Source organism: Actinokineospora guangxiensis, from assembly GCF_042657845.1.
GTDB lineage: Bacteria > Actinomycetota > Actinomycetes > Mycobacteriales > Pseudonocardiaceae > Actinokineospora > Actinokineospora guangxiensis.
This window is the reverse complement of the sequence record NZ_JBHSKF010000015.1, coordinates 1-56,531: the sequence shown is the minus strand read 5'-3', so window position 1 is coordinate 56,531 and position 56,531 is coordinate 1. Positions and strand designations below refer to the sequence as shown.

The window sequence follows — 56,531 nt, the reverse complement described above, 5'->3', positions numbered from 1 at the left end:
TCCGCGACAACCCAGCCGGTGAGCTGGCGCTGCGCCTGCAGCAGACCTCCGGCATGGTCGTGGCCAAGGGCACCGAGGACACCGCGTTCTACCGCTACACCCGCTTCGCCGCGCTGACCGAGGTCGGCGGCGCGCCCGAGCGCTTCGGCGTGCCGGTCGCGGAGTTCCACGCCGCCCAGGCCCGCCGCGAGGAGACCGCGCCCGCCGCGATGACCGCACTGTCCACACACGACACCAAGCGGTCGGAGGACGTGCGGGCGCGGCTGGCGGTGCTCTCGGAGATCCCCGACGAGTGGGCGACGGAGGTGCGCGACTGGACCGCCTCGCACGGCCTGCCGGAGCCGACGCTGAACCTGCTGGCCTGGCAGACCCTCGTCGGCGCGTGGCCGATCGACGCCGACCGACTGGTCGACTACCTGCGCAAAGCCGCCAGGGAGGCCAAGGTCGCCACCACGTGGACCGAGCAGGACCCGGCGTTCGAGGCCGCGATCGCCGAGTGGCCATCGCGCGTGCTCGGCGACGACGCGCTGATGGCCAGGGTGCGCGCGTTCGTCGACCGGATCACCCCGGCGGGCTGGTCCAACGCGCTGGGGCAGAAGCTGCTCCAGCTGGCGGGCCCCGGTGTGCCGGACGTCTACCAGGGCACCGAGCTGTGGGACCTGTCGCTGGTGGACCCCGACAACCGGCGGCCGGTGGACTTCGCCGAGCGCCGCGAGCTGCTGGCCAGGATCTCCGGCGGCTGGGTGCCGCCGGTCGACGCCTCCGGCGCGGCGAAGCTGCACGTCGTGCGCACGGTGCTGCGGCTGCGGCGCGAGCGCCCCGAGCTGTTCACCGGCTACCGCCCGATCGAGGCGGGCGATCACGTCGTCGCCTTCGAGCGCAACGGTCTCATCGCGGTGGCCTCGCGGCTGCCGATGACCGATGTCGAGCGCGGCATCGATCTCGACACCGCGTGGACCGACGTGCTCACCGGGCGGCCGTTCTACGGCGTGCTCACCGACTACCCCGTCGCGTTGCTGGTGCGAGGAGACTGATGCAGGGCGAGGTTTTCACCGTCTGGGCGCCCGACGCCGAGCGGGTGCGGGTGGTGATCGGCGAGACCGGCCACGAGATGGCGCGCTCCGGCGGCGGCTGGTGGTGGGCCGAGGTGCCCGGAGCGGGCGCGGGCACCGACTACGCCTTCCAGATCGGTGACGACGACACCCGCCTGCCGGACCCGCGCTCGGCGTGGCAGCCCGAGGGCGTGCACGGCCCGTCGCGGCGCTACGAGCACCGCGCGTTCCCGTGGACGGATCAGCGCTGGACCGGCCGCGCCCTGCCCGGCGCGGTGGTCTACGAGCTGCACATCGGCACCTTCACCGAAGAAGGCACCTTCAACCGCGCGATCGAGCGCCTGGACCACCTGGTCGACCTGGGCGTCGACCTGGTGGAGGTGCTGCCGGTCAACGCCTTCGACGGCGACAAGGGCTGGGGCTACGACGGCGTGCTGTGGGGCGCGGTGCACCAGCCCTACGGCGGGCCGGACGCGTTCAAGCGCTTCGTCGACGCCTGCCACACCCGGGGGCTCGGCGTGGTGCTCGACGTCGTCTACAACCACCTGGGGCCCTCCGGGGCCTACCTTGGCCGCTTCGGCCCGTACTTCAAGGGCGAGACGATCTGGGGGCCCTCGCTCAACCTGGACGGGCCGGGCTCCGACGAGGTGCGCCGCTACGTCATCGACAACGCGCTGACCTGGTTCCGCGAGTTCCACGTCGACGCGCTGCGCCTGGACGCGGTGCACGCGCTGCACGACGAGCGCGCCACGCACGTGCTGGAGGAGCTGGCCGCCGAGACGGCGGCGCTCTCGGCGGCGCTGGGCAGGCCGCTGAGCCTGATCGCCGAGTCCGACCTCAACGACCCCAAGCACACCCGCCCGCGCGCGGCGGGCGGCTACGGCCTGGACGCCCAGTGGTGCGACGACGTCCACCACGCCCTGCACGTCGCCCTGACCGGCGAGACCACGGGCTACTACGCCGATTTCGGCGCGCAGCCGGACTTCGGCGGCCTGAAGCAGGCGCTGGAGAACGCGTTCTTCCACGCGGGCACCTGGTCGTCGTTCCGCGAGCGCACCCACGGGCGCCCGATCGACCGCGCGCTGACCCCGGGCCACCGCTTCGTGGTGTGCCTGCAGAACCACGACCAGATCGGCAACCGCGCCACCGGCGACCGCCTCACCGCGACGATCTCCGCGCGGCGGGTGCTGTGCGGGGCGGCGCTGATGCTGTGCTCGCCGTTCACCCCGATGCTGTTCATGGGCGAGGAGTGGGCGGCCACGACGCCGTGGCAGTTCTTCGCCTCGTTCCCCGACCCCGAGCTGGCCGACGCGGTCCGCACCGGCCGCCGCCGCGAGTTCGCCGAGCACGGCTGGGGCGAGTCCGAGGTCCCCGACCCGATGGACCCGGCGACGGTGCTGCGCTCGACCCTGCACTGGGGCGAGCTGGCCGACCCCGACCACCGCGCGGTCTACGACACGTACAAGGCGCTCATCGCTCTGCGCAAGGAACACCCGTCGCTGAGCGACCCCCGGCTGGACCGGTTCTCGGTGGAAGTGGAGAACGCTGTGGTGACGCTGCACCGGGGTCCGCTGGCGCTGGTGGTGAACCTGGGCGCGGAAACGGCCCCGCTGACCGGGGAGGTGGTGTTCGCCTCCCCGGGCGCGGGGCCGGATTCCTTGCCGCCGGACAGCTTCGCTGTCGTTACTGGACGGTCCGCCGGTAGCTGACCGTCCGGTTGGGACTCGGCGCGCCGAAGCGGCGCACCAGGTAGGTGAGCGCGGACCCGATGAGCAGCCACACGATCGCGGCGGCCCCGTAGTTGAACAGCACCGCGAGCTTCTCCGAGTCGGGCGTGAACAGCCCGTCGAAGCCCAGCGACACCGCGCCCGCGAAGTCCCCGATGAACGAGGCGAACCCGTTCTCCGGGTTGGCTTCGGCGAGCACCAGGACGATGGCGATGGCCAGCACCACCGCGAACAGCGCGGTGATGAAGGAGATCAGCGACGTCACCACGCGAATCGTGCGCACGCGGCTCGCCCGGCTGTCCTCCGTGCGCTCCTGCACGACCTCCTGCCGGGGCTCCTGTCGGACTTCCTCCCGGAATTCCTGCCGGACCTCCCGGTGCGCCGGGTCCACCGGCGGCGCGGGGTCGTACCGCCTGGTCGGCGGATCGGGTTCAGGGTTCATACCGACGATTGTCACCCCGCCGAACGACCCCCGCCGGACGAGCCGATCAGCCCGCCTTGGCGGGGAACATCCCGTCGAGGCGCTCCAGCGTCGCCCGGATGGCCTTGAGGTTCTTGCCGGGGAACTTGACGCGCTCCAGGAGGAAGCCGCTCCACGCCGTCGACCAGTCGAAGGTCTCGGTGACCTCGGTGCGCCCGTCGCCCAGGTCCGCGAGCTGCCAGCGCCAGCGGTGCCCGTAGAAGTGCCGCCAGGCGATCAGGCGGCCCTCCTCGAACTCCACCACGGTGTTCTTGATCTTGTAGGGCAGCCCCATCTTCATGTCCATGCCGAACCGGTCGCCCAGGCCGAGCCGCCGCCCCGGACGCCCGAGCGCCCCGAGCACCGTGCCGGACCCGTCGATGAGGGCGTGCTTGGCCGGGTCGACCAGCAGCTCGAAGATCTCCGTGGCGGGCGCGTTGATGACCCGGGTGGCCGAAACCTGTCGCATACCCGCGACCCTACTCGCGAGTAACCATCTCTGCCAGGTGCGCGGTGTCGTTGAAGGAGCGCACGTGCCAGGTGTCGCCCTCCACCACCAGCCTGCTGATCGAGCCGTTGTCCGCGCGGGCGAAGGCCAGCCGGGACGCGCCGGTGGCCAGGGACAGGGCGCAGCCGATGACGCCGCTGTGGGTGAACACCGCCAGGCGCTTGCCCGGGTTGTCCTCGTGCAGCCGCCGCACGCCGGCGCGCACCCGCGCGCAGAACGCCTCGTCGGGCTCGCCGCCGGGGATGACGTCCCAGCGCTGCTCGGCCAGCATCCGCGCGGCGACCGGGTCGCCCGCGGCGACGCGCATGCGGAACAGCCCGCCCTCCCACTCGCCGAGGTGGACCTCGCGCAGGTCGGGCTCCACCGCCGCGGTCAGGCCGATCTTGCTCAGCAGCGGCGCCGCGGTCTGGGCGGTGCGGCGCAGATTCGTCACGTAGACCGCGTCGACGGCCTGCTCGACCAGGCAGGCGGCGACGCGCTCGGCCTGGGCCTCGCCCTCGGGCGCCAGCGGCGGGTCGCCGTGGCCGTCGACCAGGGGGAACGGGATGCCGGGAACGGCGGGGGCGGACTCGCCGTGGCGGACGAGGATCAGCTCGGTCGCCCCGGGCGCCGCCGCGAACCGCATTTGACGGTATTCCACAGAACTCACCCCACCGGGTGAGGCAGCTCCCCGTCAAGGAACTTGATCAGGGTCACGAACCGCAGCCCCGGCTCCAGCGGCTCGCCGAAGCGCGCGTCCCCGTACGGGAACGGGGTGAACTCGTCGGTGAGGGTGTAGCCGCGGCGCACGTACCAGGCGATCAGCTCCTCGCGCCTGCTGACGACCTTCATCCGCACCTCGCGCAGCCCCCACGAGGCGAAGGTCCGCTCGGCCTCGGCCAGCACCGCCCGCCCCACGCCGCCGCCCTGCAGGCCCGGCACGACGGCGAACATCCCGAAGTAGGCCGCCCCGTCGACCTCGGCGAGGTGGCAGCAGGCGACCAGCCGGTCGGTCGAGGCCATCAGCACCAGGTTCTTCGGCGTGCCGACGAGGCGGGCGATCTCCTCGGGGTCGGTCCGCTGGCCGTCGAGGAAGTCGGCCTCGGTGGTCCACCCCGCCCGGCTGGACTCGCCGCGGTAGGCGGATTCGACCAGGTCGACCAGGGCGGGGACGTCGTCAAGGGTGGCTGCGCGGTACTCCACGCGCGCAGCCTATGTCGCCCTGCTACGTCCGTAGCAGCTGCCACCACGGGTCCACCGGCCCCGGCTTCGCCACATCGACGCGCTGGCCCGGCCGCGGCACCGCGATCGCGACCCCGCGCGCCTTCGCCTCGGCCCACAGCCGGTCCACCGGCTCGCTCCAGGCGTGCAGGGCCAGGTTGAACGTCGCCCAGTGCACCGGCACGAGCAGCCCGCCGCGCACGTCGAGGTGGGTGGCGACGCCCTCTTCCGGGGTCATGTGGATGTCCGGCCAGCCGACGCCGTACGCGCCGATCTGCACCAGGGTGGCGTCGAAGGGCCCGAACTCGGCGCCGATCTCGGCGTAGCCCGAGGTGTAGCCGGAGTCGCCGGTGTAGAACACGCGGTGCTCGGGGCCGATGAGCGCGTAGGAGGCCCAGAGCGTGCCGTCGCGCTTGAAGCCGCGCCCGGAGAAGTGCCGCGCGGGCGTGGAGACGACCCGGACCCCGCCCAGCTCCACCGACTCCGACCAGTCCAGCTCCACGATCCGGTCCGCGGGCACCTTCCACCGACGCAGGTGCGCCCCGACGCCCAGCGGCACCACGAACGGCGCCGACTGCGAGCGCACCAGCCCGAGCACGGTCTCCATGTCGAGGTGGTCGTAGTGGTCGTGGGAGATGAGGATGGCGTCCAGGCGTGGCAGCGAGTCCAGCGGCGCGGGCGGCTCGTGCAGCCGCTTGGGCCCGGCGAAGGGCACCGGCGAGACGCGCTTGCCCCACACCGGGTCGGCCAGCACGAGCGCGCCGTCGATCTCGACCAGCGCGCTGGAGTGGCCGTACCAGGTGATGTGCAGCCCGCTGCCGACCGGCGGGCCCGGCGCCACCAGCGGCACGGCCCCGACCGGCTTGCGCTGCTGCTTGCCGAACAGCAGGTCGCGCAGCATCTCGCGGCCCTCGACGGGCACCGACGACGTCCGCTCGCGGTTGCGGAAGGCGCCGTCGCGGTACTGCGGCGAGCGGGAGAGGCGGTCACCGGAGTCACGGCCGCCGAACTGGGCAGGCAGGCCGCGCAGCGCCCACGCGAGCGCCGCCGCGAGGGCTGCGAGCAGATAGCGGGTCATACCCCTGATACTGCCCCCGCGAAGCTGTGCCCGCTCTCAGGCCCGCCGCACCGCTTCGGACCGGGTCGGGATCAGGCCGGGTTGGCCAGGCTCAGCCGCATCGCGCGGCGGGCCACCAGGCCGGGTCGGGGCGAGCGGATCGAGACCGAGCGCAGGTGCTCGCCGGGGACGAGCAGGGCGGCGGGGGCCGGGTGCTCCTCGTCGGGGGCGCCGGGGCTGTCCGGGTGCGGGAGGTCGAGGATCGCGCGCAGGGCCCAGCGGGCGTGGCCGTGGTAGTGCCAGACGACCGTCTCCGGCGCGAAGACGTCCCAGTCGGGGCTGAGTCTGGCGCGGGCGGCGGAGACGTCGTGCTGGTCCTTGATGACCACGAAGTCGACGTGGTCCTCCCAGGTGTACGTGGCGACGATGGCCTCCGGCTCGCGCTGGCCGCCGCACAGGTAGACGGTGAACCCGTCGGCCACGACGGCGCGCAGGAGGTCGTCGATCTCACCGAGGTCCGAGACCTCGGTGGCAAATGACCGCTCGCAGGGCAGAGTCATGATCATCACCCGATCAGCCAGTGCCACCGCGATCGTGGGACGCAACCGAGGTGACACAGTGTGTCCGCTTCCTGTGTACCTCACCCAATAGGGTGAATCAAGACGGTGACACAGAGCTGTCATCGCCCGGTTGCCGACGGGCCGCCTGAACGAGCAAGCGCTTTCCCACTCCCACCTGCGGTTGCGTGCGCAGTGTCAGCACTTGATGACCTGTAGCGATCAAGTTCGTTATGCAACGACCGCCCGTCCCTGCCATCCGAGAGCACTGCTCACGAACACCGCACACACTTGTGAGCAGTGCTCTCGGGGGAGAGCGGGGCTACTGGATCGGGGCCTGGACGGGCTGGCCGATGGCCTCGAACACCAGCAGCGTGTTGACCGAGACGACCTCCGGCCTGCTCAGCAACCTGCTGATCAGAAGTTGCTGAAGGTGCGTCGTGTCGGGCACGGCCACCTGGATCAGGTAGTCGTCGGGGCCTGCCACATGTAGCAGGGAGACCGTCTCGGGCTGGTCGAGCACGAAGGTCTTGAACGCCTCCACCACACGCTGCCGGTGCGGGCGCACCCGCACGGACAGCAGCGCGCTGATCGGCCTGCCCAGCGCGGCGAGGCTCACCGTGGCGTGGAAGCCGGTGAGCACGCCGCGCCGACGCAGCGAGCGCACACGTTCGAGCGCCGTGGACGGCGCGACTCCCACGATCGAGGCGAGTTCCTTGTTCTGCAGCCGGGCGTCCCGTTGCAGCTCGCGGAGGATCGCGATGTCGATGGAGTCGAGTTCGGCTGGTTGGCCCATTCTTGCTCTCTTTCCGCCCCCGGACCCGTCCGGCCGAATCTACGTCAGACGTGAGCTTCCTTCAGTGAGGCCTCCAGGTCTGCGCGTAGGTCGTGCTCATCTTCCAGCCCAACCGACATCCGCAACACCCCTGCCGCCGGTTTGGCGCAGTCGGCCACCGGCCGGTGGGTGAGCGATGCCGGGTGCTGGATCAGGGAGTCCACGCCTCCGAGCGAGACCGCGTGTGTGATCAGCCGCACGTGCTCCACCGTACGTGCCGCCGCCTCGAAGCCCCCCACCACGGTGAAGGCGAGCACCGCGCCCGGTCCGCTCATCTGCGTGCCGACCAACCGGCCCGACGGGTAGTGCACGCGCTCCACCAGCGGGTGACCGGCCAGCCAGTCCACCAGCATGGCCGCGGTGCGCTGCTGCTCGCGCACCCGTACCGGCAGCGTCTGCAGGCCGCGGTGCAGCAGGTAGGCGCCCAGCGGGTGCAGCAGGCCCCCGGTCACCGCCCGCACCCGGCGCAGCCGAGCCGCCCAGTCCGACGTCGTCGCGACCACCCCGCCGATGACGTCGCCGTGACCGCCGAGGTACTTCGTCGCCGAGTGGAGAACCAGCGCCGCGCCGTGCTCGATCGGCCGCTGCAGCACCGGGGTGGCGAAGGTGTTGTCCACCACGAGCGGCACGTCCCCGGCCTGCTCGGCCACCGCGGCGATGTCGACCAGGTCCAGGGTCGGGTTCGCCGGGGTCTCCAGCAGCACCAGCCCGGTGTCGGGCCGCAGCGCGGCGGCGACGGCGTCGGCGGTGGTCCAGGTGACCTCGGTGCCGAGCAGCCCGGTGGCGAGCAGGTGGTCGGAGCCGCCGTAGACCGGGCGCACGGCCACCACGTGCGGGCGGCCCTCGGCCTTGGCGGCCAGCAGGCACGCGGTCAGCGCCGCCATGCCGGAGGCGAAGGCCACCGCCTCGTCGGCGGACTCCAGCCGGGCCAGCGCGATCTCGAAGCGGGCGACGGTCGGGTTCCAGAGCCGCTGGTAGATCAGGCCGCCGTCGGCGGGCGGGAGCCCGCCGGAGGCCAGCGCGTCGTAGGCGGCGGCCCCGGAGGCCAGGTCGGGCACCGGGTTGGTGGTGGACAGGTCGATCGGGGGCACGTGCACGCCGAGGGCAGCGAGGTCGTCGCGGCCTGCGTGGACGGCGAGCGTGGCGATCCGGCTCATCCGCGTCTCCGTTGTCGTCGGGGACGCCAGGATGCGGCCCGGACCGGCCCGGTGGACGGGTCGCGGAACGCGGCGGGGAATGCGGGCGCGTTCCCCGCCGCGGATTCGCCGGGAGCCCTCCTCGGCGGCCTTGCGCCGAATCCGCTTCGGCGCGGGGCTACTCCGGCGCGTGCTCGCCGACGAGGTCCAGGATGATGCGGTGGGTCTTGGCGAGGGTGTCCTGGTGGCCGGTGTCGGCCAGCCGGAACGCGAGCCGGGTCAGCACGTCGCCGACCGTGACGCACTGCAGCAGCGCGGTGCGCAGTTCGGCGGTGTCGGCGAAGCCGAAGCGGTCGACCAGCAGGTCGGCGAGGGTGTCGGCGAGCGGGTCGTCCGGCCCGCCGGTCTCGTCCAGCTCGGTGGCGGCCAGTCCCGCCTTGCTCACCGCGCGGAAGCCGTCGTCGGAGCGGCACATCTCCACGTAGATGGAGAAGGCCCGGTCGACCACCCCGCGCCAGTCGGCGTCGGGCAGCTCCTTGGTCGCCTCGCGCACCAGCTCCCGGTACCGCACGGAGTTGCGCCCGTGGACCGCCTTCATGACCGCGAGCTTGTCCGGGAAGTACCGGTACACCGACCCGATGGACACCTTGGCAGCCTTGGCGATGTCCGCGGTCGTGGTGCCGGAGAAGCCCTTCTCCGACGCCACCCGCGATGCCGCGTCGAGGATGCGTTCGATCCGACGACTGGCACGGTATTGGGTGGGCGTCCGGCGCACCTCGTACGGCGTGTCTGGAACGGTCACGCGCACCATTGTGCCCAGATGGATTCGGATGGGAGGCCCAAGTGACGGAACAGGGCTCGGATTCGTGCCCGTTCTGCCGAATCGCCAGCGGCGATCAGGCAGCCACGGTGGTCCATGAGGATGATCGGACGATCGCGTTCTTGGACCATCGGCCGCTCTTCCGAGGCCATACGCTGCTGATTCCCCGAATCCACGTAGTCCGGATGAGTGACCTCCCCGCCGAACGGGTGGCGGACTTCTTCCACCGTGCGCAGTCGCTGGAGCGAGCGATCGAATCTGCAACAAGTTCGGACGGCTCGTTGGTACTGCTCAATAATGTCGTTTCGCAGTCAGTTCCACACATGCACTTGCACATCATCCCCCGCAAGAGGAAGGACGGCCTGCGCTTCTGGCTCGGCCCCCGGGTCAAGTACACCCCCGAAGCCCCCGCCGAGACCTACGCAGCCGCCATCCGAGCCGCCTTGACAGCACTCTGACCCTCGTCCGCCCCACCCAACAGGCTCACACCACCTCCCACTCTCCCCGCCCCTTCCCACCCGGCACCCACCCCCGAAACCAGTCAATTCCCACCTCCCACCCACTAACCTTTCCCCCAGAACCCGCCCCACCCCTTGCGCCAGTCCGGCCCGTGCCCCAAATTGGTTTGGACCACTAGGGGGACCCATGACCACCACGGCCCGCTCACTCGCAGGCCCGGCCCACGCCCCCGTCTGGTGCGGCGACGAACTCACCTGGCTGGACCGCCCCGCCGAACGCCTCCGCACCGCCCGACTCACCGACGGCGCCGTGCGCCCCATCGCCGCGTTCGCCCTGGACGGCACCCCCCTCAGCGCCCTCCCCACCCGCGCGGGCTGGCTCATCGCCACCCCGGCAGGCGTCCACCACCTCCGCCGCGACGGCCTCGTCACCCCCACCCCCTGGCCCGCCGCCGACCTGCTCACCTGCGACCCCGGCGGCCGCCTCTGGCTGAACACCCAGCACGGCCTCCTCGCCGCCGACCTCGCGGGCCGCCTCCGGGTCATCACCACCGACCCCACCCTCGCCCTCGCCTGGCACCCGGACACCACCACCCTCTACCGCGCGACCCCCGCAGGCATCGACGCCCACCCCTTCGACCTGCCCAACGGCACCGTCGGCCCCCCGACCCGCATCTCCGACGACCGCGCCGCCGCCCTGGCCGTGGACACCACCGGCCAGCTCTGGGCCGCGGTCGACACCGGCATCCGCTGCGTCGGCGCGGCCTGCCTGACCGTCCCCACCCCACCCCCCACCGGCTGCTGCTTCACCGCGGGCAGCCTCCTGGTCTCCACCGCCGCCGGCCTGCACGCCTACGACCTCGGCACGGGCGGCCACCCCGCGGTCCGGTTGCAGTCGCACCGACTAGGCGGTTGACCTCGCCCGGAAGATCATGGCGTGGCGGTGACACCCGTCCAGACAACCGCGTTGCGCCGCTCGAAACCCGTTGGCGGAGCGGTAGCCGACCCACCTGCGGCCAGGCTCGTCCGTCCGAGGGAATGCGCCACTTGGGGCTACCTGATCGGTTGAGTACCGGGTACGCAGGCAGTGTGGATGAGGCCGCTCGCTGGTGGGCGCCCGCGGGTGTGGTCGCCGCGGCGCTGGTACTGCCGTTCGCCGTGCGGTTGCTGCTCGACGTGCCTGACTGGGCGACGCTCGTGGTCCTGCTGCTCTCCGTGGCCGGGGCCGTCGTCGTGGTCAGGCAGATCGCGTTTCAGCGGGAGCAGCGGGTGCTGCGGGCCGAGGCGGCCCGGGAGCGGCAGGTGAAGGTCACCGCGAAGGAGGAGCCGCCGCCGCGGGAGGAACACCACGTGCCCGCCATCCCGATCGACAGCGCCGAGCCCTACTACCGGTTCACGCTCTCCTGCACCGTCTGCTGGCGCCTGAACGCCCCGCTGCCCCAGCACGCCAACCCGCGCGGCCTGGCCGTGCACGCCGTCCTGGAGCGGGCCCGGCAGGTCACCGTGCAGGGCTCGCCGGTCGACGTCGACGGGGTGCTGGTGCGGCTGGCCGCCGAGCTGGGCGCGCCGCTGGCCGACCGCAGCGGGCAGATCACCGCCTGGGCCGAGGACGTCGGGCTGGTGGTGCCGCACGAGGACGCCGAGCGGCTCAAGCGGCTGGCGGACGTGCGCAAGGAGAAGCAGATCCGGGAGAGCGAGCGGGAGCTGGAACTGGCCGCGCGCGCCTACCTGACCGACGAGGTGCTCTCCGATCCCGGCCGCGCCGTGGTGTGGTGGCTGGCCCGCCACCCCGAGCAGATCCGCGAGGCCGCCGAGCTGCTGCCGGTGTTCGCGCAGCTCAGCGCCGCCGCGCACGGCAAGGAGGTCTATCTGGAGCGGGTGGACCGGCCGCGGCTGGAGGGCGACCACCCGGGCGGGCCGAACACGTAGCCGAGCCGGTCGCGCCAGGTGCTCGCGGCGCGGACGTCGCGCGCGATCGCGGCGTACTCGTGGAACTGGAGCCGGAAGACGTTGTAGGTGCCCACCGGCGTGGTCAGCCCGTAGGTCGGCCGGTGGCGCTCGGGGGTGAAGGTGCCGAACATCCGGTCCCAGACGATGAGGATTCCCGCGTAGTTGCGGTCCAGGTACTCCGGGTCCGACCCGTGGTGCACCCGGTGGTGCGACGGGGTGTTGAACACGAACTCCACCCACCTCGGCAGCCGGTCGACCTTCTCGGTGTGCACGAAGAACTGGTAGATCAGGTTGACCGAGAATGCCGTGTAGATGGTCCACGGCGGGAAGCCCAGCAGCGGCAGCGGGATCCAGACGATGACCTCGAACCACTGGTTCCACTTCTGCCGCAGCGCGGTGCCGAAGTTGAAGTACTCGCTGGAGTGGTGGGCCTGGTGCGCCGCCCAGCCGATGCGCACGCGGTGGGCGAAGCGGTGGTACCAGTAGAAGAGGAAGTCGACGCCGAGGATCAGCAGCGCCCAGGTCCACCACGCGTCGGCGGGCAGGTGCCAGGGCGCGAGGTAGGTCCAGATGACGGCGTAGAGCAGCAGCGCCGCCGCCCGGAACAACGCCCCGACGACGACGCTGCCGACGCCCATCGACAGGCTCGCCGTGGTGTCGCGCCGCTCGTAGCCCTTGTCCTGCTCGTGCCGGGCGATGCGCAGCGCGAGCAGCTCCAAGCCGATGAACAGCAGGAACACCGGCACGGCGTAGCCGACCGGGTCCGACAGCTGGTGCAGCAGGGCGTCCACCACTACTGAACAGTAACCCTGCTGCACCAGCCGGATCTAGAAGCCCGTCAGCCCAATCCTGGCGCTGCGCGGGTTCGGGTCGTGCACCAGCGACTCGTGGCCGCCGACGTCGTCGAAGGCGAAGCCGTAGGCGCGGCCGTCGACCATGTTGGCGTGCATGGCCTTGGAGTAGTGGTTGGTGATCGACCCGCTGTAGTACTGGGCCTTGTCCCACACCGGGGAGGTGGCGGCGCGGCCGATGGCGGAGCGGTTGAGGTCGGCGCACAGCGAGCGGGCGATGGGCCCGACCACGGCGTCGTTCGGGGCGTGCAGAACGCCGTCGCAGCCGAAGATGTCCTTCGACGGCGGCTTGCCGAACGAGGCCACCCGCTGCCCCTGGGCGTTGGTGAAGTGCATGGTGTCGCCGCTGACCCGACCGGTGAACCGGGTGCCGGGGTCGTGCTGGAACGGCGCCACCACCAGGCCCGCGGAGCTGTAGCGCGACCACACGTCGTTGACGTACGGGGCGAAGTAGTCGGCGGGGAAGCGGCCCAGCTCGATGGCCTTGCGCGGGGCGATGGCCCGCAGGGCCATGCCGTCGGAGCGCCGGTGCACGAGCTGGGACCAGCCCGCCGACCCGATCGCGTCGAAGATCCGGCCCCGGCCGCCCCCGACGAGCACGCCGGTCCGCTTGACCTGCCCCGAGGACGCGGTCACCTCGACGGAGTGCGGGACCGAGAACATGTCCACCTGCGAGCTGTTGAGCCACAGGCCCGAGCTGTTGTAGGTGAACTCGCTCCAGTCGAACAGGATGTTGTGGTTGGCGTCCGAGGGGTTCCACGGCGCGGGTTCGACCAGCCCGGTCGGGGTGAGGAAGAACTTGAGCTTCTCACCGAAGGCCAGGTACATGCGCCCGGAGAAGCCCATCGGCACCCGCACGGTGGTCGAGGCGCCCCGGGCGGGACCGGGGATGGAGACGTCGGGCGCGGGCGACGGCGGGATCTGGCCCCCCGGCCACGGGGTGAACGATCCCGAGGCGTTGACGTACCCGAGCCTGCCGCTCTGGGTGTCGACGCCGGTGATGTAGAGGTGCACGGCCTCGGCGCGGCCGGAATCGTTGGCGACCACGATCGGCAGCTGCGCCGGTGGGGCAGCGGACGCCGACGGAACCGTGACGGCACCTATGACCAGCAGGAACAGGGCTAGAAATCGCAGGGTGAGCGACACAGGGACTCCTTTGTCTGGCTGTGTGTGAGCGCGCTCTCACACCATGGTGAAGAATTGACCGACAATTTGTCAACGGTCGCAACAAACCCACTTGTCCGATTCCTCGGCGGTCGAGCGACCAGGGGAAACCGGGCCGGAAGCCCTCCAGAACGAGAAGAGGGCCCCGGGATCGGCTGAAAGCCGACCCGGGGCCCGAACGCTCACCGTGCGAGGGCGCTGCCCGCGGTGTCCCGGCCGCGGACGCGTTGCGGTGAGACCGGACGATGTGGTCCCCGCGGCCGACCCTGCACGGCCTGAGGCACCGTCCACCACCCATAGTCCACGCAACCCGGGTGCCTCGGCAACCGATTCGACAAGAACAACTGTTAACTGCCTCGAATCCGACCGCATGCCAGCATGATCAGAACACGGACCAGCCGGTCAGAACCGTGAACGCCTCCAGGGCCGCGACCCCGGCCACGGAGTTCCCGCACCGGTCCAGCCCCGGGCTCCACACACAGACCACACACCGGTTGGGGACGACGGCCAGAATCCCGCCGCCGACACCGCTCTTGGCGGGCAGCCCGACCCGGTAGGCGAACTCGCCCGCGCCGTCGTACATCCCGCACACCAGCATCGTCGCGTTCAGCCGCTTGGCGTCGGCCGCGGGCAGCACCGGCCCTGTCGCACCCACCCCGCCCCTGGCCAGGAACAGCGCCGCCCGCGCCAGGTCCGCGCAGGACAGCGCGATCGCGCAGCCGCGGATGTAGTGGTCGAGCACGTCGTCGACCGGATTGTCCAGTTTCCCGTACCCGGCGATGAGATGGGCCAGCGCGACGTTGCGGTGCCCGGTGGACCGCTCGGAGGCCGCGACCCGCGCGTCGACCCCCACCGGCGCTGCGGTCTCCTCCGCGAGGAACCGGCACAGCGCCCCCGCCGCGTCCCCCGTCCTGGTGAGCAGCCGGTCGGTGGTGACCAGCGCACCCGCGTTGAGGAACGGGTTGCGCGGCACCCCGCGGTCCTGCTCCAGCTGGGCGAGGGAGTCGAAGGCCAGCGGGGACGGCTCCCGCCCGACCCGGTCGGCCACATCGCCCGCCAAGGCGAGGGTGAACACCTTGGACAGGCTCTGCACCGAGAACGGCGTCGCGCAGTCACCGACGCCGTGCACCCGCCCGTCGACCTCGGCCACCGCCATGCCGAACCGGTCGACGGGCACCTCGGCCAGCGCCGGGATGTAGCCCGCGGGCCTGCCCTGCCCCACCAGCGGCCGCACCCGCGCGGCGACTTCTTCCAAAGTGGACTGCACGTCGACCAGCATCGGGCCGGGGGACGCCGCCGGTCGACGGTTAACTCTTCACTCCCGGCAGTTGGTCCGCTCGCTGTGGCGCGGCAGCACCGGGAAGGACTGGGGGCTTGAGGCAGATCCGCTGACCGACCAGCGCCGCGGGCCCATCCGGTTCACCGCGCGGGCGGCACCCGCGCACCGCCACCGTCCACCGAGGACGCGCGGCTCAGCCCAGGGTCATGCCGCGCTCGGCCCACCAGCGCCGATAGCTGGGATTGCGCCCGGTCAGGGTCAGGTACGACTCGGCGACCACCCGGCGCAGCAGGGCGGGCTCGACCGGGCCAGCCCTGCGCCAGGCCAGGTCGACGCGGGCGGTCAGCGGGTCGCCGCGCAGCGGGCGCACGACCAGGCCGCGGCCCTCCACCGAGGTCGGCTGGGCCAGGCTGACGCACTGGCCGGTGCTGACGAACTCGCGCGCGGAGCTGGCGTCGCTGATCTCGTGGGTGATGCGCGGCTCGAAGCCCGCCTCGCCGCAGGCCCAGCGCAGCCCGGCGGTCACCCCGGCGTCAACGTGCGGGTCGGTGATCCAGTTCTCGTCGGCGAGCGCGGCCAGGTCGACCTCGTCGTCGGCGGCCAGCGGGTGGCTCTCCGACAGCGCGACGAAGGTGGGCTCCACGGGCACGACGGCCTCGCGCAGCAGCCCGTCCGGCGGGCTGACCTCGAAGCCGATCATCTCGACCACGACGGCCGCGTCCAGCCGCCCCGCCCGCACCCTGGCGAGCAGGTCGGCGGCGCTGGGGTCGCTGTGCACGTGCACGCGCAGCGGCAGCTCGTGCCCGGCGGCCAGGCGCGGCACCACCGCCGAGGCCAGCGCGCCCGGGTAGCAGCCCAGGTGCAGCTCCACCCCGGCGGCGTGCCCCGACGAGGTGGGCGGCGCGGTGCTCTGCAGCCCGGCCATCTCGCTGACGACGGCCCGCGCCTTGGCCAGCACGGTCCGCCCGAAACCGGTCGGCACCACCCCGCCGCGCCCGCGCTCGAACAGCGGCGCGCCCAGGGACCGCTCGATCCGCTGCACCTGCGCGGTCAGCGACGGCTGCGACATCCCCAGCGCCGCGGCGGCGCGGGTGATGCTGCCCTCGTCGGCTACGGCGATGACGATGCGCAGATGCCGGAACTCCAGCTCCATGCGGACATGTTATGGACGCGTTCTATGCCCGCACGGTCAGGTCGGATACCGACCGGTATGCGAACACCCGCCATCCGAACTCCCGCTGCGCGACCGCTCAGCCGAGCCCGGTGAGCGCGCCGTCGCTCAGCAGCGTCGCCAGCGACCACCCGATGAGCAGCCCGATCCCCACGCCGCGCGCGTCGCGGTCTCGGCGCACCAGCAGGCTCGCCGAGCAGGCCACCACCGCCGCCCCGATGACGACGGCCAGCGAGATCGGCGGATGCCCGTTGAGTGCCAGCAGCACCGCGGCGTTGGCCACCAGGAAGGCCAGCACGCCGATGAGGACCATGGGACCGCTGATGCCGGGGGCGGTGCGGGTGGGGCGCATGATGACCTGCCAGGGGCGCGTGCCGACACTCGGGTGCGCCACCGGCGGTCGATCAGTCGGTGACGACCAGCTTCGCCGAGCCGTTCGCCACCGAACGGACTTCGACCCGGACGCCGTCCACCACCGCGGCCTCCCCCGGGTTCAGCGTCACGTCAACCCCGCCGCCGGAGACCCGGACCGCGCCCCCGGCGACGTGCGCCTTGAGCCGCGTGTCCAACACCTCCAGCGTCGGCGACCCGGTGATGGTGATCTCGCACCGGTGCGCCGTGCAGCGCCACCCTTCGCTCGCCTGGACCGCGCACGCGGCCGTCACGAGTACCCCCGAAAGGAGCAATGCCTTGGCGGGCCCCGATCTTCGCACCATGCGGGTCACATCGCGAGGGCGTGCTTGGCCGTAACAGGCCCGGATCGGTCAAGAAGTAACCGGGCGATTACTGCGCAGAGCGGGGCCGGGCGGGCCGGGGCACCCGGGTCAGCGCCCGGACGCGGCGGGTGCGGCCGTGCTCGGCCAGCAGGACCAGCAGCTCGCCGTCGACCACGGCGGCGAGCTTGCGCTGCGCCCAGTCCGACGCGGCGAGCACCGCGCCGGAGTCCACCGCGCGACCGGCGAGCGCGTCGATGATGAGCCGCCACTCCGCCAGCCGGTGCCGCAGGAACTCCACGTTCGCGCAGACCGGGCCCACCCGGTCGGCCCAGGCCGCGAAGTCCACGCTGGACCGAGCGCGCTCGTCGATGCGGGCCAGCACAGCCGAGATCGCCATCTCCCGGTCCGGGTCGGCGAGGACCAGCCGGAGGAAGGCGGTCTCGTCGCGGGGCACCGCGTCGCGGTACCACTCGAAGCGCAGGTGCTCATCCGCCGCGAGCGCGGCGTGGTCGTGCCACGGGCGCCCGGCCAGCGCCGCCACGGATGCGATGTGGTCGAGCAGGTTCACCGTGAGTCCTCCGCGCACGGAGGATAGTCGGCACCGCCCGGTGACGATCATCGCGGTCCCTATCCTGTGGCGCATGGAGTTCCGCGCCGAGATCGTGATCAACGCAGAGCCACCGCACGTCTGGACGATCTTCACTCGGGTGGAGGAGTGGCCGGACTGGACCCCTTCGGTGACCGAGATAGTCCGGCTCGACCCGGCGCCGCTGGCCGTCGGCAAGCGGGTCCGGATCAAGCAGCCGAAGCTGCCGACGACGGTGTGGACGCTCACCGAGCTGACCGAGGGCCGTTCGTGGACCTGGGTCGGCGGCGGCCCCGGCGCCCGCACCACCGCCGTGCACGAGGTCCAGCCGCACGGCGACGGCACGCGGGTGCGGCTGCTGCTGCGCCAAGAGGGCCCGCTGGGCACGCTCGTCGGCAAGCTGACCGCCGGGCTCACCGACCGCTACCTCGCCATGGAGTGCGAGGGGCTCAAAGCCCGCGCCGAACAGGACTGAGCCAATTCCCCCAGCCAGTTCCCCCTGCCAGTTCCCCCGGCCAACTCCCCTGCCGACCCCTCCGAGCCGATCTTCGCGCCGGTATCGCGTGGCCCACACCGGGACACGGCCTTATCGAGTCGACCGAGGAGCGGGAACATGCCAGGCTGGGCGGGTAGTCGCGACTCTCGGGAGGTCCACATGACCGATGCACCGGAACCCACCGCCGAGCCGGCGGACCCGGACACCACCCCCGAGCCCACCGACGTCCGCGAGCAGTTCAAGGCCGCGCTGGCGCGCAAGAACGCCAAGGCGGGCTCCGGGGAGAGCCACCTCGCGGGCGGCTCCAAGGTCCACGACGCGCACGGGCGCGCGGGCGGCAAGCGCCAGTTCCGCCGCAAGAGCGGCTGAGCCCCGCCCGCCTCTGCGCTACGCCCTGACCGCTTTCTCCAGGTCCGCCAGGGCCGTGTCCAGGTGCCCCAGCATGCGCTGCAGGTGGGGCACGGTCCGGCGGCACCCGGTCAGCCCGAACTCCAGGCTGCCCGCGTAGCTGGTCACCGTGATGTTGAGCGCCTGGCCCTCGTAGGGGATCGACACCGGGTACACGCCGAGCAGCTTGGCCCCGTTCCAGTACAGCGGCTGCTTGGGGCCGGGCACGTTGGAGATGAGCAGGTTGAACGACGGCGGCGTCAGCCGCAGCGCGCCCGGCAGCAGCGCCACCGCCAGCGGCGCGAACGGGATGGCGCTCAGCGCGGTGATCTGCAACTGGCTCAGTCCGCGGTAGACCTCCTTGCCGCGGCGCATCGAGTCGCTGATCGCGGCCAGCCGGTCCCCCGCGTCGGCCATGTCGGTGGCCAGGGTGCAGAGGATCAGCCCGATCGCGTTGCCCCCGGCCGAGCCGTCCTCGCGCAGCGAGATCGGCACCGCGGCCACGAGCGGCTTGTCGGGCAGCGCGTCGCGCTCGCCCATGTACTCGCGCAGCGCGCCCGCGCACATCGCCAGCATCACGTCGTTGACGGTGCAGCCCGCGGCCTCGCCGACGGCGCGGATGCGCTCCAGCGGCCAGCCCTGCGCGGCGAAGCGGCGCGCCCCGGTGATGGGCACGTTGAACATCGAGCGCGGCGCCTCGAACGGCAGCGTCGCGGCCTGCTCGGCGAACGCCTGGTTGAGGTAGCGCACCACCGCGGGCCCGACCCCGACGACGTCGCGCACGACCTTGGCCGCCCCCAGCAGCCCGGCCAGCGGGTCGCCGTCGGAGCGCCCGCCGGTGGCGTCGGTGCGCGGCACGCCCGCCCACGGCGGCCGCATGTCGCGCTCGCCGGGGTCCTCCGAGAGCGCCTTGCGCATGATCTGCAGCGCGGAGACGCCGTCCAGCAGCGCGTGGTGGACCTTGGTGTAGACGGCGAAACGCCCGCCCTCGACACCTTCGATGAGGTGCGACTCCCACAGCGGCCGGTGCCGGTCGAGCAGCGAGCCGTGCAGCCGCGACACCAGCTCCAGCAGCTCGCGCACCCGCCCCGGCGACGGCAGCCCCGAGAGCCGGACGTGGTACTCCAGGTCGAGCTCGTCGTCGTTGGTCCAGACGAGCTGCCCGACGGTGTCCACCGGCCCGCGCGGCCTGCGCCGGAACAACGGCCGCAGATCACCGGTCTCCAGCAGCGCCTTGTGCGCGTCGCCCACGTAGGACGGATCGGCCCCCGGCGGCAGCTCGAAGAGCTGCAACCCCCCGACATGCAGCGGATGCTCGCGCGACTCGCCGAGCAGGAACATCGAGTCGGTGACAGGCATCAGCGGCATGTGCCCACGCTCTCACCAGTGACCCCTGAACGCAATCGATCGCCCGAGGAGCCGCACGAGCCGTCCACACCGCACCCAGCACCCGGCCTGGTGTTGTTCATCACCACTGTTCATTCCTACGGCCATAGGACACGGCGGGGGGGATTTGTGACGATCGGAGAAATACGACAACCGGGGAAGGGAAACGCTACTACTGCTCCCGCACGGGACAGTGGTGGGACAACTGGTCGTACGGGGTGAATCTCCGGACCGGCGTCGAGGGCTACACGACCTGGTGCCGGCTCGTGGTCGACCAGGTCGTCCGCGGCACTCCCGTCGGCTCCGACCCGGTGGTGATCAGCGCGGGTCGGAGTCGATGAGGTGCTTGCCGCCGAGGTTGACGACCTTCACCGTCTTGCGTTCGGCGCTCTCGGAGCCGTCCTGCTTGGTGAGGGTGACAGTGACAGGGACGTTGGCGGACCCGTCGTCGTTGACGGTGACCTGGTTGGCGTCTTTCGACGCGACATACTTGAACTGCTCCCAGTAGGCGTCGAACTCCGCTCGGCTGCCGAAGACGGCCTGCGCGCCTGGGGTCAGCAACGCCCAGCGCTGACTCGCGGCGGTGTCGCTCAGATAGAAACTGATCACCGCCTGACCGGCGGCGGAGTAGTTCGTCACCGGGGAGGCGTTGGGAGGCGGAGGCGCTGTCGTCGTCGCCTCCGTGGTCGGCGGGTTGCTGAGGGTGACCGTCTTGGTCTCGGTGCCGGGAGCGGCGGTCTGGCCCTTGTCGTCGGGCATCGTCAGGACCAGGACGACCGCGGCGGCCAGGCCCGCGACGACCACGGCCGCGCCGATCAGGACCCCGCGCTTGGGCGCTTGGCCCTGCGGGGCGGGCTTCGGCGCGGGCTGGGCGGCCTGCCGGGGCGGCGGGGTGCGGCGCGGCGGCGGGGGCGGCGGGGCCTTGCGGGCCGGGACGGTGCGCTGGACCACCGTCGGCGGCTGGATGGGCAGCGGCGCGGTCGGCACGGCCAGGGTGGTCGCCGCCTCCTGCATCGTGGGGCGCTCGCCCGGCTCGGTGCGCAGCAGCGTCATCAGGGTCGGGGTGAGCGAGCCGCCGTTGCGCGGCAGCTGGACGTCGCCGCTGGCCACGGCGTGCAGCAGGGCCAGCGGGTTCGGGTTGAGGCCGAACGGCGGCGAGCCCTCCAGGGCGTGGTAGAGCGTGGAGCCCAGGGAGAACACGTCGGAGGCCTTGCTCGGCTGCTGGCCGCGCGCCTGCTCGGGGGCGAGGTAGGCGGGGGTGCCCGCCAGGACGCCGGTGTCGGTGGTGATCGTGTGGTCGCCGTCGGCCTTGGAGATGCCGAAATCGGTGATCTTCACCGCGCCCTGGTCGTCGATCAGGATGTTGCCGGGCTTGACGTCGCGGTGCACGATCCCGGCCGCGTGCGCGGCGGCCAGCGCGGCGGCGACCTGCGAGCCGATGGCGGCGACCTCGTCGGGGGGCAGCGTGCCGCGCTCGGCGATCACCGCCGACAGGCTGCGCGCGTTGACGAACTCCATCACCAGGCACGGGTCGCCCGCGTGCTCGGCGACGTCGAGCAGGGCGACGGCATTGCGGTGGTGCAGGCGGGCGGCGATGCGCGCCTCGCGCATGGCGCGCCTGCGCGCCTCCTCGGTCTTGGCCGGGGTCAGCCCCGGTCGGATGATCAGCTGTTTGATCGCGATGACGCGTTCAAGCCGCTCGTCGCGCGCGCGCCACACCACGCCCATCGCGCCGCTGCCGATGGTCTCCAGCAGTCGGTATCTGCCGGCGACCAGCTGACCCGTTTCGATGACCAGGCACCCTCTCGTCATGGAGTTCCCCAGGCCCCGACCTGGCCCGGTCGAGGTTATCGAACGCGCGTGCGCCCGCAGAAGCAGGGCGACGCACACGCGCGTCCGGCAGCAGGGACGTGCGCGGTGTGCCGCGGGTTGTCCCGAGGTGCGGCGGGACACAGGAAACCGGCAGTGACCGCCGTCACCCGCGGCGCTGGGCCGTTCGGCCCACAAAGGTAACGCAACGGTCGTTTCGGGCGAGTCTCCGCTTGTCGCGGCTTCTCCTGCGTCCAGCCGCGGAGGGAGAAAACGATGCGCCGGTCCCTGGCGGCTTTCGCCGTGCAGCTGACCGTGGTGGGTCTGTTACCCGCCGCGGCGATCACCCTGACCGCCTCGCCCGCCGCGGCGCTGCCCGCCGGGTTCACCGAGCAGACCGTGCTCAGCGGCCTCACCCAGCCGATGGCCGTGGATTTCGGCGCCGACGGGCGGGTGTTCGTCGCCGAGAAGTCCGGGCTCATCAAGGTCTTCGACGGCCTGGCCGACCCGACCCCCTCGGTGTTCGCCGACCTGCGGACCACTGTGTACAACCAGCACGACCGCGGCATGATGGGCCTCGCGCTCGCCCCGGACTACCCGGCCGACCCGCGCGTCTACGTGCTGTACTCCCACGACGCCGCGATCGGCGGCACCGCGCCCCGCTGGGGGACCCCGGGCGCGAGCAACGACGCCTGCCCCAACCCGCCCGGCGAGACCGCCGACGGCTGCGTGATCTCCGGTCGGCTCTCGGTCCTCGACGGCGACGGCGCCGAGCGGGTGCTGGTCGAGGACTGGTGCCAGCAGTACCCCAGCCACTCCGTCGGCGCGCTGGCCTTCGGCCCCGACGGCTACCTCTACGCCAGTGCCGGTGACGGCGCCTCCTACGTCTTCGCCGACTACGGCCAGGACGGCAGCCCCCGCAACCCGTGCGGCGACCCGCCGACGGGCACCGGCGGCGTGCAGACGGTGCCGACCGCCGAGGGCGGCGCGCTGCGCTCGCAGGACATCCAGACGATGGGCGACCCGCTGGGCCTGGACGGCACGATCATCCGCATCGACCCGGAGACCGGCGAGGGCGCGCCCGGCAACCCGATGGCCTCCAGCGCCGACCCCAACGCCCGGCGGGTGATCGCCGTCGGGCAGCGCAACCCGTTCCGCTTCGCGATCCGGCCGGGCACCTCCGAGGTGTGGTCCGGCGACGTCGGCTGGGGCACCTGGGAGGAGATCAACCGGGTCGCGGACCCGACGGACTCCACTGTGGACAACTTCGGGTGGCCGTGCCGCGAGGGCGTGGGCGTGCAGGCCGGGTACAACATCGGCCTGAACATGTGCACCCGGATCAACAACGGCACCGTGCCCACGGTGAACCCGCACTACGCCTATCGGCACGGCCAGGCCGTGGTCTCCGGCGACGGCTGCCTCAACACCAGCGGCTCCTCGGTGTCCGGCGCCGCCTTCTACACCGACGGCACCTACCCCGACACCTTCGACGGCGCGTTCTTCTTCGGCGACTACAGCCGCCGCTGCATCTGGTACATGCGCGCCGACGCCGACGGCATTCCCGACCCGGCGACGCGCGCGGTGTTCCAGCAGAACGTGTTCCCGGTCGACATCACCACCGGCCCCAACGGCGATGTGTACTATGTGGACATCGCGATGGGCGCGGTGAAGCGGTTCCGCTACGGCACCGGCAACCAGGCCCCGATCGCGGCCGTCACCGCCACCCCCGGCGAGGGCGCGCTGCCGCTGACGGTCTCCTTCAGCGCGGCGGGCTCCTCCGACCCCAACGGCGACTCCCTCACCTACGCCTGGGACCTCGACGGCGACGGTGACTTCGACGACGCCACCGGCGTCACCGCCTCGCGCACCTACACCACCGGCGGCGCCTACGACGTGGGCGTGCGCGTGCGCGACCCCGGCGGCCTGAGCGCCGACGCGCGCACCCGCGTGCTGGCGGGCTCGACCGCCCCGACCCCGGTGATCACCAGCCCGGCGACCGGCTTCACCTGGGCGGTGGGCGATCCGATCCCATTTGCGGGCTCGGCCACCGACGTCGAGGACGGCGCGCTGCCCGCCTCGGCGCTGTCCTGGGAGGCGCTGCTGCACCACTGCGACTCCGGCGGCTGCCACGTGCACGACCTCGTGCGCCACGACGGGGTGGCCTCGGGCAGCTTCGAGGGCCCCGACCACGACTACCCGTCGTACCTGGAGCTGCGGCTGACCGCGCGCGACTCCTCCGGCTCGGCGTCGACGGTCAGCAGGCGGCTCGACCCCACGGTGGCGACCGTCGTCGTGGAGTCCGACCCGGCGGGCCTGACCGCGACGCTGAGCGACAACTTCGACCAGACCCCGATGGCGGTCGAGGCGATCGTGGGCTCGCGGTTGAGCCTGTCGACCGCCCAGACCCAGGTGCTCGGCGGCGGTGAGTACGAGTTCGTCTCGTGGTCGGACGGCGGACCGCGCGCGCACGACGTCATCGTGCCCGCGGGCGGCGCCACCTACCGCGCGGTGTTCGAGCGCACCGACGCCTCCGACCCGACCCTCGTCGCCGCCTACGGCTTCGACGAGGGCGCGGGCTCCTCGCTGCTCGACCGCACCGGCAACGGCCACACCGGCGCGCTGTCGGGCCCGGCGTGGACGAGCGGGCGCACCGGCGGCGGCCTGTCCTTCGACGGCGTCAACGACCTGGTCACGGTGGCCGACTCGGCCAGGCTCGACCTGGCCGACCGCATGACCCTGTCGGCCTGGGTGCGCCCGAGCGACAGCACCGGGTGGCGCACCGCGCTGATGAAGGAGCGCCCGAACGGCCTGTCCTACGCGCTGTACTCGGCGGGCTTCACCCAGCCGTCGGGCTACGTCAACATCGGCAACGACGTCGCGGTGAGCGGCCCGTCGGCGCTGCCGGTGAACACCTGGTCGCACCTGACGTTCACCTACGACGGCGCGACGGTCCGCCTGTACGTCAACGGGACCCAGGTCGCCTCCGCGCCGCAGGCGGGCTCGGCCCCGGCGTCGACGGGCGCCCTGCGCCTCGGCGGCAACGAGGTGTGGGGCGAGCACTTCGCTGGCGTCCTGGACGACGTGCGCGTCTACAACCGGGCGCTGTCGGCGGCCGAGGTGGCCACCGACCGCGACACCCCGGTGTCCTCGGACACGACACCGCCCTCGGCACCCGCCTCGCTGACCGCGACCGGCGGCCTCGGCACGGTCTCGCTGTCCTGGCCCGCCGCCACCGACGACGTCGGCGTCACCGCCTACGACGTGCACCGGGGCACCCCCGGCTTCACCCCGTCACCGGCCAACCGCGTCGCCACGGTCACCACCCTGACCCACACCGACCCCGGCCTGGCCGCGGGCGCCTACGCCTACCGCGTGGTGGCCCGCGACGGCGGCGGCAACGCCTCACCCCCGTCCCCCCAGGCCACCGCGACCGTCACCGCCGACACCACGGCCCCGTCGGTCGCGGTGACCGCCCCGACCGGCACGGTCGCCGGCGTCGTCCAGGTGACGGCCACGGCGACGGACGCGGGCGGAGTCGCCGGCGTGCAGTTCCTGCTCAACGGCCAGCCCCTGGGCGCGGAGGACACCTCAGCCCCGTACGCGGTCTCGTGGGACACCCGCTCGGTGTCCAACGGCGTGTGGGGCCTGACCGCGCGCGCCCGCGACAGCGCGGGCAACACCGCGACGTCATCACTGGTCTCGGTCACCGTGTCGAACACCGGCCCACCCCCGGGAGCCCCCGTGGCCTCGTACAACTTCAACGAGGCATCGGGCACCCTGCTCGGCGACCGCTCGGGCAACACCAACAACGGCACCATCTCCGGCGCGTCCTGGACCCCCGGCCACACCGGCGGCGCCCTCACCTTCGACGGCATCGACGACATGGTCACCATCGCCGACTCCCCCGCACTGCGCCTCACCACGGCGATGACCCTCTCGGCATGGATCCGCCCCACCGGCCCCACCGCCTGGCGGACAGTCCTGATGAAGGAAGCCCCCGCGGGCCTGTCCTACGCCCTCTACTCCGACAACGCCGCCAACCGCCCCTCCGGCTACGCCCGCCTGGGCCCAGCCGACGTCTCGGTGACCGGCCCGACAGCACTCCCGGCGAACACCTGGACCCACGTCACCCTCACCTACGACGGCACCGCCCTGCGCCTCTACCTGGAAGGCACCCTCGTCACCACCGAAACCATCACCGGCGCCCTGACCACCTCGACCGGAGCCCTGCGCCTGGGCGGCAACAGCGTCTGGGGCGAGTGGTTCGCCGGCGCACTGGACGACGTCCGCATCTACAACCGCGTCCTCACCCCCACCGAGATCACCACCGACCGGACCACACCGGTGGCCTAGCCAACCCCCTCTGGACCACCTCACCCCCAGCGCGGCATGCTGTCCCGCGTGACCGAGAACAGGGTTCCCGCCTTCGACCTCATCGGCCGCCGCTACGACGAGTCCTTCGTCGAGCGGGACACCCAGATCGCCGAGGTGGACTGGCTGCTCACGCAGCTCTCCCCCGGCGCGCGCGTCCTCGACCTCGGCTGCGGCAGCGGCCAGCCCACCGTCAAGCAGCTGGTGGACGCGGGCATGGACGTCGTCGCCGTGGACGAGTCCCGGGTCATGCTCGACCTGGCCGAGGAGCACGCCCCCGGAGCCGACTACCGCCAGGGCGATCTCCGCGATGTGGCCGCCCACGGCACCTTCGACGCCGCCGTCGCCTTCTTCGCCCTGCTCATGCTCCCCAAGGCCGACATCGAGGCCACCCTCGCGGCCCTGCGCGGCCAGCTGCGTGCCCCCGGCCATCTGCTGATCAGCATGGTCCAGGGCGACTTCGACGCCTTCCCGGTGAACTTCCTCGGCGCCCCCACCACGGTCTCGGCCTACCCGCCGGACGCGCTGCGCACCGTGGTCGAAGCCGCGGGCTTCACCGTCGACCGCCTGCACACCGTGGAGGCCGTCGCCGAGCCCGGACGCATCGAGGTCCAGCTCTACGTGCGCGCCAGCCTCGCCTGAGCAGACGTCCGGCCCCCCGCCGCCAGGTTATCGGCGCGCGGCTGAGAGCCGCCACGGGCGGTTCACGACCTGGGGATGGCCGTGAACCGCCCGTGGGGAAGCGTCCGTGGAAGGAAGGGGCAGGGCCAGTCGGCGGTGGCGAGGAAGCCGCGCAGGCGGGTCAGAGCCAGTCGGTGGCGGTGAGGGAGCCGCGCAGGCGGGTCAGGGCGCGGTGCTGGGCGACGCGGACGGCGGTGGCGGTCAGGCCGATGGCGACGGCGGTCTCCTGGGCGGAGAGGCCGACGACCAGGCGCAGGACCAGGATCTCGCGCTGGCGCGGGGCCAGGCCGTCCAGCAGGGCGGTCAGCCGCGAGCGCATCTCGCCGCGCAGGGTGAGCTGCTCGGGGCCGAGGCCGTTGTCGGCGACGTCGGGGATCTCGGCGACCGGGTCGGAGCGGTCGCGGCCGGAGCGGCGGTAGAAGTCGGCCACCTTGTGGGCGGCGATGCCGTAGACGAACGGGAGGAAGGACTCGCGGTCGTCGGAGTAGCGGGGCAGCGCGCCCAGGACGGCGAGCATGATCTCCTGGGCGACGTCGTCGGCCGAGGAGTACGCCGAGCCGGTGCGCCCGATCCTGGCCCGGCAGTAGCGCACGATCGCCGGGTGGATCCAAGCGAAAAGGGTTCCCCTCGCCACGTTGTCACCTGCCATCGATGCCTCGACCAGCTCGTGGAATGCGGCTGTCTTCAGGCGGGCGAACACGGCGTCGGTCCGCGCCGGCGCCGCGGCCCGGCCGGGAGATGCGCTCACATGAGCCCCCTGAAGGTGGGCGCGCCAGCGCGCGCCGAGAGATCCAGTGCTGATCGGCTCACCGCGGCATCCACCCCGTCAACCGTCGGATGCGACGATGGCCTTGACGGAGAGTGATGCTAGCTCGCCGACCGGGCCAACACCAGAGGAAACTGGGCCGCATGACACGGATCGTTTCGTATTCAACGTCCCCCGGGCAGGGTCCAAGGACCCTAAGGAACACACTCCGCGCACACCCAGCAGGGCCGCCCGCTCCGGGTGAACGGGACGAACCGGCAAAGAAACCGCTGATGACAACCATCAGTGAGTATCCACAGTAGACAGCTTCGGGCAAGATCGAACAAGCATGCCCGTTGCCCGAAGGCTACGGAGCGGTGAGCAATAGCCCAACCGGGTGACCGTCACCCCTAATGGCCTAACAGTACTCTACGGAGACGGGAATTCTCCGTCCCCACAGCGCGCGCGCTCGGCCGTTCGGCCGGGCGCACGCCCCCACCCGCCCGCTCGGCAGGCCGCGTTGACAGTCCCGCACCGCCGTTCTTAGCGTGGCGCACTGACCGCGCCCGGCTTCGCCACACCCGAACAGGGGTACTCCCGAAGATGGACAACAGCAGGCGACCCGTCGTCGTCGTCCTGCACGGCACCGACCGCCCGCCCCGGATGTCCGACGTCGAACAGCGCGCCACCGTCCGCTACAGCACCGGCCCCCTCCTCACCGGCGCCCTGCCCGGCGCCGACGTGCTCTTCGTCTGGGACAGCCGCGCCGCGGGCCTGGCCGAGGCGCTGCCGTCGGCCGACGCCCTGCGCTGGGCGCACGCCGCCGGGGCCACCGCCCGCCACCTGCCGCTGCCGCGCCTGCACGAGGCGGGCGTGGCGGTCAGCAGCGCGCGCGGGGTCTTCGACGAGCCGATGGCCGAGTACGTGCTCAGCCTGGTCCTCGCCTTCGCCAAGGACCTGCCCGCGACCATGCGGCTGCAGCAGCGCCGCGTCTGGCACCACCGCGAGACCGAGCGCCTGGCGGGCTCGCACGCCCTCGTCATCGGCGTCGGGCCGATCGGTCGGGCGATCGGGCGCAAGCTGCGCGCGGTGGGCGTCTCGGTCTCCGCGGTCGGCCGCTCCGCCCGCAGACACGACCCCGACCTGGGCGACATCTCCCCGATGTCCGATCTGCGCGTCGCTCTCTCCCGCGCCGACTACGTGATCCTGGCCACCCCGCTCACCGCCCAGACCCAGGGCATGATCGATGAGCACGCCCTGCGCGCGATGCGGCCGACCGCCCGCCTGGTCAACATCAGCCGCGGCGGCCTGATCGTGCTTCCCGACCTCGTCAACGCCCTGGACGCGGGCGCGCTGGCGGGCGCGGCCCTCAACGTCTTCGCCGACGAGCCGCTGCCCGCCGCCTCGCCGCTGTGGGACCTGCCGGACGTGGTCGTCTCCCCGCACATGGCGGGCGACATCAAGGGCTGGCGCGACGAGCTGGTCCGCCTCTTCGCCGACAACCTGGACCGCTACATCGCGGGCGTCCCACTGGTGAACCTGGTCCCGCCCGGCTCGACCGCTTGAGCCCACTTGCTACTCTGGAGTAGGTTACTGTGAGTCGGAAGCGATCGAGGTGGGAGCACCCATGGCGGGCACCAACCCCAAGCCGAAGCGGGACGCGATGGGCGCCGCGCTGGCGGTGCTGAACAAGCTGGCGAGCGCCCCGGTGCTCGACCGGTTCGGGCTGCGCAAGCCCGTGCAGAAGGGCGTCTACACGGCCACCCGGACCGGGTTCACCGCGGTCGGCGCGGCCACCCGCCAGTTCGCCGCGGCGGCCAAGCTCGCCGCGCCCGCGCGGCTGCCCGCCGCGGGCGAGCGCGGCCTGTTCGACATCACCCCCGACGACGAGCAGAAGATGATCGTCGAGACGGTCCGCGAGTTCGCCGCCGAACGCCTGCGCCCGGCCGCCGCCGAGGCCGACGCCGAGTGCGCGACCCCGCCGGGCCTGCTCTCCACGGTCGCGGAGATGGGCGTGACGCTGGTCGGCGTGCCCGAGTCCCTCGGCGGCCTGGGCACCGAGCGCTCGGCGGTGACCGGCGTGCTGGTCGCCGAGGCGATGGCGCACGGCGACATGGGCTTGGCCGTGGGGCTGCTGGCCCCGTCCGCGGTCAGCACGGCACTGGTGCTGTGGGGCGATGAGACCCAGCAGGCGACGTACCTGCCCGCCTTCGTCGGCGACGACGTCCCGGCCGCCGCCCTGGCGGTGCAGGAGGCGCGACCGCTGTTCGACCCGTTCGCGCTGAAGACCAAGGCCTACCGGACGGCGGGCGGCTTCGTGCTGGAGGGCGTCAAGTCCCTGGTGCCGCGGGCGGCGTGCGCCGAGCTGTTCGTCGTCGCCGCCGACCTGGACGGGCGCGGACCGGCGCTGTTCGTGGTGGAGTCCGACAGCGAGGGCCTGACCGTGGAGTCCGAGCCCGCGATGGGCCTGCGCGCCGCGTCGATGGGCAGGCTGCACTTGGACAAGGTGACCGTGCCGGAGTCGGCGCTGCTGGGCGGCGGGAAGTCCGATGTGTACACCGAGTGCGTCCGGCTGTCCCGGATCGCCTGGTGCGCGCTGGCGGTGGGCACCGCACAGGCCGTGCTCGACTACGTGATCCCCTACGTCAACGACCGCGTCGCCTTCGGCGAGCCGGTCAGCCACCGCCAGAGCGTGGCGTTCATGGTCGCCAACATCGGCATCGAGCTGGAGGGCATGCGCCTGCTCACCTACCGCGCGGCCGCCCGCGCCGAGCAGGGCAAGCCGTACGCGCGCGAGGCGGGCCTGGCGCGGCGGCTGTGCGCGGAGAAGGGCATGCAGATCGGCAACGACGGCGTGCAACTGCTGGGCGGGCACGGTTTCGTCAAGGAGCACCCGGTCGAGCGCTGGTACCGCGACCTGCGCGCGGTCGGCCTCGCCGAGGGGATCGTCCTCGTCTGAGGGCGCGAAGGAGACAGCGATGATCAACCTTGAGGTCCCGCGCAAGTTCGAGCAGCTGGTCGACCAGGCGCACCAGGCGGCCGCGGAGTTCTTCCGCCCCCACTCGCGCAAGTACGACCAGGCCGAGCACACCTACCCGAAGGAACTGGACATGCTCGCCGCCCTGCTCGACGGCCTCTCGGCCGCGGGCGGCGGCGCGGGCGCGGGCGGCGTCCGGCGCGGCGGTTCGTCCAAGAAGGACGAAGGCAACCGCAACGGCAGCAACCTGCAGCTGCTGCTGGGCACCATCGAGATGTGCTGGGGCGATGTCGGCCTGCTGCTGACCATGCCCCGCCAGGGCCTGGGCAACGCGGCCATCGCCTCGGTGGCCAACGACGAGCAGATCGAGCGCTACAAGGGCAAGTGGGCCGCCATGGCCATCACCGAGCCCGACACCGGTTCGGACTCCGGCGCCATCAGGACGACGGCGGTCCTCGACGGCGAGCACTACATCCTCAACGGCGAGAAGATCTTCGTGACCTCGGGCGAACGCGCCGACTGCGTCGTCGTCTGGGCCACTCTGGACCGCTCGCTGGGCAAGGCGGCCATCAAGAGCTTCGTCGTGGACCGCGACACCCCCGGCTTCGAGCTGGTGCGCCTGGAGCACAAGCTCGGCATCCGCGCCTCCGACACCGCGCACTTCCGCCTGGACAACGTCCGGGTGCACAAGGACAACCTGCTCGGCAGCCCCGACATCAACACCGAACAGGGCTTCGCGGGCGTCATGCAGACCTTCGACAACACCCGCCCCCTCGTCGCCGCCATGGCCATCGGCGTCGCCCGCGCCTCCCTTGAGGAAACCCGCCGCCTCCTGGCGGAAGCGGGCATCCCCGTCGACTACGACCGTCCCGCCTTCACCCAATCCGCCGCCGCCGCGACCTTCCTCCAACTGGAGGCCGACTGGGAAGCCGCCTACCTCCTGGCCCTGGAAGCCGCCTGGATGGCCGACAACCGCAAGCCCAACTCCCTGCAGGCGTCGATGGCCAAGGCCAAGGCCGGGCGCGCGGGCAGCGACATCACGCTGCGGTGCGTGGAGCTGGCGGGATCGGTGGGCTACGGGGAGGGGACACTGCTGGAGAAGTGGGCCAGGGACTCCAAGATCCTGGACATCTTCGAGGGCACGCAGCAGATCCAGCAGCTGATCGTCGCTCGGAGGCTGCTCGGGAAGTCCTCGACGGAACTGAAGTAGTCGCCGGATGGTGACGGCGGGCACCAGACCAATCGTCACCACCCGTTGCGAACCGAACACGCTCAGCGTCCGTTCCCGCTACGTTGTTCCCCGACAAAGGGGGACGGATGACCGGATTCGAGGTAGACCTCGCCGAGGCCCAGAAGGCCGTCGACGTGCACTTCCCGGCAGCGGCCGAGCACATCAGGGCCCACACGGGCGCGCTCAGGGCGCACGAGGGGTTCGGCGGCGCTGCAGGCGGGCCGAGCGCCCAAGCGCGGCGCGCGTACGCGGGCGTCACCGACTACATCGCAGGCACCTCGACCGAGGCTAGGAGAGCCGCTTGCGCATCGCGGCGTCGATGTCCTCGTGGGACGGCACTGGGCCCGGCAGCGGGGTGGTGGAGCCGGCGCGCAGGCCGTCGAGGGCGAGGGTGAGGTAGCGGCGCCACAGGTTCGGCGGGGCGATGTCGAAGGTGGCCGCCACCATCAGCAGGATCGGACCGAGGTCCGGGCCGGTGACGTCCGGGCGCACGGTTCCCTGGGCCTGGGCGCGCGCCACCAGACTGTCCACAGCGGGCACGAAGTGCGCGCCGACGCGCTCTGCCAGGCCGAGTTCGGCGCGCGTGCACACCTGGACCAGACCCTGGTCCGCCGACTGGCGTTCGGCGACCGCGTGCAGCAGGCCGACCAGGCCGGTCCAGGCGTCCTCTTCGGCCGCGGCGGCGTCCATCAGGGAGTTCAGCTCCGCGATGACGGTGTCGAACACCGCTTCCAGGAGTTCGTCCTTGCCCGAGAAGCGGCGGTAGACCGTGCCGACGCCGACACCTGCCGCGCGCGCGACCTCGTCCAGCGTCACGTCGATTCCCGATTCCGCGAACACCGACCTGGCCGCGGCGACGATGCGCGCGCGGTTGCGGGCCGCGTCGGCGCGCAGCGGGGTGTCCGAGGTCACGCTCTCAGCTTAGCAGAAAAGCGGAGACATCCTCTCCACTTCGGGAGTAGGTTGGCGGCGAATCCACAGGGAAAGATCCTTCACGGGGGTGCCGTATGACTCTGTCCGAAGCGGTGGGCGCACCACCGCCCAATACCGGTGACCAGTCGGCGAAGCGCTGGCTGATCCTCGCCGTCATCGCCCTCGCGCAGGTGATGGTCATCCTCGACGCGACGGTCGTGAACATCGCGCTTCCCAGCGCGCAGGCCGATCTGCTCTTCGACGACTCGCAGCGGCAGTGGCTGGTGACCGGCTACGCGCTCAGCTTCGGCAGCCTGTTGCTGATCGGCGGGCGCATCGCCGACCTCTTCGGACGGCGGATCGCCTTCCTGGTCGGCGTGGTCGGCTTCGCCGTCGCCTCCGCGGTCGGCGGGGCGGCGGGCAGCTTCGAGGTCCTGGTGGGGGCCAGGGTCGGGCAGGGCGTGTTCGCGGCGCTGCTGGCGCCCGCGGCGCTGTCGCTGCTCACCACGACCTTCACCGACCCGGTCGAGCGCGGCAAGGCGTTCGGCATCTTCGGCGCGATCTCCGGCGCGGGCGGGGCGATCGGGCTGCTGCTGGGCGGGGTGCTGACCGAGTACCTCGACTGGCGCTGGTGCATGTACGTCAACCTGGTGTTCGCGGGGGTGGCGTTCCTCGGCGGGATCGGCCTGCTCAAGCACAGCCCGTCCGCCGAGCGCCCGAAGCTGGACCTCGTCGGGGTGGCCACCGCGACCGCGGGCATGTTCGCCCTCGTCTACGGCCTGGCCAACGCCGAGCAGGACGGCTGGGGCTCGGCCAGCACCATCTCGTTCCTGGCCGCGGGCGTCGTCCTGCTCGTGGTGTTCGTCTACTCCCAGCGCCGCGCCGCGAATCCGCTGCTGCCGCTGCGCATCCTGGCCCACCGCAACCGGGGCGGCTCGTTCGTGGCCATGTTCCTGCTGTCCGCGGCGATGTTCGTGATCTTCCTGTTCCTGACCTTCTACATGCAGCAGAACCTGCGCTTCGGCCCGGTGCAGAGCGGGGTCGCGTTCCTGCCGATGATCGGCGCGCTGATGGTCTCGGCGACCACCGCGACCACCGTGCTGCTGCCCAGGGTCGGCCCCCGGGTGATGGTGCCGCTGGGCATGGTGGCCGCGGGCGCTGGCACCGCCCTGCTGGCGCTGCTGGACGAGACCAGCACCTACGCCTCCGGCGTGCTGCCCGGCCTGATCCTCTCCGGCCTCGGCATCGGCCTGACGATGGCCTCGGCGATGAACGTCGGCATCGCCGGTGTCGCCGCGCAGGACTCCGGCGCGGCGTCGGCGGCGATCAACGCCATCCAGCAGGTCGGCGGCTCGATCGGCACCGCGCTGTTCAGCACCGTCGCGGCCAACGCGGTCACCGCCGCGCTGACCGACGGCGCGAACCCGGTCTCGGCGGCGATCTCCGGCTACAGCGCCGCGTTCGCCTGGGCGGCGGGCGCGTTCGTCCTGGGCGCGGTGCTCTCGGGTTTGGTGCTGCGCCCGGGTGTGCCCGAGGAGCTGAAGTCGCCCCAGCAGGTCGTCCACATGTGACAAACGGGCTAGACCGGGGGCGCCTCGCCCCCGGTCTCGTTCGCCTTGCGGCGCTGGTGCTCGGCGCGCTCGCGGCAGCGGCGCAGGAACTCCGCGTCGGAGGCCGGGTCGGCGGCGGGAAAGCGGCCGGGCCGGTCGTACTCGGGGTAGGCCGAGGTGCGGCGCTCGGCGGCCACCCGCGCGGGACGGCCCGCCACCAGCCAGGCCACCGAGCCGACCAGCGGGAAGAACAGCACGACCAGCAGCCACCCGAGCTTGGGCAGGTGCCGGGCGTCGCCGTCGGCCGTGGTGATCACGTCGACCACGCAGAACAGCCACAGACCGAGTGTGAACAGGCCCAGCAGGCCGCCGACGTGCAGCATCGCGAACCCCCCAAGGTGCGTGTTCGCAGGGTAGCGCACGACGACGGATGCCAGAACGGGCAGAATCCGACTTATGCGGACACCCGACACCGATCAGCCGCACCCGGCGCGCGTCTACGACTACCTGCTCGGCGGGGCGTGCAACTTCGCCGCCGACCGCGCCTTCGCCGAGCGGCTGATCGCGGCGATGCCCGGCGCGCCGACCGCCGCCAAGATCAACAGGGCGTTCCTGCGACGGGCCGTGCGCGCCGCGCTCGATCTGGGCGTCACCCAGTTCCTCGACCTCGGCTCCGGCATCCCGACCGTCGGCAACACCCACGAGGCCGCCCCGGGCGCGAAGGTCGTCTACGTCGACCACGACCCGATCGCCGTCGCGCACAGCCGCGACGTGCTGGCCGAGGTCCCCGACGCCAGGATCGTCGCCGCCGACGTCCGCGACGGCGAGGCGGTGCTGGCGGGCGCGCGCGAGCTGCTCGACTTCGACCGCCCGGTCGCGGTGCTGGCCGTGGCCATCCTGCACTTCCTCGACGACGCCGCCGCCGCGCTGGCCCCGTACCGGTCGGTCATGGCCCCCGGCAGCGTGCTGGCGATGACCCACGCGACCCGCGACGCCGAGAACACCGGCGTGGACGAGGCGCGGCGCCTGTACTCCGGCAGCGGGATGCCCAGCTACGCCAGGACCAAGGCCGAGGTGAGCGCCCTGTTCGAGGGCATGTCGCTGCTGCCGCCGGGCGTGGTGTGGACCAACCAGTGGCGCCCGGAGACCGCCGACGAGACCGACCCGACGTCCAGCGTCGCCTACGGCGCTGTCGGCCACTTGGCCTAATCCACAACCCTTCGTCCGTCGGGGTTTCTTCCCAGGAAATCCTCCTGGCAAGAAGCCCCGATGACTGAACGGTTCCGCCGCCTCACTCCGCGCTGCCACGATCCGCATGCCTCGTCACGTCCCGTGGCGGGCACCGGAAGCACCTACCGCCCCGCCCGGTCACCCTGTCGGCTTCGGCCAGGCCGCGCGGGCGAGAAGGAGACAACAGTGCGAGGGCACATCAAGGCGGCGCTGGTCGCCATCGGGATCGGCGCGGCGGTGGCCGCCACCGTCCCCCAGTCGGCGGCCCAGTCGCTCGACCAGCCGCCCGGCGAGGTCGGCATCCAGATCGTGGGCGGCGAGCGCGCCGCCAAGGGCGAGTTCCCCTGGCTGGTCCGCCTCTCCATGGGCTGCGGCGGCGCCATGTACACCGAGCAGCTGGTCCTCACCGCGGCGCACTGCCTCGACGGAACCGGCCCGGACACCAGCATCGGCGTCACCTACGGCGTGGCCGACCTGCAGGACAGCACCGCGGTGAAGCGCACGTCCACCTACGTCCACTCCGCGCCCGACTACACCAACGTCACCGCGGGCGACGACTGGGCGCTGGTCAAGCTCAACCAGCCGATCCGCGGGGCGACCCTGCTCCCCATCGCCACCACGACGGCCTACGACAGCGGCACCTTCGACATCATGGGCTGGGGCTCGGTGCGCGACGGCAGCCTCAAGCAGGAGCGCCACCTGCGCAAGGCGCGCGTGCCGTTCGTCAGCGACTCGGTGTGCAGCCGCTCGGGCAGCTACCCGCGCCTGGTCAAGGCCGAGATGCTGTGCGCGGGCTACCCCGAGGGCGGCATCGACACCTGCCAGGGCGACTCCGGCGGCCCGATGGTCCGGCGCACCGACAGCGGGTCGTGGGTGCAGGTCGGCATCGTCAGCTGGGGCGAAGGCTGCGCCCGACCGGGCAAGTACGGCGTCTACACCCAGCTCAGCCACTACGCCGCCGACATCAGGGCCGCGGCCGACGATCTGCGCTGAAAGCACCCGTGGGGCGGTGGTCGACACCGCCCCACGGGGTCGTCTCAGGCGGGCAGGCCCAGTTCCCGCGCGATGAGCATCTTCTGCACCTCGGAGGTGCCCTCCCCGATTTCCAGGATCTTGGCGTCGCGGTAGAAGCGCCCGACCGGGAACTCGTTCATGAACCCGTACCCGCCGAAGATCTGGGTGGCGTCGCGGGAGTTGTCCATCGCGGCGTTGGAGGCCACCAGCTTGGCGATGGCCGCCTCCTTCTTGAACTTCTCGCCCCGCAGCATCTTCGCCGCGGCGGCGTAGTAGGCCAGCCGGGCGGTGTGCGCCCTGGCCTCCATCTCGGCGATCTTGAACTGGATCGCCTGGTAGTGCCCGATGTGGCGGCCGAAGGCCTCGCGCTCCCCGGCGTAGCGGACGCTCTCGTCCACGCACCCCTGCGCCAGCCCCACCGACAGCGCGGCGATCGCCACCCGACCCTCGTCCAAAGTGGACAGGAACTGGGCGTACCCCCTGCCGATCTCGCCGACCACGTTCGCCACCGGCACCCGCACGTCGCTGAAGCTCAGCTCCCTGGTGTCCGAGGCGTTCCAGCCGACCTTGCTGTACTTCTTGGACACCGAGAACCCGGGCGTCCCCGACGGCACCAGGATCGCGGTGATCTCCTTGCGCCCGTCCTCGCGCGTCCCGGTCACCGCGGTGACCACGACGTGGGAGGTGATGTCGGTGCCGGAGTTGGTGATGAACGCCTTGGAGCCGTTGATGACCCACTCGTCGCCGTCGCGGCGCGCGGTGGTGCGGGTGGCGCCCGCGTCCGAGCCGCCGCCGGGCTCGGTCAGGCCGAACGCGGCCAGCTTCTCGCCCGCGGCGAGCGCGGGCAGCCACCGGTCCTTCTGCTCCTCGGTGCCGAAGCGGTAGAGCGGCATCGCGCCGAGAGAGACGCCGGCCTCCAGCGTGATCGCCACCGACGAGTCGACCCTGGCCAGCTCCTCCAGCGCCAGGCACAGCGCGAAGTAGTCCCCGCCCATGCCGCCGTGCTCCTCGGCGATGGGCAGGCCGAACAGGCCCATCGCGCCCATCTTCGCGACGATCCCGTAGGGGAACTCCTCGCGCTCGTAGAAGTCCCCGATGACCGGGGCGACCTCCTCGCGGGCGAACTCCTGCACCGTCTTGCGCAGCGCCTCGTGCTCTTCGCTGAGTCGGGTGTCGATCATCGGTCGTCCTCCGCTGGGGTCACCACGGCAAGGGTCTGGTTGAGCGCGACCTGGTGGCCCGCGCGCACGGGGATCTCGGCGACCACGCCGTCGGCGGTCGCGGTGATGGTGTGCTCCATCTTCATCGCCTCGACGACGAGCAGCGGCTGGCCCGCGGTGACGGCGTCGCCGACCGCGGCCTTGACCACGAGCACCGTGCCGGGCATCGGGCTGGTGATCGGACCGCCCGCGCCCCCCGCGCCGCCGCCGCCCTCCAGCAGCGAGTGCTCGGCGACGGCCCAGGCGCCGCCGTCGGCGGCCAGCCACAGCGTGTCGCCGTCCAGCGCCCTGGCGAAGCGCAGCTCCCGGTCACCGTGGCGGACCCGTAGCTGCGCGCCGTCGCGGACGGCGGAGGCGGGCACCGGCTCGGCGTCGCCGACGGCCACCGTGCCCGCCGACGGGCACACGGTCACCGTCACCTCGCGCCCGCCGCAGGTCAGCCGGAACGGCACGGAGGCGGCCCGGCCCAGGCGCCAGCCCGAGGGCACGTCCCACGGGTCCACGACCGCCCCGGTGGGGGCCAGGCCCAGCAGCTCGTCCAGCGCGGCGGCGGCGAACACCGCGTCGGGGACGTCGGCGGCGCGGGTCAGCTCGGCCAGGTTGCGCTCGACCAGCTGCGTGTCGAGCCTGCCCGCGCGCACGTCGGGGTCGCCGAGCAGCGCGCGCAGGAACTCCACATTGGTCCGCACGCCGAGCACCGCGGTGTCGGCCAGGGCCGCGACCAGGCGGTCAAGCGCTTGCGCGCGGTCCGCGCCGTGCACGATGACCTTGGCGAGCATCGGGTCGTAGTCCGAGCCGACGACGGTGCCGACGGCCAGCCCCGAGTCCACCCGCGCCCATTCCGCGCTCGGCAGCCGCAGGTCCAGCACGCGCCCGCCGGTGGGCAGGAAGCCCGCGGCCGGGTCCTCGGCGTAGACGCGCGCCTCGATGGAGTGCCCGCTCAGCGCGACGTCGTCCTGCCCGAAGGACAGCGCCTCACCCGCGGCGACGCGGACCTGCTGCTCGACCAGGTCCAGCCCGGTGACCAGTTCGGTGACCGGGTGCTCGACCTGCAGGCGGGTGTTCATCTCCATGAAGAAGAACTCGTCGGGCCGGTCGGCGGAGACGATGAACTCCACCGTGCCCGCGCCCGCGTAGTCCACCGCGCGGGCGGCGTCGACGGCGGCCGAGCCCATGCGGGCCCGGGTCCGGGCGTCCAGCAGCGGCGACGGCGCCTCTTCGATGATCTTCTGGTGGCGGCGCTGGAGGCTGCACTCGCGCTCGCCGAGGTGCACCGCGCCGCCCTGCCCGTCGGCCAGCACCTGGATCTCGATGTGCCGGGGCCGGGCGACGAAGCGCTCGATGAGCAGCGTGTCGTCGCCGAAGGAGCCGCGCGCCTCGCGCCGGGCGGACTCCACGGCCGGGCGCAGCTCCTCGGCGGCGTGCACCAGGCGCATGCCCTTGCCGCCGCCGCCCGCCGATGGCTTGAGCAGCACCGGGAAGCCGATCTCGGCGGCGGCCTCGACCAGGTCGTCGTCGCTCATGCCGGGCTCGGTGCGGCCGGGCACGACCGGCACGCCCGCGGCCATCACCGTGAGCTTGGCGCGGATCTTGTCGCCCATCGCGTCGATGGCCGAGGGCGGCGGGCCGATGAACACCAGCCCGGCCTCGGCGCAGGCGCGGGCGAACGCGGCGTTCTCGGCGAGGAAGCCGTAGCCGGGGTGCACGGCCTGCGCACCGGTCTCCAGCGCCGCCTTCACCACCCGGTCGATGTCGAGGTAGCTCTCCCGCGCGGCGGCCGGGCCGATGCGCACGGCGGTGTCGGCCTCGCGCACGTGCCGGGCGCCGGAGTCGGCGTCGCTGTAGACGGCCACCGAGCGGATGCCCATGCGGCGCAGGGTGGTGATGACGCGGACGGCGATCTCGCCGCGGTTGGCGATCAGAACACTGGTGAACATGGCCGTCACATCCGGAAGACGCCGTAGCCGACAGGGTCGATGGGCGCGTTGGCCGCGGCCGAGAGCGCCAGGCCGAGCACCTGGCGGGTGTCGGCGGGGTCGATCACGCCGTCGTCCCACAGCCGCGCCGTGGAGTAGTAGGGGTTGCCCTGGGACTCGTACTGGTCGCGGATGGGGGCCTTGAACGCCTCTTCGTCCTCGGCGGACCACTCGTCCCCGAGCTGGTCGCGGCGCACGGTGGCCAGCACCGAGGCCGCCTGCTCCCCGCCCATGACCGAGATCCGCGCGTTGGGCCACATCCACAGGAAGCGCGGCGAGTACGCCCGCCCGCACATCGAGTAGTTGCCCGCGCCGAAGGAGCCGCCGATGACGACGGTGAACTTGGGCACCCGCGCGCACGCCACCGCGGTGACCATCTTGGCGCCGTGCTTGGCGATGCCGCCTGCCTCGTAGTCGCGCCCGACCATGAAGCCGGTGATGTTCTGCAGGAACACCAGCGGGATCGAGCGCTGGTCGCACAGCTCGATGAAGTGCGCGCCCTTGAGCGCGGACTCGCCGAAGAGCACCCCGTTGTTGGCGATGATGCCGACCGGGTGGCCGTGGATGCGGGCGAACCCGGTGACCAGGGTGGTGCCGTACTCCTTCTTGAACTCGCGGAAGCGGCTGCCGTCGACCACGCGGGCGATGACCTCGCGGACGTCGTAGGGCACGCGCGGGTCGGTGGGCACGACGCCGTAGAGGGTCGCGGGGTCGACGGCGGGCTCCTCGACCGGGGCGACGTCCCACGGGCGCGCCTGGCGCGGACCGAAGGTGGAGACGATCGAGCGCACGATGCGCAGCGCGTGGGCGTCGTCGTCGGCGAGGTGGTCGGTGACGCCGGAGACGCGCGAGTGCACGTCGCCGCCGCCGAGCTCCTCGGCGGTGACGACCTCGCCGGTGGCGGCCTTCACCAGCGGCGGGCCGCCCAGGAAGATCGTGCCCTGCTCGCGCACGATCACGGCCTCGTCGCTCATCGCCGGGACATAGGCCCCGCCCGCGGTGCACGAGCCCAGCACCGCGGCGATCTGCGGGATGCCCTTGCCGGACATGGTCGCCTGGTTGAAGAAGATGCGGCCGAAATGCTCGCGGTCGGGGAACACCTCGTCCTGGCGGGGCAGGAACGCGCCGCCGGAGTCCACCAGGTAGACGCAGGGCAGGTGGTTCTGCAGCGCCACCTCCTGGGCGCGCAGGTGCTTCTTGACCGTCATCGGGTAGTAGGTGCCGCCCTTGACGGTGGCGTCGTTGGCGACCACGACGCACTCGCGGCCGGAGACCCGGCCGACGCCGGTGATGATGCCCGCGGCGGGCGCGTCGTCGCCGTACATGCCGGTGGCCGCCAGCGGGGACAGCTCCAGGAACGGCGAGCCGGGGTCGAGCAGGGCGTCCACCCGATCGCGGGGCAGCAGCTTGCCGCGGGAGACATGCCGCCTGCGGGACTTCTCCGGGCCGCCGAGGGCCGCGGTCTCCAACCGCGCGCGGAGGTCGCCGACGAGGTCGGCGTGCTCCTTGGCGTAGCGCTGGCCGTCGTCGCCCGCCGGATCGGCGGCGCCGCGCAGGACGGGGGCGTCCATCGCACTCCTCGCGGGGTTAGCAGGCGTTAACTTCACCGCAGATGTTAGCGGTCGCTAACCCCGTCGTCCACCAGGTGCGCGAGAAACGCGACCGGGCCGCCCCATCGGCACTGGGGCGGCCCGGTCGGGCAGGGTGGGACGGGCCGGGACAGGCCCGTGCGGTTACCCGGTGATGGCGCGCAGCGCGGCGTAGTACCCGCCGCTCTGGCCGTTGCGGTTCGGGTGGTAGCTCTCCTCGACCGGCCAGCTCACGCTGTTGATCCAGCGCGTGCCGGAGGCGCAGATCTCGTGCCCGGCGAAGGCCGACTGGCCGTTGAGGAAGGTGAAGCCGTAGGCCGCGGCCCGGCCGGCGATGACCTGCTGGAGCACGTCGGAGGAGGTGTTGATGGCCCGACGCTTGGTCTCGCTCAGCCCGATCGAGCAGGAGCCGCCGAGCTGGTAGATCCGCGGGTAGCCCACCACGACGACGCGCGCCGACGGCGCCCGGTTGCGGATGGCCGTGTACACCGAGTCGAGCCTGCCCGGCAGGGTGGTGCGGGCGAAGTTCTGGGCCTCGTTGTTGCGGCTCACGCAGGAGGAGTCCGAACCGAGGTTGCAGTCGACCATGACGTCGGCGAAGCCGGCGTCGTTGCCGCCGATGGAGATGGTGACCAGGGCGGTGTCGGCGGTGACCGAGGAGATCTGGCTGTTGAGCACGTTCGAGGTCACCGCGCCGGAGCAGGCGGCGAAGGTGAACGCGGACGGGCCGAGGGCGTTGGCCCACAGCTGCGGATAGGCGTAGGCGGAGCGCTTGCAGCTGCCGCTGCTGCCGTAGGAGCCCGCGCCGAGGCCCGAGGAGTAGGAGTCGCCGAGCGCGACGTACTTCCCGGGAGCGGCTTGGGCGGGGGTGACTAACGCGAGCAGGGTGGTCGTGGCCGCGAGCAGGGACGCGGCCAACAGGCGACGAACGCGCATCTGTACTTGCCTCCGACGTTGGAGGGATTCCCGACTTCTCATCCCTACCAGCCGCAAACCGGATACGGAACTCACCGGTAACTTGTCAACAGTTGCCAGAACTGTGACAAACGGCCCACAAACGCATCGTGTCGACCAGGAGTTAGCGGTCGCTAACCTGCCTGCCATACGATGGCGGCGTGTCCGCAACCGCCGAGGCCAAGCCCCCCAGCCGCCGCGAGCAGATCCTGGCCGCCGCGGCCGAGCTGTTCGCCAGGCACGGCTTCCACGGCGTCGGCATCGACGACATCGGCTCGGCCGTCGGCATCTCCGGCCCCGCCCTCTACCGGCACTTCCGCTCCAAGGACGCGATGCTCGGCGAGATGCTCACCGGCATCTCCGAGGTCCTGCTCGCGGGCGGGCAGAACCGCATCGGCCAGAACCACATCGGCCAGAACCACGCCGGCCAGAACCACGCGGGTGCCCCTGGCACCCTCGCCGAGCTGGTGCGGTTCCACGTCGACTTCGCCCTGGACAACCCGGCGCTCATCACCGTCCAGGAGCGCAACCTCGGCAACCTCACCGACCCCGACCGCCGCAAGGTGCGCGCCCTGCAGCGCCGCTACGTCGAGATCTGGGTCGAGGTCATCGGCGACGCCGCCCCCGGCCTGGACGAGCCCAGCGCCCGCGCCGCCGCGCACGCGGTCTTCGGTCTGATCAACTCCACCCCGCACAGCAGGCACATCGACCGCGACCAGATGGCCGACCTGCTCACCCGGATGGCCCTTGCCGCGCTGACCGACGCCCACTCCCGCACCGCTCTGTCCGAGCCGACGCCGGTTGAGTAACGTGTCGGTCACCGACCGACACGACGAAGCGGGTGCGCGGTGAGCGAAGCAGCCGGGCTGACCGGATGGGTTCCCGAGGGCATCGACATGGAGCGGCCCAGCGCCGCCCGGCTCTACGACTACCTGCTGGGCGGCGGGCACAACTTCGCCCACGACCGCGAGCTGGCCCACCGCTTCCTCCGCGCGCAGCCGCACGCCCGCGAGATCGCCAGGCACAACCGCTCGTTCCTGCGCCGCGCCGTGCTGCACATGGCGGCCGCGGGCGTCCGCCAGTTCCTCGACCTCGGCTCCGGCATCCCGACCGTGGGCAACGTGCACGAGATCGCCCAGCGCGCCGCCCCCGACGCCCGGGTCGTCTACGTCGACTACGAGGAAGTCGCCTACGCGCACTCGAGGCTGATGCTGGCTGACAACCCGGGCGCCACGATCGTGCAGGCCGACCTGACCAGGCCGACCGACATCCTCGACCACCCCGAGACCCGCTCGCTGCTGGACTTCACCCAGCCGCTGGGCCTGCTCATGGTCGGGGTCTTCCACTTCGTGCCGCCCGAGCGCGACCCCGCGGGCATCGTCGCCACGTACCGCGACGCAGCCGCCGCGGGCAGCATGCTGGCGTTCTCGCAGTTCACCCGCGACCTGATGCCCGAGGAGATGGACCGGGTCGTGCAGGTGATGAGTTCCAGCCGCGACCCGATGTACCCGCGCACGCACGCGGAGATCACCGGGCTGTTCGCGGGCTTCGACATCGAGGAGCCGGGCATCGTGCCGACGGCGCTGTGGCGCCCGGAGGCCGGGATGGACGACGGCACCGACCCGGCGATGGCGGGAATCTATGCGGGTGTCGGCCGCAAGCGCTGAGTCCGGCGCGAGCGCGCGCCGGGGCCGCGAGGAGCGGGTCCGCGCCTGGCTGCGGGTGATCGCCGCGACCGTGTACGTGCCGCACGGCGCCGAGGAGATCGCCGAGTTCCTCAACGGCAGGCTCGACCTGCTCGCCGCGGCCATCGATGACCCCAGCTTCGACCCCGAGGTCGGCGCGGTCGTCGGCGCGCAGCTGGTCGAGTACGGCCTGACCGGCGAGGACACGCTGCGCCGCACGGTGGCGCTGCTGGTGGAGGAGATGCTCTCGGTCGGCGCCGACGGCGAGCGGGTCGCGCGGCTGTGCGCGGCGCTGGCCTGCGGCTACTCCGACGCGCTGCGCCGCCGCACGCTGGAGCAGCAGGAGAACATGAAGCTGGCGCTGCTCAGCGCCAAGCAGCGCGCCGACCGGGACCGGCGGGCCAGCGAGGACCGCTTCCGCGGCGTGTTCAGCAACGCCGCCATCGGCATCGCCGTCACCGACCCGGACGGGCGGTTCCTGGAGGTCAACCCGGCGCTGCTGGAGATCCTGGCGTGCACGCGGGCGGACCTGGAGGGACGCGCCATCGGCGAGTTCGTCTCCACCGAGGAGCCCGACCAGCAGTCGCTGATCGGCCTGCTCGACCGCCGCCCGGACCGGCGCAGGCTGGTCCGCTGGAACGGCGAGGCGGCGCGGGTGTACCTGTCGACCTCGGTGGTCCGCGAGGCGGGCGAGCCGCTGTACCAGGTGGTCGTGGTGCAGGACCTCAGCGAGGTGGAGCTGCTGCAGGGCAGGCTCAGCCACCAGCTGCTGCACGACGCGCTGACCGGGCTGGCCAACCGCGTGCACTTCCACTCCCGCCTGGAGACCGCGCACGGGCAGTGCGGGCCCACCGACACCCTCACCCTGCTGTGCCTGGACCTCGACGCCTTCGGGATGGTCAACAACACCCACGGCCACGCCGTCGGCGACCGGCTGCTGAGCGTGGTCGCCGAACGGCTCAAGCGCCTCTTCGCCGACGAGTCCGCCACCGTGGCCCGCGTCGGCGGCGACGAGTTCGCCGTGCTGGTCCGCGACGGCTCCGACACCCCGTCGGTGCCGGAGCTGGTCGAGGCCGTGCAGGCCGAGCTGGGCGAACCCGAGTACCACGGCCAGACCGGCATCGCGGTGGGCGCCACGATCGGCGTGGTCAGGGCGAGGCGGGCCGAGATGACCGGCGTGGAGCTCTTCCGCGCCGCCGAGGCCGCGCTGCGCCGGGCCAGGGCGACCGGCGGGCGCCAGTGGGCCGAGCACGACGAGCGCCTGGACAAGCGCGCTCGCGTCGTCGGCCGGGCCGCGACGGGCCTGCCGGGGTCGTGGGAGAACGGCGACCTGGTCGTGGCCTACGCGCCGGTCGCGCGGCTGCGCGACCAGCGCACCGTCCGGGTGCGCGCCCTGCCGCACGTGCCCGGCGCGCGCAGGCTCACCGGCACCCCCACGGTGGTGGAGCTGGCCGAGCTGACCGGCCTGTCCGCGGCGCTGGGCCCGTGGCTGCTCGGCGACGTCGGGCCGAGGCTGCCGGTGTGGTGGCGGCTGTTCGCCCAGGCGGCGGGCGAGGGCCGCCCGGTGCACCGGGTGCTGCTGACCCCGCTGCAATCGGCCGACGAGAACCTGGCGGGCGCGGTCACCCGGGCCGTCGCCGAGTCCGGTCTGGCCCCGGGCCTGCTGGAGATCGGCCTGGACACCGGCGCGGTGCTCGCCAGCCGCGGCGACGCCCAGGACAACCTGCGCACCCTGACCGACATCGGCGTCGCCACCGCCCTGCACGGCTTCTCCGGCGGCCCGCGCGAGGTCGCCGCCGTCGAGCGCTACTCCGTCGGCACGGTCCTGCTCAGCGACCCCTTCGACGGCTGGCGCCCGGACTGGCTGCCCGCCGACGCGGTCCCGGTGGCCGCGACCCGCGACCTGGTGGACCGCCTCAGCGCCCTGGACGTCGAGGTCGGCGTGCTGGGCGTGCGCGACGCCGCGGAGGCGTCCTGGTGGTCGGGCGCGGGCGTGCACACCGGCGAGGGCCCGGCCTTCGGCGAGCCGACCGGCCTCGAAGAGGTCGTGTCAGCCGCCAAGTGAATGATTCACCCCGTACCGATCTCCCCGAGCGGCGTCGGCCTGTTGCAGGATGGGGGACGTGGACCCGACCCCCGAGGACCCCGACCCGCAGCGGGACGCCCGGCTGATCGCCGCCGCGGCGACCGCCCTGTCGGCCATGCGCGCAGGCCACGACGACGGCGCCCTCGGCGCGGTGGCCGAGGCCGTCGACGCCGCCCCCAACAGCCACTCCCGCGCCCGCGAGCTGATGCTGCTGCTGTTCAGCGAGTGCAGCACGATGGTCTCCGCCCTGGGCTCCGGCGGCACCGCCCCGGTCAAGATGCAGGTCTTCGACGACGAGGGCCGCGAGGTCCCCATCGACGAGGCCGACCCCCCGGTGCGCACCGCGGTGCGCACCCTGCTGGCCGAGGTGCACGGCGACACCGACGCCGCCGAGGCCCAGATCGAGATCGCCCTCTCCAGCGCCGGCCCCGAGGAGATGGCCCTGCTGGTCGCCCAGGCCCTGCGCTGGACCCTGCGCCTGTCCGAGGAGTGCGTCAACCGCGACCTCCCGGTGCCGGAGTGGATCCTGGCGTCCTAGGCCGTCGCCACGCGAGGCGCTCGTGCAGGGCGAACCCGGCGGCGCGCAGGTTGGCCGCGCTCGCCGATCCCGCCGCCGCCGTCGCCACGGCCAGGGTCGCGCCCGCCTCGGCGGCCAGGTGCAGTCGATGGCGCAGCAGCCGCGTCTGCGCTCCCCGACCGCGATGCTCGCGCAGGGTCGACGCGCCGCCCAACACCGCGACGTCCCCGTGCAGCGACATCGCCGCCGCCGCGATCGGCGAGCCCGCGCGCATGAGGAACAAGCCGCGCACCGTCGCGAGCCGGTGCTCGGCGCGGATGAACGCCGCCACCGGCCCGTCGACCTCGTACCCGGCGAGCAGCACGTCGGCGAACGAACCGTCCGCGGCCACCACATCGGACTCGGGCGCTGTCGAGGCAGGCACCGGCGCGATGGCCAGTGGCCGCTGCCCCACCCGCGTGAACCCCGCGCCGGACAGCGCCGCGCCGCCGAGGCCGACGGGCACGACCAGGGTCGGCGCGACCGTGCCCCACACCGGCGCGTCCGCGAGCCGGATCGCCTCGGGCAGCGTGTCCGGGCCCACCCCGGAGACGCTCGACAGGAAGCCCAGCGCGGGGTCCTCGGCCAGCACGGCCAGCACCCCGACGTGCTCCCAGACCCGGAACCGGCCGGGAGCCGCCGCGCACGCCCAGGCCGCTCTGCGGTGCAGCGCGACCTCCGCCGCCCGTACCTCCACTGAGGACATTTGACCCACACCCCCCGTCCGGGTGACGATCGCGGCATGTCGCGCACGATCCGGGCCACCCTGCTGGCGCTGCTGCTCGCGCTCACCGCCGCCCCCGCGTCGGCCGCGCCCGCCCGCCACTATGTCGCCCTCGGCGACTCCTACGCCTCCGGACCCGGCATCCCCGCCCAGACCGGCCACCCCGCGGGCTGCGGGCGCTCCACCACCAACTACCCCGGCATCCTCGCCCGCTGGGTCCGCTTCACCTCGGTCACCGACGTCACCTGCGGCGGCGCGACCACCGAGGACATGTGGGCCGCCCAGCCCGTGCAAGGCGGCTCCAACCCGCCCCAGCTCGACGCCGTCACCCGCGAGAGCACCCTGGTCACCCTCACCATCGGCGGCAACGACATCGGCTTCGGCGAGATCCTGGCCACCTGCGGCAGGCTCGGCGCCACCGACCCCACCGGCTCGCCCTGCGCGGACTTCTACGGCGACAAGCTCGCCGACCGCATCGACGCCGTCGAAGAGGAAGTCGCCGCCGTGCTCGCCGAGATCCACCGCCGCGCCCCCAAGGCCGAGGTCGTCCTCGTCGGCTATCTGCGCATCCTGCCCGCCCGCACCGGCTGCTGGCCCGCCGTCCCGTTCGCCGCGGGCGACACCGCCTTCTTCGACGGCACCCAGCGCCTGCTGAACGAGACCCTGGCCCGCGTCGCCAAGGCAGGCGAGGCCACCTTCGCCGACCCCTACCCGATCTCCACCGGCCACGACGCCTGCGCCGCGCCGCAGCGCCGCTGGGTGGAGCCGCTGCGACCGGCGTCCCCGGCCGCCCCCATCCACCCCAACGCGCGCGGCATGGCCGTCACCGCCGCCGTCACACTGGTGAGCACCCTCTTCGACTGATCCATTGACAGTGACCTGGCGCACACAGCAGAGTCGGCTTGCCGGAAAGTAACCAACTCCCTGCGAGGCACCGAATGCCGCGGACCCTGCTCGCCGCCGCCCTGCTCACCCCCCTGCTCGCCGCCGCCCTGGCCACCCCGGCCGCCGCGGCCCCGTCCATCGACCGCTACGTGGCCATGGGCGACTCCTTCGCCGCAGTCGGCACCCTCACCGACGTCCGCCCCGCACCCCTCGGCTGCGCCCGCGCCACCGACAACTACCCCTCGGGCGTCGCCGCCCGGATCAACCCCGCGCAGTTCGTGGACGTCTCCTGCGGCGGCGCCCAGGTCAGGGACCTGTCCTCGCCCCAGGACGTCGCCTTCGGCCCCAACCCGGCCCAGTACGAGGCCCTCACCGCGGGCACCGACCTGGTCACCGTCACCATCGGCGGCAACGACGTCGGCTTCGGCGAGATCATCTCGACCTGCGCGCGGCTGAGCTTCTCCGACCCGCTGGGCTCCCCCTGCAAGCGCCACTTCACCAGCGGCGGCACCGACGTCCTCGGCGAGCGCATCGCCGCGCTCGGCCCGCAGATCACCGAGGTCGTCGCCCAGATCCGCGCACGGTCCCCGCAGGCCCAGGTCATCGTCGTCGGCTACCTGCGCATCCTGCCGCCGCGCGGGGGCTGCTGGCCGGTCGTGCCGTTCGCCTTCGGCGACGTCCCCCACTTCGCGGCCGTGCAGGACAACCTCAACGCCACCATCGGCAGGCACGCCACCGCCGCCGGGGCGACGTTCGTCAACCCGGGGGTCACCACCGGCCACGACGTCTGCAAGTCCGCGGACGTCAAGTGGGTCGAGGGCCTGATCCCCACCTCGCTGTCAGTGCCCGTGCACCCCAACGCGCGCGGGCAGGCCCACGTCGCCGCCATCACCGCCGACGCGGTCGGCTGACGCGCCGTACTCTCTGGCGACACCGTCGGAGGGCGAAGGACGATGATCGGCAAAGGAAAATGATCACCGTGCGCGGCGTGGTCGACCGGGTCGGCCCGACCCTGCTGCGCGCGGCGGTCCCCGGGGAACGCCAGGTCTGCGACGTCGTCATCGCCGAGCCCGGCCGCCCGACCGCCCCCGGCGACCTCGTCCTGGGCGTGTCGGTGGCCGACCCGGTCGACCTCGTCCGCGGCTGCGCCGAGGCCGCCGCCGTCCTGCTCAAACCGCCGCACGCCTCCCGCCAGGCCGTGCGCACCGCCGCCGAGCGCGCCGGTGTGGCCCTCGTCGAGGTCCACACCGGCACCTCGTGGGCCCAGCTCGTCTGGCTGCTGCGCTCGGTGCTCGACGCCGCCGCCGACGAGTCCGACGCCTCCCCGGAGTTCGGCGACCTGTTCCGCCTCGCCGACGCCGCCGCCGCCGTGGTCGACGCGCCGGTCACCATCGAGGACGCCAACTCCCGCGTGCTCGCCTACTCCGCGCGCCAGGACCGCACCGACCCCGCGCGCGTCTCCACGATCATGGGCCGCCGCGTGCCCGACGACGTGCTGGCCCGCTTCCGCTCCCGCGGCGTCTTCCGCGAGCTCAGCCGCGGCCGCACCGCGATCTTCGTGCCCGCCCAGAAGGACGGCACCCTCCCGCGGCTGATCGTGCCCATCCGCATGGGCGGGGAGCTGCTGGGCTCCATGTGGGCGGTCGTGCCCGGCCCGGTCCCCGACGAGCGCTCCGCCGCCTTCGCCGACGCCGCGCCCGTGGTCGCCCTGCACCTGCTGCGCCGCCGCGCCCGCGAGGACGCCGAGCGCCGCCGCAGCGCCGAACTCGTCCGCTCCGCCCTGGAGGGCACCGGCAGCGGACGCCTCGCCGCCGCCGAACTCGACCTCGCCGACCTGCCGCACCGCGTCGTCGCCGTCGACGTCCCCGCGGGCGAGGGCGGCAGGCTGGCCCTGCTCGAACGCCTCACCGAGGGCATCGGCCGACGCCCGGCCGTCGCCGACCTGCACGGCCTGCTCTACGCCGTCGTCCCCGACACCGAGGGCTGGCCCGCCCTGCGCGGCGCGCTGCCCGACGGCGTCCTGGTCGCCGCGGGCTCCCCGGTCGAGGTCGCCGAGCTGGCCCGCTCCCGCGCCGAGGCCGACGAGGCCCTCGCCCTGCTGCGCGCCGGGCTGGTCCCCGGCCCGGTCGCCGTGCACGACGAGGTGTGGGCGGTGCTGGTGCTGCACCGCGCCGCCGTCGCCGCGGGCCCGGTCGCCGAGGTCGGCCCGCTGGCCCGCCTGCGCGCCGCCGACGACGGCTGGCACGTCGACACCCTCTACGAGTGGCTGCGCCACCCCGGCGACCCGCGCGCGGCCGCCGCGGCCCTGCGCATCCACCCCAACACCCTGCGGTACCGCATGGGCAAGGTGTCCGAACTCGTCGGCGCGGACCTGGCCGACCCGGACGTCCGGCTGGCCCTGCTGGTGCAGCTCATCACCGTGAAATGGCGCTGACACCAGCCTGACACCTGAGGGGCTCGGACTGTGCCCGCAGCACTACGGAAGTGTCGAGTTCTCGTTCCCGAAGTACGATGACACTCACTCTTTGTTGAGCGACCGTGGTGGAGGACACCCGTCTGGAGCAGAGAGGATTGAGCCCGGTGAAGATCGCCGTTCCCCGCGAGATCAAGAACCACGAGTACCGCGTGGCCCTCACCCCGGCGGGTGCCCACGAGCTGACCTCCCGAGGCCACGAAGTGGTCGTGGAGGCCGAGGCGGGCGCCGGTTCCGCCATCGCCGACGAGGAGTACCTGGCCGCGGGCGCCAAGATCCTGCCCACCGCCGAGGACGTGTGGGCCGAGGGCGACCTCGTGCTCAAGGTCAAGGAGCCCATCGCCGAGGAGTACCCGAGGCTGCGCGCGGGCCAGACCCTCTTCACCTACCTGCACCTGGCCGCCGACGAGCCGCTGACCAGGGCGCTCATGGACTCCGGCACCACCGCCATCGCGTACGAGACGGTGCAGACCGCCAACGGCGCGCTGCCGCTGCTGGCCCCGATGTCCGAGGTCGCCGGCCGCCTCGCCCCGCAGGTCGGCGCGTTCGCGCTGATGCGCCCCTCCGGCGGGCGCGGCGTGCTGCCCGGCGGCGTGCCGGGCGTGCCGCCCGCGCGCGTCGTGGTGATCGGCGGCGGCGTCGCGGGCGTCAACGCCGCCACGATCGCCCTCGGCCTGGGCGCCGAGGTGCACGTCCTGGACACCAATGTGGACCGCCTGCGCCAGATCGACTTCCAGTTCAACGGCCGCGTCCGCACCGTGGCCTCCAACCGCTACGCCGTCGAGGCCGCAGCCCGCGAGGCCGACCTGGTCATCGGCGCGGTCCTGGTCCCCGGCGCGAAGGCCCCCAAGCTGATCTCCAACGCGCTGGTCGCGCAGATGAAGCCCGGCTCCGTGCTGGTCGACATCGCCATCGACCAGGGCGGCTGCTTCGAGGACTCGCGCGCCACCACCCACGCCGACCCGACCTACCGGGTGCACGACTCGGTCTTCTACTGCGTGGCGAACATGCCCGGCGCGGTGCCGCGCACCTCCACGTTCGCGCTGACCAACGTCACCCTCCCGTACGCCGTCGCGCTGGCGGACAAGGGCTGGAACGCCGCCCTGAACAGCGACCACGCCCTGGCGCTGGGCCTGAACACCCACGCGGGCGCGCTGACCAACGGCCCGGTCGCGCAGGCGCACGGCCTGACGCACACCCCGCTGGAGTCGGCGCTGCTGTAGGCAGACGCGAAAGGGCGGCCCGCTCAACCAGCCTGGGGGTCACTGGGAGCGGGCCGCCAAGTACAGCTTAGGCACAAACAGACCGCAGCGCCGCATCGGGGTCGGTTTTCGCCGAAGATTAGTTCTCCACCGGGTCGGCCCCCATCGGGTGAGAAGTTCGGCGCGCGGGTGAATTCACCCTGCTGCCGCTACGGATCGGCCCCTTCGCGACCGATACACCGACGGTGACGGAACCTCGGTGGAACTTGGGTTGCCGCGATCCCTTCGGCCGCGACCGCGCGGTCACCGTGCTGGTCGAGGCCGGGCTGGTGGTCCTGGTGCCGCCGCCGGGCGCCTCCGCGGTGCTCTCCGCGCAGCAGTCCCGGTCCCTGGCCGCGCTGCTGGACGAGGCGGCCTGCCAGGTCGGAAAGCCCTGATGGCGGGCGAGGCGGACATGCGCGCCGAGGTGATGCACCGCCTCGCGATGCTCGACGACGCCGCCGACCACGCCGACGAGCGCACCCTGCTGCCGCTGGCGCGCAGCGAGATCAGCAGGCTGGTCGACGGCTGGCGGCTGCTGCTGACAGTGCACCAGCCCGACCACGACAGCCGCTGCCAGGCCTGCCCCTCCGGCCTGCGCGCCCGGCGCTGGCCCTGCCAGGTGTGGCGCATGGCCCACGACCACCTGATCGGCGAAGGCCCGAGCCGGGCGCGCGGGCGCTTCCGCCGCCGCCGCGGCTGAACTCGCTGGTCTCCCCGCGCCACGCCCGGCCCATGCGGCAAGATGACCGCCACTACACGCCTGGCGATCGGGAGGGCCCGTGCAGGACGGCAGCGGCCGCATCGTGGTGCAGAACCTGACGAAGAACTTCGGCGCGGTGGCCGCGGTGCAGAACCTGAGCTTCCAGGTGGAGCCGGGCTCGGTGACCGGCTTCCTCGGACCCAACGGCGCCGGCAAGACCACGACCCTGCGGATGTTGCTGGGCCTGGTCCGGCCCACCGCGGGCTTCGCGACGATCAACGGCCAGCCGTTCTCCGGCCTGGGCAACCCGGGCCGCGTGGTCGGCGCCGTGCTGGAGGCCCAGGGCTTCCACCCGAAGCGCTCGGCCATCAACCACCTGCGCGTCTACTGCTCGGCCATGGGCATCCAGGACCGCCGCGCCGAGGAGGTGCTGGGCCTGGTCGGCCTCGCCGCGACCGCGACCCGCGACGTCGGCGGCTTCTCCCTCGGCATGAAGCAGCGCCTGGCGCTGGCCACGGCGCTGCTGGGCGACCCGCAGGTGCTGGTGCTCGACGAGCCCGCCAACGGCCTGGACCCGGAGGGCATCGCCTGGCTGCGCCAGTTCCTGCGCTCCTTCGCCGCGTCCGGGCGCACGGTGCTGATCTCCAGCCACCTGCTGGCCGAGGTCGAGCAGACCATCGACCAGGTGGTCATCATCAGCCGCGGCCAGACGATGTACTACGGGATGCTGGACGACCTGCGCCGCTCGCAGCAGTCGCGGGTCATCGTGCAGCCCGCGGACGTGAACGCGCTGGTCACGGCGCTGCAGGAAGGCGGGATCAGCGGCATCCAGCCGACCGGGGACGGCAAGGTCGCCGTCACCGGCGCCACCGTGCAGCAGGTCGGCGACGTGGCCGCGAAGGCCGGGGTCGCGCTGTACGGGGTGCAGGAGGAGAAGGCCGACCTTGAGCAGCTGTTCTTCCGGCTGACCAGCGGCCAGTACGCCGCTCCCGGCATCGTGCATTACGGCGCGCCGCCGCCGCAGGGCTTCGGCCCTCCGCCGGGGTACCAGCAGTCGGGCTATCACCAGCAGCCGAACTACAACCAGCCCTCCGGCTACCACCAGCCGGTGCAGGGCTACCAACAGCCGCCCGGCTATCAGCAGCCGCCTTCCGGCTACCAGCCCGGATACGACCCGTCCCCCTACCAGGCGCCCCAGGCGCCGGAGCCGACCAAGGAGCAGGGGGGCAACTCCTGATGGGCGCGCTGATCAACGCGGAGTTCCGCAAGATCCTCACCACCAAGCTGTGGTGGGCGCTGATGATCCCGGCGTTCCTGCTGGCCTTCGGCTGGGCGTGGGGCACATCGGCGCTCACGACCGAGCTGATCAGCGAGCTGAGCGACGAGCCGCTGATCCAGGACACGAACGTGCCGATCGATGAGTTCTCCTGGTCGGTCATCGCGCTCTCGCGCAGCATCAACTTCGCCTCGATCTTCCCGATGATCTTCGGCGCGCTGGGCCTGGCCAGCGAGCTGCACCGCAAGACCATCACCACGACGTTCCTCACCGCGGCCTCGCGCACGAACGTCCTGGGCGCCAAGGCGATCGCGTACACCCTGTGGGGCATGGTCTACGGCCTGGTCATCGGCCTCGGCGTCAGCCTGGGCGTGCTGGCCGGGTCGGACTCGAACCTGCTGCCCGAGGGCGGCCAGTGGTTCATCATCCTCGTCGCGGGTGTGCTGATGTGCGCGCTGTGGACGCTGCTGGGCCTGGGTGTCGGCGCGCTGCTGGGCTCCCCGGTCGGCACGCTGGTGCTGCTGCTGATCTACGCGCTGATCGTCGGCCCGTTCGGCGAGGTGCTGCTGCTGGCGATGACCAACGCCGAGTACCTGCCCGGCTTCTTCCCCAACGGCTCGGCCAACGGCATGACGGGCTCGACGGCGGCGGCGCTGTTGTTCGACCAGGTGCAGACGATGGTGCTGGACGCGGGCGGCGGCGTCGCCTCCCAGGACGACCGCGACGCCTTCGAGCAGGGCGTGCGCGTCATCGCGGGCGCCCCCGGGGCGTTCTCGCCGTGGGTGAGCGGCCTGGTGTTCGCCGCCTGGTCGCTGGTCCTGCTGGGCCTGGGCATGCTGAGGAACGCCAACCGCGACATCACCTGAGTTGTCCACAGGCAGCGAATCGGCCCCGGCACCCGCCGGGGCCGTTTGCCTACTGTGGGACAGGTGGACAACCCAGGCTGGATCAGGAGGCTGTGGGGCGCGTGCTGGCGCCACCGCGGCCTCGTCGTGCTCTCGGTGCTCGCCTCGGTCATCGGGGTGGGCTTCGTGGCCCTCAGCCCGCTGCTGGTCAAGGCGGTCGTCGATGACGCGGTGGACGGCTCGACGCAGCGGCTGTGGTGGCTCGTCGGCGGCTTGGCCGCGCTGGCGCTGCTGAGCTTCGGCAGCGCGTTCGTCCGCCGGTACCTGGGCGGCAGGCTCGCCTTGGACGTGCAGCACGACCTGCGCCAGGCGGTGTTCGGCGCCGTCCAGCGCCTCGACGGCGGCAAGCAGGACGCGCTGCGCACCGGTCAGGTGGTGTCGCGCTCGATCACCGACCTGCAACTGGTGCAGGGCCTGCTGATGATGGTGCCGCTGTCCATCGGCACGGTGGTCTTCGCCGCGGTGGCCCTGGCCTCGATGGTGTGGCTGTCCCCCCTGCTGACCCTGATCGCCCTGGTGGTCTTCCCGGCCGTGGTGTGGATCGCGGCCCGCATGCGCCGCACCCTGTTCCCGGCGACCTGGTCGGCCCAGCAGCGCGCGGCCGACGTCGCCCAGCACGTCGAGGAGACGGTGACGGGCGTCCGCGTGGTCAAGGGCTTCGGCCGCGAGTCCCGCGAGGTCGCGAACCTGCGGGAGAGCGCCCGCCTCCTGTTCGCCGAGCGCATGCGCGCCGCCAGGCTGACCTCCCGCCCCGCCGCGTCCCTGGTGGCACTGCCCATCGCGGGCCAGGTGGCCGTCCTGGCCTTCGGCGGCCTGATGGCCCTGCGCGGCGAGATCACCCTGGGCACCTTCCTGGCCTTCGCAGGCTACGTCGCCAACCTCGTCGGCCCCGCCCGCCTCCTGGCGGGCCTGGTCGTCAACGCCCAACTGGCCCGCGCGGGCGTAGAACGCGTCTACGAGCTGATCGACTCCCAACCCGACGTCACCGACTCCCCCGACGCCACAGCCGTCCCCGACGGCCCCCTCTCCGTCACCCTCACCAACGCCACCTTCGGCTACACCCGCAGCGACCCGGTCCTCAACGACCTCACCCTCACCGTCGCCCCAGGCGAGACCCTGGCCCTGGTGGGCACAGCGGGCTCCGGCAAGTCCACCGTCTCCCTCCTGCTCCCCCGCTTCTACGACACCCACTCCGGCACCGTCGAGGTGGGCGGCGTCAACGTCCGCGACCTCACCCTCGCCTCCCTGCGCAGCACCGTCGGCGTCGTCTTCGAGGAGGCCTTCCTCTTCTCCGACACCATCGCCGCCAACATCGCCTACGGCCGCCCCACCGCCACCCCCGACGACATCCACGCCGCCGCCAAAGCCGCCCAAGCCCACGACTTCATCGAAGCCCTCCCCCAGGGCTACGACACCCCAGTGGGCGAACGAGGCCTCACCCTCTCCGGCGGCCAACGCCAACGCATAGCCCTCGCCCGTGCCCTCCTGACCAACCCCCGAATCCTCATCCTCGACGACGCCACCTCCGCCATCGACCCCCAAACCGAATCCGCCATCCACGAAACCCTCAAAGAGGTAACCGCCACCCGAACCACCATCCTCATCGCCCACCGCCCCTCCACCCTCACCCTCGCCACCCGCATAGCCGTCCTGGACAACGGCCGCCTGGTAGCCCAAGGCACCCACACCCACCTAACCCAAACCTCCCCCCTCTACCGCTCCCTCCTCGCCACCCCCACTTCCGCTCCCACCTCACCTCTTCCCCTCGCCACCCCCGCTTCCGCTCCCACCTCACCTCTTCCCCTCGCCACCCCCGCTTCCGCTCCCACCTCACCTCTTCCCCTCCCCACTCCTCCCCCCGATCCCACTTCCACCCTCCCCACCCCTGCTCCCAGTCCCACTTCCACCTCCGCACCTCTCGCATCCGCTCCTCCCACCCCCA

General features: G+C 72.5%; 54 protein-coding genes (1 of these 54 running past the window's edge). 28 read left to right on the top strand and 26 right to left on the bottom strand.

Annotated features, from left to right (window positions below):
• Both treY and treZ read left to right on the top strand, forming a co-directional pair.
• A protein-coding gene (gene treY / locus ACFPM7_RS24355; protein WP_378250079.1) for a malto-oligosyltrehalose synthase crosses the window boundary here: on the top strand, positions 1-1,034 show its final stretch. Its footprint begins 1,180 nt before the window's first position; 1,034 of the gene's 2,214 nt are visible here — the last part of the coding sequence; its start codon lies off the left edge, out of view; its stop codon occupies positions 1,032-1,034.
• Positions 1,034-2,761: a malto-oligosyltrehalose trehalohydrolase gene (treZ, locus tag ACFPM7_RS24350; protein ID WP_378250078.1), complete on the top strand. Its 1,728-nt coding sequence runs from the start codon at positions 1,034-1,036 to the stop codon at positions 2,759-2,761. Before treY ends, treZ begins: the two co-directional genes overlap by 1 nt.
• Here treZ and ACFPM7_RS24345 read toward each other — a convergent pair.
• The 9 genes from ACFPM7_RS24345 to ACFPM7_RS24305 form a co-directional block, all read right to left on the bottom strand.
• Positions 2,736-3,221 carry a hypothetical protein gene (locus ACFPM7_RS24345; protein ID WP_378250077.1) on the bottom strand — a complete coding sequence of 162 codons (486 nt, stop codon included), beginning with the start codon at positions 3,219-3,221 and terminating at the stop codon, positions 2,736-2,738. The genes treZ and ACFPM7_RS24345 overlap by 26 nt on opposite strands.
• A gap of 46 nt (positions 3,222-3,267) precedes the next feature.
• On the bottom strand, positions 3,268-3,708 hold the full coding sequence (locus ACFPM7_RS24340) for an SRPBCC family protein (RefSeq protein ID WP_378250076.1): 441 nt from the start codon (positions 3,706-3,708) through the stop codon (positions 3,268-3,270).
• Between the two features lie 10 nt (positions 3,709-3,718).
• Positions 3,719-4,372: a histidine phosphatase family protein gene (locus tag ACFPM7_RS24335; protein WP_378250218.1), complete on the bottom strand. Its 654-nt coding sequence runs from the start codon at positions 4,370-4,372 to the stop codon at positions 3,719-3,721.
• 20 nt (positions 4,373-4,392) lie between these two features.
• Positions 4,393-4,929 carry a GNAT family N-acetyltransferase gene (locus tag ACFPM7_RS24330; RefSeq protein WP_378250075.1) on the bottom strand — a complete coding sequence of 179 codons (537 nt, stop codon included), beginning with the start codon at positions 4,927-4,929 and terminating at the stop codon, positions 4,393-4,395.
• 22 nt (positions 4,930-4,951) lie between these two features.
• Positions 4,952-6,025, bottom strand: a complete 1,074-nt coding sequence (locus tag ACFPM7_RS24325; protein ID WP_378250074.1) for an MBL fold metallo-hydrolase — start codon at positions 6,023-6,025, stop codon at positions 4,952-4,954.
• 71 nt (positions 6,026-6,096) lie between these two features.
• Positions 6,097-6,564, bottom strand: a complete 468-nt coding sequence (locus ACFPM7_RS24320) for a hypothetical protein (protein ID WP_378250073.1) — start codon at positions 6,562-6,564, stop codon at positions 6,097-6,099.
• 319 nt (positions 6,565-6,883) lie between these two features.
• Positions 6,884-7,357: an Lrp/AsnC family transcriptional regulator gene (locus tag ACFPM7_RS24315; RefSeq protein ID WP_378250072.1), complete on the bottom strand. Its 474-nt coding sequence runs from the start codon at positions 7,355-7,357 to the stop codon at positions 6,884-6,886.
• 44 nt (positions 7,358-7,401) lie between these two features.
• Positions 7,402-8,553 (bottom strand): trans-sulfuration enzyme family protein, encoded by a 1,152-nt coding sequence (locus ACFPM7_RS24310; RefSeq protein WP_378250071.1) that lies wholly within the window; start codon positions 8,551-8,553, stop codon positions 7,402-7,404.
• Between the two features lie 157 nt (positions 8,554-8,710).
• Complete coding sequence (locus ACFPM7_RS24305; protein WP_378250070.1) at positions 8,711-9,334, bottom strand: TetR/AcrR family transcriptional regulator; 624 nt, start codon at positions 9,332-9,334, stop codon at positions 8,711-8,713.
• A gap of 41 nt (positions 9,335-9,375) precedes the next feature.
• Between ACFPM7_RS24305 and ACFPM7_RS24300 the strand changes: the two genes are divergently transcribed.
• The 3 genes from ACFPM7_RS24300 (at position 9,376) to ACFPM7_RS24290 (ending at position 11,739) form a co-directional block, all read left to right on the top strand.
• The gene (locus tag ACFPM7_RS24300; RefSeq protein ID WP_378250069.1) at positions 9,376-9,810 is read left to right on the top strand and encodes an HIT family protein; all 435 of its coding nucleotides are present in this window, start codon (positions 9,376-9,378) and stop codon (positions 9,808-9,810) included.
• 187 nt (positions 9,811-9,997) lie between these two features.
• Positions 9,998-10,726, top strand: a complete 729-nt coding sequence (locus ACFPM7_RS24295; protein WP_378250068.1) for an SMP-30/gluconolactonase/LRE family protein — start codon at positions 9,998-10,000, stop codon at positions 10,724-10,726.
• Between the two features lie 173 nt (positions 10,727-10,899).
• Entirely contained in the window at positions 10,900-11,739 is an 840-nt protein-coding gene (locus ACFPM7_RS24290) for a hypothetical protein (RefSeq protein ID WP_378250067.1), read from the top strand.
• Here ACFPM7_RS24290 and ACFPM7_RS24285 read toward each other — a convergent pair.
• The 7 genes from ACFPM7_RS24285 to ACFPM7_RS24255 all read right to left on the bottom strand — a co-directional run bounded on the left by ACFPM7_RS24285 (position 11,676) and on the right by ACFPM7_RS24255 (position 17,509).
• Positions 11,676-12,554, bottom strand: coding sequence for a sterol desaturase family protein (locus ACFPM7_RS24285; protein ID WP_378250066.1), 879 nt, complete (start codon positions 12,552-12,554; stop codon positions 11,676-11,678). The two genes, ACFPM7_RS24290 and ACFPM7_RS24285, sit on opposite strands and share 64 nt — an antisense overlap.
• Positions 12,555-12,587: 33 nt before the next feature.
• Positions 12,588-13,658 (bottom strand): beta-1,3-glucanase family protein, encoded by a 1,071-nt coding sequence (locus ACFPM7_RS24280; RefSeq protein ID WP_378250065.1) that lies wholly within the window; start codon positions 13,656-13,658, stop codon positions 12,588-12,590.
• A 499-nt stretch (positions 13,659-14,157) separates the two neighbouring features.
• Complete coding sequence (locus ACFPM7_RS24275; protein WP_378250064.1) at positions 14,158-15,054, bottom strand: glutaminase; 897 nt, start codon at positions 15,052-15,054, stop codon at positions 14,158-14,160.
• A 193-nt stretch (positions 15,055-15,247) separates the two neighbouring features.
• The gene (locus ACFPM7_RS24270) at positions 15,248-16,207 is read right to left on the bottom strand and encodes a LysR family transcriptional regulator (protein WP_378250063.1); all 960 of its coding nucleotides are present in this window, start codon (positions 16,205-16,207) and stop codon (positions 15,248-15,250) included.
• Between the two features lie 97 nt (positions 16,208-16,304).
• Positions 16,305-16,619 (bottom strand): hypothetical protein, encoded by a 315-nt coding sequence (locus tag ACFPM7_RS24265; RefSeq protein ID WP_378250062.1) that lies wholly within the window; start codon positions 16,617-16,619, stop codon positions 16,305-16,307.
• A gap of 10 nt (positions 16,620-16,629) precedes the next feature.
• Positions 16,630-16,890 (bottom strand): hypothetical protein, encoded by a 261-nt coding sequence (locus ACFPM7_RS24260; RefSeq protein WP_378250061.1) that lies wholly within the window; start codon positions 16,888-16,890, stop codon positions 16,630-16,632.
• Positions 16,891-17,008: 118 nt separating this feature from the next.
• The gene (locus ACFPM7_RS24255; RefSeq protein WP_378250060.1) at positions 17,009-17,509 is read right to left on the bottom strand and encodes a hypothetical protein; all 501 of its coding nucleotides are present in this window, start codon (positions 17,507-17,509) and stop codon (positions 17,009-17,011) included.
• 73 nt (positions 17,510-17,582) lie between these two features.
• On the opposite strand from ACFPM7_RS24255, the gene ACFPM7_RS24250 reads away from it, so the two are divergent.
• Together ACFPM7_RS24250 and ACFPM7_RS24245 are read left to right on the top strand one after the other, a co-directional pair.
• Positions 17,583-18,002, top strand: a complete 420-nt coding sequence (locus tag ACFPM7_RS24250; RefSeq protein ID WP_378250059.1) for an SRPBCC family protein — start codon at positions 17,583-17,585, stop codon at positions 18,000-18,002.
• A gap of 180 nt (positions 18,003-18,182) precedes the next feature.
• Positions 18,183-18,392, top strand: coding sequence for a DUF5302 domain-containing protein (locus ACFPM7_RS24245; protein WP_378250058.1), 210 nt, complete (start codon positions 18,183-18,185; stop codon positions 18,390-18,392).
• A gap of 18 nt (positions 18,393-18,410) precedes the next feature.
• Here the strand turns inward: ACFPM7_RS24245 and ACFPM7_RS24240 are convergent, their stop codons facing one another.
• The gene (locus ACFPM7_RS24240) at positions 18,411-19,778 is read right to left on the bottom strand and encodes a WS/DGAT/MGAT family O-acyltransferase (protein WP_378250057.1); all 1,368 of its coding nucleotides are present in this window, start codon (positions 19,776-19,778) and stop codon (positions 18,411-18,413) included.
• A gap of 336 nt (positions 19,779-20,114) precedes the next feature.
• Positions 20,115-21,608 (bottom strand): serine/threonine-protein kinase, encoded by a 1,494-nt coding sequence (locus tag ACFPM7_RS24235; RefSeq protein ID WP_378250056.1) that lies wholly within the window; start codon positions 21,606-21,608, stop codon positions 20,115-20,117.
• 273 nt (positions 21,609-21,881) lie between these two features.
• Between ACFPM7_RS24235 and ACFPM7_RS24230 the strand changes: the two genes are divergently transcribed.
• Positions 21,882-25,958, top strand: coding sequence for a LamG-like jellyroll fold domain-containing protein (locus ACFPM7_RS24230; protein WP_378250055.1), 4,077 nt, complete (start codon positions 21,882-21,884; stop codon positions 25,956-25,958).
• Between the two features lie 48 nt (positions 25,959-26,006).
• The gene (locus ACFPM7_RS24225; RefSeq protein WP_378250054.1) at positions 26,007-26,618 is read left to right on the top strand and encodes a class I SAM-dependent methyltransferase; all 612 of its coding nucleotides are present in this window, start codon (positions 26,007-26,009) and stop codon (positions 26,616-26,618) included.
• Positions 26,619-26,778: 160 nt separating this feature from the next.
• Here the strand turns inward: ACFPM7_RS24225 and shbA are convergent, their stop codons facing one another.
• The gene (gene shbA, locus ACFPM7_RS24220; protein WP_378250217.1) at positions 26,779-27,345 is read right to left on the bottom strand and encodes an RNA polymerase sigma factor ShbA; all 567 of its coding nucleotides are present in this window, start codon (positions 27,343-27,345) and stop codon (positions 26,779-26,781) included.
• Between the two features lie 660 nt (positions 27,346-28,005).
• Here shbA and ACFPM7_RS24215 point away from each other — a divergent pair.
• The 3 genes from ACFPM7_RS24215 to ACFPM7_RS24205 all read left to right on the top strand — a co-directional run bounded on the left by ACFPM7_RS24215 (position 28,006) and on the right by ACFPM7_RS24205 (position 31,589).
• Entirely contained in the window at positions 28,006-28,968 is a 963-nt protein-coding gene (locus ACFPM7_RS24215) for a D-2-hydroxyacid dehydrogenase (RefSeq protein WP_378250053.1), read from the top strand.
• Between the two features lie 97 nt (positions 28,969-29,065).
• Positions 29,066-30,361 carry an acyl-CoA dehydrogenase family protein gene (locus ACFPM7_RS24210; RefSeq protein WP_378250216.1) on the top strand — a complete coding sequence of 432 codons (1,296 nt, stop codon included), beginning with the start codon at positions 29,066-29,068 and terminating at the stop codon, positions 30,359-30,361.
• 19 nt (positions 30,362-30,380) lie between these two features.
• Positions 30,381-31,589, top strand: coding sequence for an acyl-CoA dehydrogenase family protein (locus tag ACFPM7_RS24205; RefSeq protein ID WP_378250052.1), 1,209 nt, complete (start codon positions 30,381-30,383; stop codon positions 31,587-31,589).
• A gap of 309 nt (positions 31,590-31,898) precedes the next feature.
• Here the strand turns inward: ACFPM7_RS24205 and ACFPM7_RS24200 are convergent, their stop codons facing one another.
• Entirely contained in the window at positions 31,899-32,522 is a 624-nt protein-coding gene (locus tag ACFPM7_RS24200; RefSeq protein WP_378250051.1) for a TetR/AcrR family transcriptional regulator, read from the bottom strand.
• A 95-nt stretch (positions 32,523-32,617) separates the two neighbouring features.
• On the opposite strand from ACFPM7_RS24200, the gene ACFPM7_RS24195 reads away from it, so the two are divergent.
• Positions 32,618-34,093, top strand: coding sequence for a DHA2 family efflux MFS transporter permease subunit (locus ACFPM7_RS24195; protein WP_378250050.1), 1,476 nt, complete (start codon positions 32,618-32,620; stop codon positions 34,091-34,093).
• A gap of 8 nt (positions 34,094-34,101) precedes the next feature.
• Here the strand turns inward: ACFPM7_RS24195 and ACFPM7_RS24190 are convergent, their stop codons facing one another.
• Positions 34,102-34,455, bottom strand: a complete 354-nt coding sequence (locus ACFPM7_RS24190) for a PLD nuclease N-terminal domain-containing protein (RefSeq protein ID WP_378250049.1) — start codon at positions 34,453-34,455, stop codon at positions 34,102-34,104.
• Between the two features lie 73 nt (positions 34,456-34,528).
• Between ACFPM7_RS24190 and ACFPM7_RS24185 the strand changes: the two genes are divergently transcribed.
• Positions 34,529-35,281, top strand: coding sequence for an SAM-dependent methyltransferase (locus ACFPM7_RS24185; RefSeq protein ID WP_378250048.1), 753 nt, complete (start codon positions 34,529-34,531; stop codon positions 35,279-35,281).
• 207 nt (positions 35,282-35,488) lie between these two features.
• A complete protein-coding gene (locus ACFPM7_RS24180; RefSeq protein WP_378250047.1) occupies positions 35,489-36,295 on the top strand; it encodes a S1 family peptidase in 807 nt (268 codons plus the stop codon).
• Positions 36,296-36,339: 44 nt separating this feature from the next.
• Here ACFPM7_RS24180 and ACFPM7_RS24175 read toward each other — a convergent pair whose 3' ends face one another.
• The 4 genes from ACFPM7_RS24175 to ACFPM7_RS24160 all read right to left on the bottom strand — a co-directional run bounded on the left by ACFPM7_RS24175 (position 36,340) and on the right by ACFPM7_RS24160 (position 42,037).
• The gene (locus ACFPM7_RS24175) at positions 36,340-37,497 is read right to left on the bottom strand and encodes an acyl-CoA dehydrogenase family protein (protein ID WP_378250046.1); all 1,158 of its coding nucleotides are present in this window, start codon (positions 37,495-37,497) and stop codon (positions 36,340-36,342) included.
• Positions 37,494-39,473: an acetyl/propionyl/methylcrotonyl-CoA carboxylase subunit alpha gene (locus tag ACFPM7_RS24170; protein WP_378250045.1), complete on the bottom strand. Its 1,980-nt coding sequence runs from the start codon at positions 39,471-39,473 to the stop codon at positions 37,494-37,496. Before ACFPM7_RS24170 ends, ACFPM7_RS24175 begins: the two co-directional genes overlap by 4 nt.
• A 5-nt stretch (positions 39,474-39,478) precedes the next feature.
• Entirely contained in the window at positions 39,479-41,083 is a 1,605-nt protein-coding gene (locus tag ACFPM7_RS24165; protein WP_378250044.1) for a carboxyl transferase domain-containing protein, read from the bottom strand.
• A gap of 162 nt (positions 41,084-41,245) precedes the next feature.
• On the bottom strand, positions 41,246-42,037 hold the full coding sequence (locus ACFPM7_RS24160) for an SGNH/GDSL hydrolase family protein (protein ID WP_378250043.1): 792 nt from the start codon (positions 42,035-42,037) through the stop codon (positions 41,246-41,248).
• Positions 42,038-42,216: 179 nt separating this feature from the next.
• On the opposite strand from ACFPM7_RS24160, the gene ACFPM7_RS24155 reads away from it, so the two are divergent.
• The 4 genes from ACFPM7_RS24155 (at position 42,217) to ACFPM7_RS24140 (ending at position 46,364) form a co-directional block, all read left to right on the top strand.
• Positions 42,217-42,864, top strand: coding sequence for an SACE_7040 family transcriptional regulator (locus ACFPM7_RS24155; protein WP_378250042.1), 648 nt, complete (start codon positions 42,217-42,219; stop codon positions 42,862-42,864).
• An 87-nt stretch (positions 42,865-42,951) separates the two neighbouring features.
• Entirely contained in the window at positions 42,952-43,722 is a 771-nt protein-coding gene (locus ACFPM7_RS24150; protein ID WP_378250215.1) for an SAM-dependent methyltransferase, read from the top strand.
• Complete coding sequence (locus ACFPM7_RS24145; protein ID WP_378250041.1) at positions 43,703-45,805, top strand: diguanylate cyclase domain-containing protein; 2,103 nt, start codon at positions 43,703-43,705, stop codon at positions 45,803-45,805. The genes ACFPM7_RS24150 and ACFPM7_RS24145 overlap by 20 nt, the downstream gene beginning before the upstream one ends.
• A 49-nt stretch (positions 45,806-45,854) precedes the next feature.
• Positions 45,855-46,364 carry a hypothetical protein gene (locus ACFPM7_RS24140; RefSeq protein ID WP_378250040.1) on the top strand — a complete coding sequence of 170 codons (510 nt, stop codon included), beginning with the start codon at positions 45,855-45,857 and terminating at the stop codon, positions 46,362-46,364.
• On the opposite strand, the gene ACFPM7_RS24135 is transcribed toward ACFPM7_RS24140, so the two are convergent.
• Positions 46,321-47,088, bottom strand: coding sequence for a GNAT family N-acetyltransferase (locus ACFPM7_RS24135; RefSeq protein WP_378250038.1), 768 nt, complete (start codon positions 47,086-47,088; stop codon positions 46,321-46,323). The two genes, ACFPM7_RS24140 and ACFPM7_RS24135, sit on opposite strands and share 44 nt — an antisense overlap.
• Positions 47,089-47,124: 36 nt before the next feature.
• Here ACFPM7_RS24135 and ACFPM7_RS24130 point away from each other — a divergent pair, with 36 nt between their 5' ends.
• The 9 genes from ACFPM7_RS24130 to ACFPM7_RS24090 form a co-directional block, all read left to right on the top strand.
• Entirely contained in the window at positions 47,125-47,970 is an 846-nt protein-coding gene (locus tag ACFPM7_RS24130; protein ID WP_378250037.1) for an SGNH/GDSL hydrolase family protein, read from the top strand.
• Positions 47,971-48,044: 74 nt separating this feature from the next.
• Positions 48,045-48,902, top strand: a complete 858-nt coding sequence (locus tag ACFPM7_RS24125; RefSeq protein ID WP_378250036.1) for an SGNH/GDSL hydrolase family protein — start codon at positions 48,045-48,047, stop codon at positions 48,900-48,902.
• 59 nt (positions 48,903-48,961) lie between these two features.
• The gene (locus tag ACFPM7_RS24120) at positions 48,962-50,425 is read left to right on the top strand and encodes a PucR family transcriptional regulator (RefSeq protein WP_378250035.1); all 1,464 of its coding nucleotides are present in this window, start codon (positions 48,962-48,964) and stop codon (positions 50,423-50,425) included.
• A gap of 146 nt (positions 50,426-50,571) precedes the next feature.
• The gene (gene ald, locus ACFPM7_RS24115; protein WP_378250034.1) at positions 50,572-51,687 is read left to right on the top strand and encodes an alanine dehydrogenase; all 1,116 of its coding nucleotides are present in this window, start codon (positions 50,572-50,574) and stop codon (positions 51,685-51,687) included.
• Between the two features lie 245 nt (positions 51,688-51,932).
• The gene (locus tag ACFPM7_RS24110) at positions 51,933-52,103 is read left to right on the top strand and encodes a hypothetical protein (protein ID WP_378250033.1); all 171 of its coding nucleotides are present in this window, start codon (positions 51,933-51,935) and stop codon (positions 52,101-52,103) included.
• A complete protein-coding gene (locus tag ACFPM7_RS24105) occupies positions 52,103-52,408 on the top strand; it encodes a hypothetical protein (protein ID WP_378250032.1) in 306 nt (101 codons plus the stop codon). Before ACFPM7_RS24110 ends, ACFPM7_RS24105 begins: the two co-directional genes overlap by 1 nt.
• Before the next feature lie 79 nt (positions 52,409-52,487).
• The gene (locus tag ACFPM7_RS24100) at positions 52,488-53,645 is read left to right on the top strand and encodes an ABC transporter ATP-binding protein (RefSeq protein ID WP_378250031.1); all 1,158 of its coding nucleotides are present in this window, start codon (positions 52,488-52,490) and stop codon (positions 53,643-53,645) included.
• The gene (locus ACFPM7_RS24095) at positions 53,645-54,550 is read left to right on the top strand and encodes a hypothetical protein (RefSeq protein WP_378250030.1); all 906 of its coding nucleotides are present in this window, start codon (positions 53,645-53,647) and stop codon (positions 54,548-54,550) included. The genes ACFPM7_RS24100 and ACFPM7_RS24095 overlap by 1 nt, the downstream gene beginning before the upstream one ends.
• A gap of 54 nt (positions 54,551-54,604) precedes the next feature.
• On the top strand, positions 54,605-56,531 hold a 1,927-nt coding region (locus ACFPM7_RS24090; protein WP_378250028.1), incomplete at its 3' end, for an ABC transporter ATP-binding protein.

Excerpts from the sequence above, each read along its gene's own strand:
- ACFPM7_RS24240 (WP_378250057.1), bottom strand. The coding sequence starts at position 19,778 with ATGCCGCTGATGCCTGTCACCGACTCGATGTTCCTGCTCGGCGAGTCG.
- ACFPM7_RS24215 (WP_378250053.1), top strand. The coding sequence starts at position 28,006 with ATGGACAACAGCAGGCGACCCGTCGTCGTCGTCCTGCACGGCACCGAC.
- ACFPM7_RS24315 (WP_378250072.1), bottom strand. The coding sequence starts at position 7,357 with ATGGGCCAACCAGCCGAACTCGACTCCATCGACATCGCGATCCTCCGC.
- ACFPM7_RS24245 (WP_378250058.1), top strand. The coding sequence starts at position 18,183 with ATGACCGATGCACCGGAACCCACCGCCGAGCCGGCGGACCCGGACACC.
- ACFPM7_RS24130 (WP_378250037.1), top strand. The coding sequence starts at position 47,125 with ATGTCGCGCACGATCCGGGCCACCCTGCTGGCGCTGCTGCTCGCGCTC.
- ACFPM7_RS24230 (WP_378250055.1), top strand. The coding sequence starts at position 21,882 with ATGCGCCGGTCCCTGGCGGCTTTCGCCGTGCAGCTGACCGTGGTGGGT.
- ACFPM7_RS24120 (WP_378250035.1), top strand. The coding sequence starts at position 48,962 with ATGATCACCGTGCGCGGCGTGGTCGACCGGGTCGGCCCGACCCTGCTG.
- ACFPM7_RS24335 (WP_378250218.1), bottom strand. The coding sequence starts at position 4,372 with ATGCGGTTCGCGGCGGCGCCCGGGGCGACCGAGCTGATCCTCGTCCGC.
- treZ (WP_378250078.1), top strand. The coding sequence starts at position 1,034 with ATGCAGGGCGAGGTTTTCACCGTCTGGGCGCCCGACGCCGAGCGGGTG.
- ACFPM7_RS24175 (WP_378250046.1), bottom strand. The coding sequence starts at position 37,497 with ATGATCGACACCCGACTCAGCGAAGAGCACGAGGCGCTGCGCAAGACG.
- ACFPM7_RS24295 (WP_378250068.1), top strand. The coding sequence starts at position 9,998 with ATGACCACCACGGCCCGCTCACTCGCAGGCCCGGCCCACGCCCCCGTC.
- ACFPM7_RS24170 (WP_378250045.1), bottom strand. The coding sequence starts at position 39,473 with ATGTTCACCAGTGTTCTGATCGCCAACCGCGGCGAGATCGCCGTCCGC.
- ACFPM7_RS24160 (WP_378250043.1), bottom strand. The coding sequence starts at position 42,037 with ATGCGCGTTCGTCGCCTGTTGGCCGCGTCCCTGCTCGCGGCCACGACC.
- ACFPM7_RS24150 (WP_378250215.1), top strand. The coding sequence starts at position 42,952 with ATGGAGCGGCCCAGCGCCGCCCGGCTCTACGACTACCTGCTGGGCGGC.
- ACFPM7_RS24310 (WP_378250071.1), bottom strand. The coding sequence starts at position 8,553 with ATGAGCCGGATCGCCACGCTCGCCGTCCACGCAGGCCGCGACGACCTC.
- ACFPM7_RS24095 (WP_378250030.1), top strand. The coding sequence starts at position 53,645 with ATGGGCGCGCTGATCAACGCGGAGTTCCGCAAGATCCTCACCACCAAG.
- ACFPM7_RS24140 (WP_378250040.1), top strand. The coding sequence starts at position 45,855 with ATGGGGGACGTGGACCCGACCCCCGAGGACCCCGACCCGCAGCGGGAC.
- ACFPM7_RS24340 (WP_378250076.1), bottom strand. The coding sequence starts at position 3,708 with ATGCGACAGGTTTCGGCCACCCGGGTCATCAACGCGCCCGCCACGGAG.
- ACFPM7_RS24125 (WP_378250036.1), top strand. The coding sequence starts at position 48,045 with ATGCCGCGGACCCTGCTCGCCGCCGCCCTGCTCACCCCCCTGCTCGCC.
- ACFPM7_RS24270 (WP_378250063.1), bottom strand. The coding sequence starts at position 16,207 with ATGGAGCTGGAGTTCCGGCATCTGCGCATCGTCATCGCCGTAGCCGAC.
- ACFPM7_RS24105 (WP_378250032.1), top strand. The coding sequence starts at position 52,103 with ATGGCGGGCGAGGCGGACATGCGCGCCGAGGTGATGCACCGCCTCGCG.
- ACFPM7_RS24235 (WP_378250056.1), bottom strand. The coding sequence starts at position 21,608 with ATGACGAGAGGGTGCCTGGTCATCGAAACGGGTCAGCTGGTCGCCGGC.
- ACFPM7_RS24325 (WP_378250074.1), bottom strand. The coding sequence starts at position 6,025 with ATGACCCGCTATCTGCTCGCAGCCCTCGCGGCGGCGCTCGCGTGGGCG.
- ACFPM7_RS24320 (WP_378250073.1), bottom strand. The coding sequence starts at position 6,564 with ATGACTCTGCCCTGCGAGCGGTCATTTGCCACCGAGGTCTCGGACCTC.
- ACFPM7_RS24165 (WP_378250044.1), bottom strand. The coding sequence starts at position 41,083 with ATGGACGCCCCCGTCCTGCGCGGCGCCGCCGATCCGGCGGGCGACGAC.
- ACFPM7_RS24185 (WP_378250048.1), top strand. The coding sequence starts at position 34,529 with ATGCGGACACCCGACACCGATCAGCCGCACCCGGCGCGCGTCTACGAC.
- ACFPM7_RS24205 (WP_378250052.1), top strand. The coding sequence starts at position 30,381 with ATGATCAACCTTGAGGTCCCGCGCAAGTTCGAGCAGCTGGTCGACCAG.
- ACFPM7_RS24275 (WP_378250064.1), bottom strand. The coding sequence starts at position 15,054 with ATGCTGGTCGACGTGCAGTCCACTTTGGAAGAAGTCGCCGCGCGGGTG.
- ACFPM7_RS24190 (WP_378250049.1), bottom strand. The coding sequence starts at position 34,455 with ATGCTGCACGTCGGCGGCCTGCTGGGCCTGTTCACACTCGGTCTGTGG.
- ACFPM7_RS24210 (WP_378250216.1), top strand. The coding sequence starts at position 29,066 with ATGGGCGCCGCGCTGGCGGTGCTGAACAAGCTGGCGAGCGCCCCGGTG.
- ACFPM7_RS24250 (WP_378250059.1), top strand. The coding sequence starts at position 17,583 with ATGGAGTTCCGCGCCGAGATCGTGATCAACGCAGAGCCACCGCACGTC.
- ACFPM7_RS24195 (WP_378250050.1), top strand. The coding sequence starts at position 32,618 with ATGACTCTGTCCGAAGCGGTGGGCGCACCACCGCCCAATACCGGTGAC.
- ACFPM7_RS24345 (WP_378250077.1), bottom strand. The coding sequence starts at position 3,221 with ATGAACCCTGAACCCGATCCGCCGACCAGGCGGTACGACCCCGCGCCG.
- ACFPM7_RS24135 (WP_378250038.1), bottom strand. The coding sequence starts at position 47,088 with ATGTCCTCAGTGGAGGTACGGGCGGCGGAGGTCGCGCTGCACCGCAGA.